The 55020-nt window shown below is 71.1% G+C and carries 57 protein-coding genes and 1 pseudogene (1 of these 58 only partly in view); 18 read left to right on the forward strand and 40 right to left on the reverse strand.

The annotated features are described in order from the left end of the window. The 21 genes from AMA02S_RS11990 to AMA02S_RS12085 form a co-directional block, all read right to left on the reverse strand. On the reverse strand, window positions 1-1196 hold the 5' portion of the coding sequence (locus tag AMA02S_RS11990; RefSeq protein ID WP_067456134.1) for a fatty acyl-AMP ligase. It extends 679 nt beyond the left edge of the window; only the first 1196 of its 1875 coding nucleotides appear in the window; the start codon lies at window positions 1194-1196; the stop codon falls past the left edge of the window. A 6-nt stretch (window positions 1197-1202) separates the two neighbouring features. After that, a complete protein-coding gene (locus AMA02S_RS11995) occupies window positions 1203-2972 on the reverse strand; it encodes an acyl-CoA dehydrogenase family protein (RefSeq protein ID WP_067456137.1) in 1770 nt (589 codons plus the stop codon). A 103-nt stretch (window positions 2973-3075) separates the two neighbouring features. Next, window positions 3076-3474: a nuclear transport factor 2 family protein gene (locus AMA02S_RS12000; RefSeq protein WP_218004914.1), complete on the reverse strand. Its 399-nt coding sequence runs from the start codon at window positions 3472-3474 to the stop codon at window positions 3076-3078. Window positions 3475-3586: 112 nt separating this feature from the next. Beyond that, a complete protein-coding gene (locus AMA02S_RS12005) occupies window positions 3587-4396 on the reverse strand; it encodes an SGNH/GDSL hydrolase family protein (protein ID WP_067456140.1) in 810 nt (269 codons plus the stop codon). 32 nt (window positions 4397-4428) lie between these two features. Further along, complete coding sequence (locus tag AMA02S_RS12010) at window positions 4429-5061, reverse strand: SGNH/GDSL hydrolase family protein (RefSeq protein ID WP_067456145.1); 633 nt, start codon at window positions 5059-5061, stop codon at window positions 4429-4431. Further along, complete coding sequence (locus AMA02S_RS12015) at window positions 5061-5318, reverse strand: acyl carrier protein (protein ID WP_067456148.1); 258 nt, start codon at window positions 5316-5318, stop codon at window positions 5061-5063. The genes AMA02S_RS12010 and AMA02S_RS12015 overlap by 1 nt, the downstream gene beginning before the upstream one ends. Window positions 5319-5771: 453 nt before the next feature. Then, window positions 5772-6839: a hydrogenase expression/formation protein HypE gene (gene hypE, locus AMA02S_RS12020; RefSeq protein WP_067456151.1), complete on the reverse strand. Its 1068-nt coding sequence runs from the start codon at window positions 6837-6839 to the stop codon at window positions 5772-5774. After that, a complete protein-coding gene (gene hypD, locus AMA02S_RS44070) occupies window positions 6836-7954 on the reverse strand; it encodes a hydrogenase formation protein HypD (protein ID WP_067456156.1) in 1119 nt (372 codons plus the stop codon). The genes hypE and hypD overlap by 4 nt, the downstream gene beginning before the upstream one ends. Further along, window positions 7954-8223, reverse strand: a complete 270-nt coding sequence (locus AMA02S_RS12030) for a HypC/HybG/HupF family hydrogenase formation chaperone (RefSeq protein ID WP_067456159.1) — start codon at window positions 8221-8223, stop codon at window positions 7954-7956. The genes hypD and AMA02S_RS12030 overlap by 1 nt, the downstream gene beginning before the upstream one ends. Continuing rightward, window positions 8223-8915 carry a D-sedoheptulose-7-phosphate isomerase gene (locus AMA02S_RS12035; protein WP_067456162.1) on the reverse strand — a complete coding sequence of 231 codons (693 nt, stop codon included), beginning with the start codon at window positions 8913-8915 and terminating at the stop codon, window positions 8223-8225. The genes AMA02S_RS12030 and AMA02S_RS12035 overlap by 1 nt, the downstream gene beginning before the upstream one ends. Beyond that, window positions 8912-9115, reverse strand: a complete 204-nt coding sequence (locus tag AMA02S_RS12040; protein ID WP_067456165.1) for a HypC/HybG/HupF family hydrogenase formation chaperone — start codon at window positions 9113-9115, stop codon at window positions 8912-8914. Before AMA02S_RS12040 ends, AMA02S_RS12035 begins: the two co-directional genes overlap by 4 nt. Beyond that, window positions 9112-9741, reverse strand: a complete 630-nt coding sequence (locus tag AMA02S_RS12045; protein ID WP_067456168.1) for a D-sedoheptulose-7-phosphate isomerase — start codon at window positions 9739-9741, stop codon at window positions 9112-9114. Before AMA02S_RS12045 ends, AMA02S_RS12040 begins: the two co-directional genes overlap by 4 nt. A gap of 4 nt (window positions 9742-9745) precedes the next feature. Then, complete coding sequence (locus AMA02S_RS44660) at window positions 9746-9877, reverse strand: DUF6893 family small protein (RefSeq protein WP_281181866.1); 132 nt, start codon at window positions 9875-9877, stop codon at window positions 9746-9748. After that, a complete protein-coding gene (locus AMA02S_RS12050; RefSeq protein WP_245667465.1) occupies window positions 9874-10659 on the reverse strand; it encodes a hydrogenase maturation protease in 786 nt (261 codons plus the stop codon). Before AMA02S_RS12050 ends, AMA02S_RS44660 begins: the two co-directional genes overlap by 4 nt. Further along, window positions 10656-11723: a hypothetical protein gene (locus AMA02S_RS12055; protein ID WP_067456171.1), complete on the reverse strand. Its 1068-nt coding sequence runs from the start codon at window positions 11721-11723 to the stop codon at window positions 10656-10658. The genes AMA02S_RS12050 and AMA02S_RS12055 overlap by 4 nt, the downstream gene beginning before the upstream one ends. Further along, window positions 11711-12412, reverse strand: coding sequence for a DUF6084 family protein (locus AMA02S_RS12060; RefSeq protein WP_067456176.1), 702 nt, complete (start codon window positions 12410-12412; stop codon window positions 11711-11713). The genes AMA02S_RS12055 and AMA02S_RS12060 overlap by 13 nt, the downstream gene beginning before the upstream one ends. Further along, window positions 12409-12612: a hypothetical protein gene (locus AMA02S_RS12065; RefSeq protein ID WP_067456179.1), complete on the reverse strand. Its 204-nt coding sequence runs from the start codon at window positions 12610-12612 to the stop codon at window positions 12409-12411. The genes AMA02S_RS12060 and AMA02S_RS12065 overlap by 4 nt, the downstream gene beginning before the upstream one ends. Continuing rightward, a complete protein-coding gene (locus tag AMA02S_RS12070; RefSeq protein WP_084265009.1) occupies window positions 12609-13346 on the reverse strand; it encodes a DUF5947 family protein in 738 nt (245 codons plus the stop codon). Before AMA02S_RS12070 ends, AMA02S_RS12065 begins: the two co-directional genes overlap by 4 nt. After that, window positions 13343-13837 (reverse strand): NifU-related iron-sulfur-binding protein, encoded by a 495-nt coding sequence (locus AMA02S_RS12075; RefSeq protein WP_084265010.1) that lies wholly within the window; start codon window positions 13835-13837, stop codon window positions 13343-13345. The genes AMA02S_RS12070 and AMA02S_RS12075 overlap by 4 nt, the downstream gene beginning before the upstream one ends. Next, window positions 13834-15618 (reverse strand): nickel-dependent hydrogenase large subunit, encoded by a 1785-nt coding sequence (locus AMA02S_RS12080; RefSeq protein ID WP_067456181.1) that lies wholly within the window; start codon window positions 15616-15618, stop codon window positions 13834-13836. Before AMA02S_RS12080 ends, AMA02S_RS12075 begins: the two co-directional genes overlap by 4 nt. Before the next feature lie 100 nt (window positions 15619-15718). After that, window positions 15719-16774 (reverse strand): NADH-quinone oxidoreductase subunit B family protein, encoded by a 1056-nt coding sequence (locus AMA02S_RS12085; protein WP_067456184.1) that lies wholly within the window; start codon window positions 16772-16774, stop codon window positions 15719-15721. Between the two features lie 115 nt (window positions 16775-16889). Here AMA02S_RS12085 and AMA02S_RS12090 point away from each other — a divergent pair, with 115 nt between their 5' ends. Then, a complete protein-coding gene (locus AMA02S_RS12090) occupies window positions 16890-17291 on the forward strand; it encodes a hydrogenase maturation nickel metallochaperone HypA/HybF (RefSeq protein ID WP_245667466.1) in 402 nt (133 codons plus the stop codon). Continuing rightward, window positions 17284-18018: a hydrogenase nickel incorporation protein HypB gene (gene hypB, locus AMA02S_RS12095; protein ID WP_067456190.1), complete on the forward strand. Its 735-nt coding sequence runs from the start codon at window positions 17284-17286 to the stop codon at window positions 18016-18018. The genes AMA02S_RS12090 and hypB overlap by 8 nt, the downstream gene beginning before the upstream one ends. On the opposite strand, the gene AMA02S_RS12100 is transcribed toward hypB, so the two are convergent. The 3 genes and pseudogenes from AMA02S_RS12100 to AMA02S_RS12105 all read right to left on the reverse strand — a co-directional run bounded on the left by AMA02S_RS12100 (window position 17993) and on the right by AMA02S_RS12105 (window position 19027). Beyond that, window positions 17993-18283, reverse strand: coding sequence for a MerR family transcriptional regulator (locus AMA02S_RS12100; RefSeq protein ID WP_245667467.1), 291 nt, complete (start codon window positions 18281-18283; stop codon window positions 17993-17995). The genes hypB and AMA02S_RS12100 overlap by 26 nt on opposite strands. Before the next feature lie 95 nt (window positions 18284-18378). Beyond that, window positions 18379-18492 (reverse strand): annotated as a pseudogene (locus AMA02S_RS44975) (MerR family transcriptional regulator); the annotation flags it as partial. 85 nt (window positions 18493-18577) lie between these two features. After that, window positions 18578-19027, reverse strand: a complete 450-nt coding sequence (locus AMA02S_RS12105) for a lamin tail domain-containing protein (RefSeq protein WP_245667468.1) — start codon at window positions 19025-19027, stop codon at window positions 18578-18580. 246 nt (window positions 19028-19273) lie between these two features. On the opposite strand from AMA02S_RS12105, the gene AMA02S_RS12110 reads away from it, so the two are divergent. The 5 genes from AMA02S_RS12110 to AMA02S_RS12130 are packed head-to-tail and all read left to right on the forward strand — an operon-like array spanning window position 19274 to window position 23868. Further along, window positions 19274-19807, forward strand: a complete 534-nt coding sequence (locus AMA02S_RS12110; protein ID WP_067456193.1) for a 2,4'-dihydroxyacetophenone dioxygenase family protein — start codon at window positions 19274-19276, stop codon at window positions 19805-19807. A gap of 2 nt (window positions 19808-19809) precedes the next feature. Beyond that, the gene (locus AMA02S_RS12115) at window positions 19810-21105 is read left to right on the forward strand and encodes an MFS transporter (RefSeq protein WP_067456196.1); all 1296 of its coding nucleotides are present in this window, start codon (window positions 19810-19812) and stop codon (window positions 21103-21105) included. Then, window positions 21102-22127 (forward strand): 2,3-butanediol dehydrogenase, encoded by a 1026-nt coding sequence (locus tag AMA02S_RS12120; protein ID WP_067456199.1) that lies wholly within the window; start codon window positions 21102-21104, stop codon window positions 22125-22127. The genes AMA02S_RS12115 and AMA02S_RS12120 overlap by 4 nt, the downstream gene beginning before the upstream one ends. Then, window positions 22124-22870 carry an SDR family NAD(P)-dependent oxidoreductase gene (locus tag AMA02S_RS12125; RefSeq protein ID WP_067456202.1) on the forward strand — a complete coding sequence of 249 codons (747 nt, stop codon included), beginning with the start codon at window positions 22124-22126 and terminating at the stop codon, window positions 22868-22870. Before AMA02S_RS12120 ends, AMA02S_RS12125 begins: the two co-directional genes overlap by 4 nt. Before the next feature lie 59 nt (window positions 22871-22929). Further along, window positions 22930-23868: a helix-turn-helix domain-containing protein gene (locus AMA02S_RS12130; RefSeq protein WP_067456205.1), complete on the forward strand. Its 939-nt coding sequence runs from the start codon at window positions 22930-22932 to the stop codon at window positions 23866-23868. Between the two features lie 60 nt (window positions 23869-23928). Here AMA02S_RS12130 and AMA02S_RS12135 read toward each other — a convergent pair whose 3' ends face one another. The 5 genes from AMA02S_RS12135 to AMA02S_RS12150 form a co-directional block, all read right to left on the reverse strand. Next, the gene (locus AMA02S_RS12135; protein ID WP_157430525.1) at window positions 23929-25593 is read right to left on the reverse strand and encodes a sulfatase-like hydrolase/transferase; all 1665 of its coding nucleotides are present in this window, start codon (window positions 25591-25593) and stop codon (window positions 23929-23931) included. A 65-nt stretch (window positions 25594-25658) separates the two neighbouring features. Then, the gene (locus tag AMA02S_RS12140) at window positions 25659-27302 is read right to left on the reverse strand and encodes an ABC transporter permease (protein WP_245667469.1); all 1644 of its coding nucleotides are present in this window, start codon (window positions 27300-27302) and stop codon (window positions 25659-25661) included. Beyond that, entirely contained in the window at window positions 27299-28234 is a 936-nt protein-coding gene (locus AMA02S_RS12145; protein ID WP_067456208.1) for an ABC transporter ATP-binding protein, read from the reverse strand. Before AMA02S_RS12145 ends, AMA02S_RS12140 begins: the two co-directional genes overlap by 4 nt. Window positions 28235-28284: 50 nt before the next feature. After that, window positions 28285-28434 (reverse strand): hypothetical protein, encoded by a 150-nt coding sequence (locus AMA02S_RS41635; protein WP_157430526.1) that lies wholly within the window; start codon window positions 28432-28434, stop codon window positions 28285-28287. Then, a complete protein-coding gene (locus AMA02S_RS12150; RefSeq protein WP_245667470.1) occupies window positions 28427-29122 on the reverse strand; it encodes a TetR/AcrR family transcriptional regulator in 696 nt (231 codons plus the stop codon). The genes AMA02S_RS41635 and AMA02S_RS12150 overlap by 8 nt, the downstream gene beginning before the upstream one ends. Before the next feature lie 215 nt (window positions 29123-29337). Here AMA02S_RS12150 and AMA02S_RS12155 point away from each other — a divergent pair, with 215 nt between their 5' ends. The 3 genes from AMA02S_RS12155 (at window position 29338) to AMA02S_RS12165 (ending at window position 32309) form a co-directional block, all read left to right on the forward strand. Continuing rightward, entirely contained in the window at window positions 29338-31266 is a 1929-nt protein-coding gene (locus tag AMA02S_RS12155; protein ID WP_067456214.1) for a sensor histidine kinase, read from the forward strand. Beyond that, complete coding sequence (locus AMA02S_RS12160; protein WP_067456217.1) at window positions 31263-31940, forward strand: response regulator; 678 nt, start codon at window positions 31263-31265, stop codon at window positions 31938-31940. Before AMA02S_RS12155 ends, AMA02S_RS12160 begins: the two co-directional genes overlap by 4 nt. Window positions 31941-32021: 81 nt before the next feature. Next, window positions 32022-32309, forward strand: a complete 288-nt coding sequence (locus tag AMA02S_RS12165) for a hypothetical protein (protein ID WP_067456220.1) — start codon at window positions 32022-32024, stop codon at window positions 32307-32309. A 115-nt stretch (window positions 32310-32424) separates the two neighbouring features. Here the strand turns inward: AMA02S_RS12165 and AMA02S_RS12170 are convergent, their stop codons facing one another. Both AMA02S_RS12170 and AMA02S_RS12175 read right to left on the reverse strand, forming a co-directional pair. Beyond that, a complete protein-coding gene (locus tag AMA02S_RS12170) occupies window positions 32425-33348 on the reverse strand; it encodes a dihydrodipicolinate synthase family protein (protein ID WP_067456224.1) in 924 nt (307 codons plus the stop codon). After that, the gene (locus AMA02S_RS12175) at window positions 33348-34145 is read right to left on the reverse strand and encodes an aldolase (protein ID WP_067456227.1); all 798 of its coding nucleotides are present in this window, start codon (window positions 34143-34145) and stop codon (window positions 33348-33350) included. Before AMA02S_RS12175 ends, AMA02S_RS12170 begins: the two co-directional genes overlap by 1 nt. A 172-nt stretch (window positions 34146-34317) precedes the next feature. Between AMA02S_RS12175 and AMA02S_RS12180 the strand changes: the two genes are divergently transcribed. Beyond that, entirely contained in the window at window positions 34318-34890 is a 573-nt protein-coding gene (locus tag AMA02S_RS12180) for a helix-turn-helix domain-containing protein (RefSeq protein WP_084265011.1), read from the forward strand. An 11-nt stretch (window positions 34891-34901) separates the two neighbouring features. On the opposite strand, the gene AMA02S_RS12185 is transcribed toward AMA02S_RS12180, so the two are convergent. Next, a complete protein-coding gene (locus AMA02S_RS12185) occupies window positions 34902-38357 on the reverse strand; it encodes a CHAT domain-containing protein (protein WP_067456230.1) in 3456 nt (1151 codons plus the stop codon). A 36-nt stretch (window positions 38358-38393) separates the two neighbouring features. Next, a complete protein-coding gene (locus tag AMA02S_RS12190; protein WP_218004916.1) occupies window positions 38394-40220 on the reverse strand; it encodes a WD40 repeat domain-containing protein in 1827 nt (608 codons plus the stop codon). A gap of 96 nt (window positions 40221-40316) precedes the next feature. Here AMA02S_RS12190 and AMA02S_RS12195 point away from each other — a divergent pair, with 96 nt between their 5' ends. Together AMA02S_RS12195 and AMA02S_RS12200 are read left to right on the forward strand one after the other, a co-directional pair. Beyond that, complete coding sequence (locus AMA02S_RS12195; RefSeq protein WP_067456233.1) at window positions 40317-40679, forward strand: hypothetical protein; 363 nt, start codon at window positions 40317-40319, stop codon at window positions 40677-40679. 4 nt (window positions 40680-40683) lie between these two features. Then, entirely contained in the window at window positions 40684-41595 is a 912-nt protein-coding gene (locus tag AMA02S_RS12200; protein WP_067456236.1) for a hypothetical protein, read from the forward strand. 22 nt (window positions 41596-41617) lie between these two features. On the opposite strand, the gene AMA02S_RS12205 is transcribed toward AMA02S_RS12200, so the two are convergent. Beyond that, window positions 41618-42307 (reverse strand): DUF4386 family protein, encoded by a 690-nt coding sequence (locus tag AMA02S_RS12205; RefSeq protein ID WP_067456240.1) that lies wholly within the window; start codon window positions 42305-42307, stop codon window positions 41618-41620. 77 nt (window positions 42308-42384) lie between these two features. On the opposite strand from AMA02S_RS12205, the gene AMA02S_RS12210 reads away from it, so the two are divergent. Next, window positions 42385-42876 carry a MarR family winged helix-turn-helix transcriptional regulator gene (locus AMA02S_RS12210; protein WP_067456242.1) on the forward strand — a complete coding sequence of 164 codons (492 nt, stop codon included), beginning with the start codon at window positions 42385-42387 and terminating at the stop codon, window positions 42874-42876. 60 nt (window positions 42877-42936) lie between these two features. On the opposite strand, the gene AMA02S_RS12215 is transcribed toward AMA02S_RS12210, so the two are convergent. Together AMA02S_RS12215 and AMA02S_RS12220 are read right to left on the reverse strand one after the other, a co-directional pair. Next, on the reverse strand, window positions 42937-43353 hold the full coding sequence (locus tag AMA02S_RS12215; protein WP_067456245.1) for a DUF3052 family protein: 417 nt from the start codon (window positions 43351-43353) through the stop codon (window positions 42937-42939). A gap of 145 nt (window positions 43354-43498) precedes the next feature. Beyond that, window positions 43499-45352 (reverse strand): amidohydrolase, encoded by a 1854-nt coding sequence (locus AMA02S_RS12220; RefSeq protein WP_067456248.1) that lies wholly within the window; start codon window positions 45350-45352, stop codon window positions 43499-43501. Between the two features lie 785 nt (window positions 45353-46137). Between AMA02S_RS12220 and AMA02S_RS12225 the strand changes: the two genes are divergently transcribed. Both AMA02S_RS12225 and AMA02S_RS12230 read left to right on the forward strand, forming a co-directional pair. Then, window positions 46138-47064 carry a diacylglycerol/lipid kinase family protein gene (locus AMA02S_RS12225; protein WP_067456251.1) on the forward strand — a complete coding sequence of 309 codons (927 nt, stop codon included), beginning with the start codon at window positions 46138-46140 and terminating at the stop codon, window positions 47062-47064. Between the two features lie 170 nt (window positions 47065-47234). Then, window positions 47235-48293, forward strand: a complete 1059-nt coding sequence (locus AMA02S_RS12230; protein ID WP_067456254.1) for an L-type lectin family protein — start codon at window positions 47235-47237, stop codon at window positions 48291-48293. A 72-nt stretch (window positions 48294-48365) separates the two neighbouring features. Here AMA02S_RS12230 and AMA02S_RS12235 read toward each other — a convergent pair whose 3' ends face one another. Then, entirely contained in the window at window positions 48366-49241 is an 876-nt protein-coding gene (locus AMA02S_RS12235) for a transporter substrate-binding domain-containing protein (protein WP_067456256.1), read from the reverse strand. 47 nt (window positions 49242-49288) lie between these two features. Next, window positions 49289-50599 carry a hypothetical protein gene (locus tag AMA02S_RS12240; RefSeq protein WP_157430527.1) on the reverse strand — a complete coding sequence of 437 codons (1311 nt, stop codon included), beginning with the start codon at window positions 50597-50599 and terminating at the stop codon, window positions 49289-49291. 848 nt (window positions 50600-51447) lie between these two features. Between AMA02S_RS12240 and AMA02S_RS12245 the strand changes: the two genes are divergently transcribed. Both AMA02S_RS12245 and AMA02S_RS12250 read left to right on the forward strand, forming a co-directional pair. Beyond that, window positions 51448-52167: a nucleotidyl cyclase domain-containing protein gene (locus AMA02S_RS12245; RefSeq protein WP_067456262.1), complete on the forward strand. Its 720-nt coding sequence runs from the start codon at window positions 51448-51450 to the stop codon at window positions 52165-52167. Window positions 52168-52627: 460 nt separating this feature from the next. Beyond that, window positions 52628-53251: a hypothetical protein gene (locus AMA02S_RS12250; RefSeq protein ID WP_067456266.1), complete on the forward strand. Its 624-nt coding sequence runs from the start codon at window positions 52628-52630 to the stop codon at window positions 53249-53251. A gap of 273 nt (window positions 53252-53524) precedes the next feature. Here AMA02S_RS12250 and AMA02S_RS12255 read toward each other — a convergent pair whose 3' ends face one another. Then, window positions 53525-53722 carry a DUF397 domain-containing protein gene (locus AMA02S_RS12255; protein WP_067456269.1) on the reverse strand — a complete coding sequence of 66 codons (198 nt, stop codon included), beginning with the start codon at window positions 53720-53722 and terminating at the stop codon, window positions 53525-53527. After that, window positions 53722-54537 (reverse strand): helix-turn-helix domain-containing protein, encoded by an 816-nt coding sequence (locus AMA02S_RS12260; protein WP_067456272.1) that lies wholly within the window; start codon window positions 54535-54537, stop codon window positions 53722-53724. Before AMA02S_RS12260 ends, AMA02S_RS12255 begins: the two co-directional genes overlap by 1 nt. Window positions 54538-55020: the final 483 nt, after the last annotated feature.

Genomic DNA, 55020 nt, shown 5'->3' on the forward strand with positions numbered 1-55020 from the left:
CTGCGAGCGGCGCCGCCCGGGGCGAGGACGGCCTTGTCCTGTGTCAGGGCCTCGGCGTCGAAGTCGCGGATCACCGGGCCGGCCCCGAGCGGGGCGGCGGTGATGAGGAGCGTCGTCTCGGCCATGCCGTAGCACGGCATCCACATCTCGTGCCGGAACCCGACCGGCGCGAACCGTTCGGTCCACTTCTCCAGGGTCGCGGCGCGGACGGGCTCGGCGCCGTTCTTGACGGTGCGCAGGGACGACAGGTCGAGCCCGGCGAGTTGCTCGTCCTTGACGCGGCGCAACGCCAGCTCGTATCCGAAGTTCGGCGAGAGGGTGATCGTGGCCCGATGCCGCGTGATCATCTCCAGCCAGAGGACCGGCCGTTTGATAAACGTGATCGGCGAGCTGAAGACGTACCGGCAGCCGAGGTAGAGCGGCTCCAGGAACTGACCGACGAGCCCCATGTCGTGATAGTGCGGGACCCAGCCGACCCCGACCGTCTCGGACGACCCCCCGATCCGGCGCTTGATCTCCTCGCCGTTGCGGAGCAGGTTCCCGTGGGAGACCATCACTCCCTTCGGCTCGCCGGTGGAGCCGGAGGTGTACTGCAAGAACGCGAGGGTGTCGGGGCCCATCTCCGGCGCGGACCAGCCGTCCGGATCGGCGTCGGTCTCCGTCTCGGTGTCCAGGCAGCGGACCCGTCCGGCCAGCCCGTCCTCGGCCAGCCATTCCTCCAGCGCGGCCTTGTGGGCGGTGTCGGTGAGGATCCACGTGATGTCGGCGTCGTCGATGATCCGCCGGGTGCGCCCGAACCGCTCGGCGTCCAGCGCCGGGAGCGGGGACGGGACGGCGATGGCGCGCGCGTACAGGCAGCCGAAGAACCCGGTCAGGAACTCCAGCCCCTCCGGATATAACAGCAGGACGGCGCGGTCCCGCAATCCCCGCGCCTCCAGGACGCGGGCCAACCCGCGGGCACGCCGGTCCAATTCGGCGAATCCCAGCGTCTCCTCCCGGTAGCCGCGCCCCCACACGGGCCCGGCCACCGCGCCCGCGGCGGGGTCGGGGACGGTGCCGGCTCTCTGCTCCCGGACGAAGGTGAAGTTGCGCTCGTCTCCGTACTGAAGGATGTTCCGGCGCGCGACCGATACGAAGTCGTCGGGAGAACCCGATAAGGACCTGTTATTCGACGCGGAATTGGTGGGGGGCCGCATCGCCGGTCACTCCGCCTTGCGCAGGAGCGGTCGGCCGTTCTCGGCCATGGACAGGAGCGAGAACCAGCGGCGCTCGTCGAAACCGAGGAACATGGCGTCCTCCAGAGTGGGCAGAAACTCCTCGGAAAGGACGGTGTCGGGCTGGACGCGCTGCAGGAGCCGCTGCAAGCAGAGGACGAGCCACTCCCCGCCCGCGAAGGGCCCGCCGAACTCCTGCCTATTGTGAATCCAAGTTAGCATGCAGGAGACCATTGCATGCAGTTCGCAATAGCGGCGGGCGCGGCCAAGGGCGGCCACCGAGGTGGTGTCGCCGGCGGAGGCGCGGATGGCCTCGTCGAGCGTGGTCCGCATGCCGCCGATGCCGGCCAGTAGGTCCTTCAGCTCGGCCGCGACACCGGGGGCCGCATGCGTGTTGGCCGCGGTGAGGACCTCGTCGGCGATGGCCTCGAACCGCTGTCCGACCTCGTCGCGTCCCTCGTTGGTGAGCTGGAGCAGGCGGCCGTCGGGGTCCCACGCGCGGGGCGTGCGCGTCCAGGAGAACAGCTCGGCGAGCAGTTCGTCCTCGTCCCCGGTCTCCTCCGGCGGGGAGACGAGGAAGGGGAGCTGGCCCGCGACGTTGGCGAGGTTGACGTGCGTGGTGCCCTCGAAGATGCTGGCGATGGCGTGGTCGCGCTGCAACTTCTGGAACACCCCGTGGGCGACGCCTTCGCGCAGGTAGCCGCGGGCGGCGAGGACCGTCGCGATGCTGGCGACCACCTCCTCCCCGAGGACCGGGACGAAGTACTTCACGATCGACGACCACAGGCTCAGCCGGCCGGGCGCGGTCGTCAGGCACCGTGCGACGGGTATCGCGACGCACTCGGCGATCAGCAGGTCGAGGTGCGCCTTGACGAGATGGTCGCGGATGACCGGGATGTTGTAGATGCCGGAGCCGTAGAGGGTGCGCCGGCGCGCGTACTCGATCCCGATCCGCACGACCGCGTCCATCGTCCCGACGGACAGGGCGGCGATGGCCGTCCGCGTGATCTGGAGGGTCTTGAGCGTCTGGACCAGCCCGGAGCCCTTCCGGCCGATGACGCAGCTCGCCGGCAGGCGGGCGTTGGTGAACGCGACGCCGCTGAGGTCGTGGCCGCGCAGTCCCACCGTCCGCACCGGCGGCAGTACGGACCAGCACTCCGGGGCCAGCTCGCGCTTGTCCACCAGGAGGAGGGAGAAGTCGCGCGTCCCGGTCCTGGCGTAGGTGGTGACGAACCGGCCCTTGGTCGCGTTGCCGACCGGCCACTTCGTCCCGTTGAGGACCAGCCCGTCGCCCTCCTGTTCGGCGCGCGACTCCGAGGCCATCACGTCGCTGCCGTGGTCGGCCTCCGAGACGCCGAAGCAGGCGAAGTCACCGCGCAGCACCCCGTCCGCGACGGTCTTGCGCTGCGCGGCGTTGCCCCACAACCAGACGGGGTTCACCGCCAGCAACCCGGACCCGTACATCACGGCGACCGTGACGCTGCGCCGCGAGATGCCGCGGGTGACGAAGAACAGTTCCTCCAGCGTGGTCAGGCGCCCGCCGAGGCCGCTCGGCACCAGGTAGGCGGGAAACCCCCAGGCCCGGACGGCGTCGACCGCGCCGGGCGGGATCTCGTCGCGTTCCTCGGCCTCGACGATGGCCTTGTACGAGAAGGGCCCGGCCTCGTCGTTCATCGGGTCGCCGAGAAAGGCGTCCAGATCGGCGGCGATCCGGTGGGCCGGGGACAGTACTGCGCGTGCGGGGACCTTTCTGTCCATCTTCCTTCGACTCCCTGTGGCTGGACGTTGATGTCGGACAGCCGGCCGGGCCGGGAGAGGTGGCCGGGGCGGGACGGCGACCTGGCCGGCGGGGTCGCCCCGGTCAGGGGGGCGGGCCCGGTTCCTCCATCCGCCGTCCCACCGCGCGGGCGAGCGTCATCGCCGCGGGCAGCGGGCGGACCATGACTGTCAGACCGGCGACGAGTCCCTCCTCGCCGAACCTGACCAGGTCGAGTCCCTGGAGGGACTTGCCCATGACGCGCGCGCTGAAGACCAGCGCCTGGGCGGGTGGGCCGCCTTCGCGGCTCACGAGGTCGTCGGTGTAGCGGAAGTCCTCGAACACCTCAAGGAGGACCTGTAGCAGCGCGGCGACGGCGTCACGGCCGTGGTAGGGCTTCACCATCACCGGGCTGTGGAACTCGATGTCCGGATCCAGGGTCCGGGTGATCGCGGCGAGGTCCTTGGACTCCACCGCGTGTCGGAACGTTCCGGGAATCGTCACCTGCGTTGCTCCCCTTGCCTTTCACTCGGACATCTCTGCTCGCGCATCTCTGCTCGCACACTTTTGCTGGGACGCCTCTGCTCGGACGCCGCGCTTCCCGCGGACACCGTGTTCAGGACGCCGTCCGAACCGGGACGGCCCGGGCGAGGTCCTCGGCCCAGGCGCGGTAGCCGGCCGGCGACGGATGGAAGCCGTCGGAGGCGAACAGCCTGCGGTCGCGCGCCATCGCCTCGTCCATCGGCACGTGGACGGCACCGGCGGCCCGCGTGGCCGCGCGGGTGAGCCGGTCCATGGTCCGCGCCCGCGTCCCGAGGACCAAGCGCAGCGGTCGCGGGATGGCGGGGAACCGGTGCACCGGGGGCATGCCCGCCACCAGGACCGTCGCGTGCCCGTACCGGTCGTGCAGCGCGGTGATGAGCGCGGTCATGTCGTCGGTCCACTTCTTCAGCGGGCGTCCCCGGACCAGGTCGTTGATGCCGATGGCGACGACCACGAGGTCCGTCCTGCCCTCGGCGCCGCTGTTGCCGCTCTCCTCGGTCTCCTCGGGCCCGGAGACCCCGTCGCGCGCCGGTGGTGCGGCGGGCGGGGGGATGAGGTCGGCGATGACCTTGCGGACGGTCGCCCCGTTCTCACCGGCGACCGACCAGGCCACGGCCCGGTGGAGACGCTCCCGCAGCGCTTCGGCGAGGAAGCCGGGAAGTGCCTGCGCGTGGAGCGAGGCCCCCACGCCGACGGCCGTGGACTCGCCGATCACGACGAGCCGGAACGCCGGTTCCGCGCCGCCGGCGACGCCCTGCTCGTCCCCCGCCGCCGGGTCGAGGCGCGGCGTGCGGCGCATGGTCAGCCACGCCTGGACGATCAGGACCGGCGCGAGCGCCGCCAGCACCACCGGCTGCCGGACGCGGTCGAATGGTCTTTTCATCTTTATCCCCAGTCCTCGGGCGGCCCCGAGGATCAGACGGTCGGCTCCTTGAGCAGATCTCTGGCGATGTGCGCGACCACCTCGGCGACATAAGAGTGTCCCGCGACGTTCAGGTGGATTCCGTCGGCGCTCCACATCGACGGATCACTCACCTTGGACACCGATTCCCGGGTCGGGAACGTCATTCCGGACGCGCGGGAGACGCGGTCCAGCTCGGCGTTGAAGTCGGCGATGCGCTGCACGACCCGTTTTCGCCGGAACTGCGACATGGGGGATCTCTCCAGAAATGGCGGGCGCGGCACCGGAATGGCGATGGCGACCGCGCCCGTCTCCCGGGCCCAGCCGAACACCTCCGCCAGCCGCACGGCGACGTCGGCCACCTCGAAACCGTTGAGCGCGTCGTTCATTCCGCAGCCGAGCATCACCAGCCGCGGGTGCAGATCACGGGCCTGCGGAAGCTGGCCGCGGACCACATGCTCGATCGTCGCACCGGGTTCGGCGAGGTTGCGGAGCCGGTCGCGGGGGAAGTCCAGGTGGCGTGCGAGCCGCCCGGCCCAGCCGATCCAGCCGCCGGTGGGGTCAGGATCATGCCATCCCTCGGCCACGCTGTCACCGAGCACCACCATCGGGCGCCCGGCGCCGCCGGCCTCCGGCCGGCCGCCCATCACGCGACGAGATCGAGCAGGTAGTCGGTGAGCGCGGCGACCGTCTCCCGGCGCCGTGCCTCGGCCACGTCCACCTCGACCTGCAGGTGGTCCTCGATGTCGCTGATGATGCTGATCGCATAGACCGAATCCACGCCATAGCGCGCGAGCTCGACCCCTGGATCGATGTTTTCGGCGGGCCTGTCGAGGTAGAAGGCGATCCTGTCAAGAAGCCACGTTTGTAGCTCGTCACGGGAAATTATTTCCGACCCGTTCACCGCATTCCTCCTCTGTCAGAGGATCTTCAAAATCAATCGCGATTGCCGTCGGAGACGAGCACACCGCAAGATACCGGCTCAATGGTGGCGTGTCTCCAGATTCATATGTGAACGATCGGACACAAGGATGTCACTGTTTCGTAAATTAAGTCAGCCGTCCGGTAAAACGGAAGATTGTTACCTGCGGGTAACTATTTCCGTTAAGGGCAGGTCACGGCCGGTCCGGCCGCCGAGGTCACGCGGAGCCCCATGATCCACTCGGCTCCCGGAGGGCATACGACGACACGCGACCTGCATGCTTCCCCATCCGGGCTCGCGAACCGCCGCTCCCGTCCGGGCACGTTCCATGCGAGTTTCGGACAACCGGACACACCACTCGCGGGCCACCTGTCAATTCGGCCGCCGGAAGCGTTCCAAGCGCCGCACAGGACGCTCCACCCGCCGGGCACGCACTCAGCAGATGCGGGGAAGGGGGTCGCCAACCAGGAGGTCCACGACACGGGTGCCGCCGAAGGACGTCCGCAGCAGGACGAGGCCCGGCGGATCCTGCTTGACGTGACCGATGACGGCGGCGTCCGCGCCGTCGGGGTGGGCGCGGAGCGCGGCCAGGGCGGCCTCCTCCGCATCGCGGGACACCACGATCACCGCGCGGCCCTCGCAGGCGACATAGAGGGGGTCCAGGCCGAGCAGCTCGCAGGCGCCCCGAACGGCGGAACTCACCGGGACGGCGTCCTCGTCGACGACCACGGCCATACCGGCGTCGGCGGCCAGCTCGTTGAGCACGGTGGCGACACCGCCCCGGGTGGCGTCGCGCATCCGGTGGACGGCGCCGGGGCAGACGTCGCGAAGGTGGGCGATCAGCCCGTTCAGCGGCGCGGTGTCGGAACCGACCTCCGCCTCGATGTCGAGGTCGCCGCGAGCCAGCAGGACGGTGACACCGTGCTCGCCGATCGGGCCGGTGACCAGGACGGCGTCGCCCGCGAGCACCTCGCCGGACGGCGCGGAGCCGAGCAGCCCGACACCGGAGGTGCTGATGTAACAGCCGTCGGCCTTGCCGCGCTCGACGACCTTGGTGTCGCCCGTGACGATGGTGACGCCCGCCGCCTCGGCGGCGCGCCGCATGGACGCGGTGATCCGGCGCAGGTCACGGACGGGGAAGCCCTCTTCGAGGATGAAGCCGGCGGACAGGTGGAGCGGTGTCGCGCCGGCGACGGCGAGGTCGTTGACGGTGCCGTTGACGGCCAGGTCTCCGATGTCGCCGCCGGGGAAGAAGAGCGGGGACACGACGTAGGAGTCGGTGGTGAAGGCCAGGCCGGTGCCGTTCACGCTCAACAGCGCCGAGTCGTCCATACGGTCGAGGAGGGGGTTGCCGAACGCCTCCCGGAAGACCGCCTCCACCAGCGTGCGGGTCGCCTTGCCGCCGGCGCCGTGGGCCAGGGTGATGTGGTCCTCGCGCAGGCGGGGCCGGGCCGCGCGGGCCCGGTCGATGCGGTCGAGGACCTGTTCTTCGCGGACTTTCACCGGGTCGCCTCCTTGACGCGGGCACGGGTGAAGCGGCCGAAGTTGTAGTAGGCGGCGCAGGCGCCCTCGGACGAGACCATGCACGTCCCGATCGGCGTCTCGGGCGTGCAGGCGGTCCCGAAGACCTTGCACTCCCAGGGCTTCAGGACGCCCTTGAGCACCTCGCCGCACTGGCAGGACCGCGGGTCGGCGACGCGGCTTCCGGGGATGTCGAAGAGCCGCTCGGCGTCGAAGGCGGCGTCCTTCATGCGGAGCGCGGAATGAGAGATGAAGCCGAGGCCGCGCCATTCGAAATAGGGGCGCGGCTCCATGGTCTGGTTGATGGCCTGGAGCGCCTTGGCGTTGCCGTCCCAGGGCACGACGCGCCCGTACTGGTTCTCGACCTCGCAGCGGCCCTCGGCGAGCTGGGTCAGCAGCATGTGGATCGACTGGAGGATGTCCAGCGGCTCGAAACCGGCGACGACCAGAGGTTTCCCGTAGTCGCGGGTGATGAACCCGTACGGGCGGCAGCCGATGACGGTCGAGACGTGGCCGGGGCCGATGAAGCCGTCCAGCCGCAGGTCGGGCGAGTCGAGGATGGCCTTGATCGCCGGAAGGATCGTCACGTGGTTGCAGAAGACCGAGAAGTTCTCCACCCCGGCGGACGCCGCGCGCAGGACGGTCATCGCGGTGGACGGCGCGGTCGTCTCGAACCCGATGCCCATGAACACCACGCGGCGCGACGGGTTCCGCTCGGCGATCTTCAGCGCGTCCAGCGGCGAGTAGACCATCCGGATGTCGGCGCCGGCGGCCTTGGCGTCCAGGAAGGAGCCCCGCCCGCCGGGCACCCGCATCATGTCCCCGAACGTCGTCATGATCACCTCGGGCCGGGACGCGATGTCGATCGCGTCGTCCACCCGTCCCATCGGGATCACGCACACCGGGCAGCCGGGCCCGTGCACGAGCGAGATGTTCTCCGGCAGATAGTCCTCGATGCCGTGCTTGTAGATGGTGTGGGTGTGGCCGCCGCACACCTCCATGAACTTGTAGTGGCGACCGGGCTCGCACAGGGCGGCGATGGATGCCGCGAGGGACCGCGCCTTCGCGGCGTCCCGGTACTCGTCGACGTGGCGCATCAGCCGATCCTCGATTCGCGGAGTGCGTCGATCTCGTCGTCGTAGGCGGGGCCGAGGCTCTCCAGGAGCGCCAGCGTGGCGCGCGCCTCGTCCTCGTCGATGCGGGAGAGGGCGAAGCCGACGTGGATCAGGACCCAGTCGCCGGCCGCGAGCGGCGCTCCGTCCAGCAGCCCGGTGTCGACCGCGCGGCGGACCCCGCCGATGTCGGCCGTCGCCAGCGGGCGGTCCGCCATGACCTCCACGATCTCCCCGGGAATCGCCAGGCACATCAGAGGGCCTCCTGAGTGAGTTCCCACAGCGCGTGGTAGATCGTCGTCTGCGCCTCCTGGATGCGGTGCACCGAGGTGGACGGGACGACGAACAGATGGTCCAGGCCGGGCGTTTCGGCCATCTGGCCGCCGCTGTCCCCGGCGAGGCCGACCGTCACCATGCCGCGCCGCCCGGCCTCCCTGAGGGCGGCCATCAGGTTGTCGGAATCGCCGCTGGTGGACAGCGCGAGCGCGATGTCGCCGCGGCGCCCGAACGCGGCCAGCTGCCGGGCGAACACCACCTCGAACCCGATGTCGTTGGACAGCGCGGTGAGAACGGCGGCATCGGTCGTGAGCGCCAGCGCGGGCAGCGGCCGGGCGTGTGGACCCGGGTTGACGAACAGCGCGGCGACGTCCTGCGCGTCCGTCGAGCTGCCGCCGTTGCCGAAGGTGAACAGCCGGCCGCCGGCACGGAACGCCTCCGCCATCCGGACGGCGCAGGCGGTCAGGTCGGCACCGCAGCGGTCGAGGACGAGCCCGCGCAGCCGGACGATCTCGCGGGCCTTCTCGGCGGTCGAGCGGCGGACCTCCGCCAGCACCCCATCGAGAGCCGCATCCTCAGAGCCGCCGCCAAGACCGCCCCCGCGGCCGCCTTCAGAACCGCCGGAGCCTCCGGTGTCCAGAAAGGGGTAGAGCTGCTTCATGTCGGTCATGTCATGACCCCGATCGCCTCCTTGGCATGGACGAGGACGGTGTCCCCCACCGCCGCGTCCACCAGCGCGACGCTGACCCGCTCGACCCGCCCGTCCCCGGCGTCGACATCGGCGAGCCCGCCGTCCACGAGGCGGACGACACGGACGGCGACCGCCTCGTCCGCGCAGGTCACGCAGTGACCACCGGCACATTCGGTCACGGCCGCACCTGCGCATCGCGTGCCGGTGCGGCGCCGTCCGGATGTTCCAGGAACACGTGCACCAGCTCCCACAGCAGGTGGTAGGCCGTGACGTGCACCTCCTTGACCACGCGCGGGTCGTCGGACGGGACGACCACCAGGTGATCGACCGCCTCGCCGCGGCCGAGGGCCCCACCGTCACCGCCCGCGAGCGCGACGGTGAGCATGCCGAGCGACCTGGCGCCGCCGAGTCCGCGCAGGACGTTGCCACAGCGCCCGTCCGGCGTGATGCCGAGGGCGATGTCGTCGGGGCCGCCGAAGCAGCGCAGCTGGTGCGCGAACACCTCGGCGAACCCGGCGGACGTGCCGACCCCGGTGAGGGTGGCGACGTCCCCAGTGAGCGACAGCGCGGGCAGCGCCCGCTTGCCCACGATCACCGGGTGGACGAACTCGACCGCCACGTGCTGGGCGTCGGTGGCGGCGCCGCCGTTGCCGAAGGTGAACAGCCGGCCGCCGCGGCGGAACCGCGCCGCCATGGCATGGCAGGCGGCGGCGATGGCGGCGGCGTCCCCGGCGAGCGCCTCGCCGGGGCCCGCCCGGCGCCCGAACAGCTCGGCGGGCCCGGCCCTGTCGTTGGTCAGCGTCATCTGCTCACATGCTCTCGGCCTTGATGTACCGGCGCACCGCCGGCAGTTCCTTGACCAGCACGACGACCGCCACGACCAGCAGCAGCGCGGTCATGACCCGGACAGCGCCGGGACCGGCACGGTTGCCCTTCCTCATGTGTCCACCTCCTCGTTCTCGAGTTCCTCGACCAGCAGTTCCTCGACCATCGCGACGGCATCGTCCACCGCCGCGGCGACCGGTGCGCTGAGCTCCATGTCCCATGTGTCCTCCGTAACCGGGCCGGCCGGCTCGCACGCCACGAGCAGCACCTTCGGCGGCACCCGCCCGCTGTCGGCCGCGAGCCGCAGGACCCGCGCCGGGTCCAGCCCGTGCCCGTCCACGGCCACGCCGTCGAGGCCGCCCGGGCCGGGTTCGACGAGCGACACGGTGCCCGGCGCGTGCCCGCGCTCCGCCGCGTCGACGAGCACGGCCGTGCTGTAGCCGTCCTGGAGCGCGAACATCAGGTCGATGCCGCGGATGCCGAAGTCGATGATGTCCACGCCCGGCGGCACCGGGCGCTCCAGCAGCCGCCGTGCGACCTCCACGCCGAAACCGTCGTCGCCGTGGAACACGTTCCCGATGCCCGCGACGAGCACCCGGCGCGCCGGGGCGTCCTCGGGCAGCGGCTCCACCTCGTCCGGCCGGACGAAGAACCGGTGCCCGAGCTGGTTGCGGGGCCCGAGGTCGCGGCCCGGATCGTCGTCGACCGCGACGACGAGGTGCAGCCCGCCCTCCATGTCCTCCTCGACCCGCTCGACGGTCGCGGACCGACCGTCGAGCGCGAGGTCGAAGATGTCGGCACCGCCGCGCGGGCGGAGCCGGACGCGGCTGCCCGCCGCCATCGAGCGGCCGCCCACGATCGCCCGTCCGTCTCCGGTCGCGGGCGCGTCCCCGGTCACCAGACGTCCGTTCGCGGGTCGCGCAGCGTGCCGTGCAGCGCGAGCAGTTGGTCGGGGGTGAGCGCGGTGCAGCGGTCGAGGATCTCCTTCGCACGCGGATCGGTGGACGCCATCTCCCGCCGCTCGTCCTCGGTCAGGGTGAGCACGCTCGCGATCAGCAGCTGGTCGATCTCGGTGCCGTCGAACAGGTCACCGGGGCTCTCCGGGGCGATCTGCGGCCAGTCGTAGAGGATGATCGGCGCGGCGAGCACCGTACCGTGGCTTCCCCTCTCGCCCACCAGCACGGGCCACAGTCCCTCGCTGCGGCAGGACGCCGCCGCCGCGGCCAGCCGTCCGGGCGGGTCGGTGGACGACACGAACGCGCCCCCGGTGGACGAGGCGACGAGGTGGGCGCACAGCATCGCAGCGTCCACTGCCTCGTCGCGGTGCGCTGCCTCGTCGCGGTGCGCTGCCTCGTCGCGGTGCGCTGCCTCGTCGCGGTTCCCGGCGGTGCCGGTGTCGACGATGCCGGTGTCGACGATGCCGGTGTTGACGACGTCCGCACGCAGCCGCACGACGCCGGGCGCGGCCTCGGTCGCGGACACCTCCATGATCCCGTCCATGCGTCCCCACATCCGGAGGAACCAGGCGTCCGACAGGCCGGCCGGGCCGATCATCTCCTCCTGCGCGCCCGCGGCCACCGCGACCGGGACGCGCACGGGCGAGCGCAGCAGCCGCGCCACCCGCAGGCGACCGCTCGTGATCTCCCGCTCGCGTGCCTCCTGCCAGGTCGTGAAGGTCTCGCCGCCCACGGTGACCTCGTCCACCGGCGCGTCCCCGTTCATCGCCTGCCGCCGCACGGCATGCAGGAAACGCAGCGTGACCTCGACGTCGGTGTCCGGTCCTGTCTCCAGCAGAACCTCGGCGCGCACCGTCCACCGGTCGCCCACCCGCTCGGCGTAGGCGCGCGGGTAGACACCGCCGATCGTCCACCGCCGCTGGTTCTTCAGCGAAGATCGCCGGTAGGGCCACAGCAGGTAGCCCTCGTACAGGACCGTGTCCGCGATCGTCCTCACCGAGTCCACCCGCGCCGCTCCTTCCCCTGCACCACCACGGCCGACAGCCCGCCCGGCGGCTCGGCCACCCGCAGCAGCTCGTCCACGGCCTCGTCGAAGGACGGGTGCGCCCGCCGCGCCCGGTAGGCGGCGAGCCTGTCGAAGCGGTCCTCGTCGAGGCGCAGCCAGCGCGCCGACCCGTAGTACCGGTCCATCAGGTCGCGCCACAGGCTGATCGGCAGTTCTCCCGTCGCCTCGTACTGCCAGGAGATCTGCCCGGTCCGCAGCGCCCCGGCGTCGTCGGGGTAGAAGACCGTCCCGCTGAACGACAGGTCGATCGGCACCTCGCCGTCGCGCAGCGCGTTCAGGTACTGGTCGGCCGCCACCTGCATGTCGTGGCCGCACGGGAGCCCGAGCGTCAGCTCCGTCGAGCCCCGGAACGCCGGGACGGTCGCGGTGATGCGGGCCCAGGTCAGCCCGTGCAGCGACCGGTCCCACAGCTCGGGCGCGCCGAAGACCCCGGCGAGCCGGTCCTGGTCCTCCTCCTCGTAACCGCGCCGCGCCGCCGCGATGCTCACCACCGTCGTCAGCAGGACGCACTGGACGGGACCGCCGTCCGCGCGCCGCAGCCCGACCCGCAGGTTCAGCGTCGGCGTCGCCGCGAACCGCTCGGGTTCGATGCCGAGCAGGTCCAGCGCCAGATCGGGCGTCGCGCTCATGGCGGGGACAGGTTCGGCATGCCGGGCAGGATCGGGTCCCGGTCGGCCGCGTTGATCCCGGTGGACCGGCGCCCGGTCGAGGTCCCGTCGGGCAGATGGCCCGCCTGCTTCTCGTAGTTGCCCACACTGTTGCCCTCGTGGACGCCGCGCGTGTGCGACGGCCGGTCGGGTGACACGTCGGGCTTGCCAGTCTTGATCATGGTGCGCCCTCCATCTCCTCGAAGAACCCTCCGATACGGGCCCAGACGGCGTCGCCGCCGCCGAACCCCGTCCAGTGCTCGCGCAGCAGCGCGGTGAGCCGGTAGCAGTCGTCGAGCGGCAGCACCCAGTTCTCGGCGGCGTCCCGCGCCCGGTGGACGACCAGCGCCTCCACCTCCGGGCGCAGGTCCGCGAGGACGGGATTGGCGTCCGCGAGCCGCCGCCAGCTCTCCGGGTGGACCGTCGCGTGCAGCGCCCCGGCGGGACTCGGGTAGCGCGCGGTCACGGCGCCCGCCCGGTCCCGGGTGAAGAACGCCAGGTCGACCGGTATGCCAAGACCTGCCCACAGGGTCCCGTCCAGCCGGAAGCCGGTGAGCCTGCGCCGCGTATCGGGGATGAGCCGGTAGTGCCGCCCGCGCGCCGCCCCACCGCCGGAAGCGTCCTCGAACAGCGCGTCGTCGAACAGCAGGGAGCAGGCCCGGCACGCGCACAGCAGTTCCGTCTTCTCGACGTCGAGCAGATGCCGGTGGACGGGCGGCAGCGGTTCCGCGCACAGCTCGCACCACTCGGCCGCCTTCATCCGGCCGGTCGCCGGTTCGCCGGTCACCGGTTCGCCGGTCACCGGTTCGCCTGCGGCCGCCTCGCCGGCCTCCACCTCGCCGGGCGCCTGGGCGGGCCGGCCCGCCAGTGCCGCGAAACGCGGGGTGAGCAGCCCCGACAGCGGTTCGGACGTCATACGCGGCTCCGCAGCTGCGCCAGCGGGATCAGCACCGGCTCCGGCGGGGGCGCCTGGACCTCGACCCGCTCCACCTCCGGCGCCGCCGCCCGCACCGCCCGCACCACCGCGTCCGTGACGGACCCGGCGGCGGGCGTGCGGCCTTCCGCAGCGATCACGAGCTGGACCGCGGCGCCGTCGATCCCGGCGACCTCGACTGTCGTGCGGTGCTTGGCGAGGAACGCCTCCATCGCGCCGAGCGCGTGGCCGACCCGCACCTCCGGCGGGTCCGGGTGCAGTCCGTGCACCAGCAGCAGGTGGTTGAGCAGTTCGTCGCCGGTCAGGGCGGCGTCCGCGCCCGCGTTCGCCGCGATCCGCTGCACCCGCTCCAGGGCCTCGCCGTACAGCTCGACGAGGGCCTGGACGGTCCGCCCCGCCTGCGCGTCCAGCCGTCCGAGCATCTTCTCCAGCTGCTGGACGTGGTCGCGGACGCGGTCGTCGTCCCAGCTCACCGCTGCTCCCCGGGACGCTGCTCCCCGAGCATGGGGGAATGGGTCCGTTGGATCGTGCGGCCCTCCCCCACGTACATGTGGACACCGCAGGGCAGGCACGGGTCGAAACTGCGGACGGTGCGCATGATGTCGATGCCCTTGAAGTCCTCGGGCCCGTTCTCCTCGAAGATCGGCTGCCCGGCGACGGCGTCCTCGTAGGGGCCGGGCGTGCCGAGGGAGTCACGCGGGCTGGCGTTCCACGGCGTCGGCGGGTACGGCTGGTAGTTCACGATCTTCTTGTCGCGGATCACCAGATGGTGGGACAGGACGCCGCGCACCGCCTCGTGGAATCCTGCGCCGATGGCCTCGTCCGGCACGTCGAAGTCGGTGAAGACCTTGGTGTTCCCGCTCCTGACCTCGGCCAGCGCCTGCTCGGCGAAGTGCAGCGCCATCCCGGCCGCGTAGGCGATGAAGTACGCGCGAGCCCGGTCCCGTTCGATCGTGTTGGCGTACTGGGGCGGCTTCCACTCCAGGTTGACCTCGGGCATCCCCGGCGTCTTCGGCAGGTCGATCTGCACGCTGTGGCCCGTGGACCGGACGTAGGGCGTGTCGACCGTCCCGGCCAGCGCCGTCGCCCACAGCCGCGCGAGCGGCCCGCCGCCGGTGTCCAGGGCCAGGTGATCGCCGGTCGTCTTGTCCAGCCAGCGCGGGCTGACGACCCAGCTGTACTTGCCGCCGTCCAGGTCCCGTTTCTGCGGGCGCGGCAGCGTCGTCTGGTTCCACGGGTGGCGCTTGTCGACGACGTTGCCGAGCGGATCGTGGGTGACGAAGGTCTCCTCGCCCTCCCAGTCCTCGTAGTAGGAGCTGCCGAGCAGGATCCGCATGCCGAGGTTGATGTCGACCAGGTCGGTCGTGACCAGCCGCCCGTCCACGACGATGCCGGGCGTGACGTAGGCGGCGCGCCCCCACTCGGTCATGTGCCGGTAGTCGTAGTCGCAGACGGCCGGATTCTGGAAGGCGCCCCAGCAGCCGAGCAGCGTCCGGCGCCGTCCGACCTGGTCGTAGCCGGGCAGCGCCTCCAGGAAGAAGTCGAAGATGTCGTCGTTCATCGCGACGGCGCGCTTGATGAAGTCCAGGCACCGCATGAGCCGGACGAGGTAGTCGGTGAACACCTGCGGCGTCGCGACCGTCCCCACCCCGCCCGGGTACAGCGTGGACGGGTGGACGTGCCGCCCCTCCATCAGGCAGATCATTTCCCGGGTGATCCGGCTGAGGACGAGCGCCTCCTTGTAGATCTCGCCCTCGAACGGGTTGAACGCCGCCATCAGGTCGGCGATCGTCCGGAAGCCGTGCACCGACCCGCGCGGCGCCTCGGTGTTCTTGGCGCGCGCCAGCAGGCTCGGGTTCGTCTCGCCGACCATGCGCTCGCAGAAGTCGACGAAGACGAGGTTGTCCTGGAAGAGCGTGTGGTCGAACATGAACTCGGCGGCCTCGCCGAGGTTGATGATCCATTCGGCGAGCGGTGGCGGCTTGATCCCGTACGCCATGTTCTGCGCGTAGACCGAGCACGTCGCGTGGTTGTCCCCGCAGATGCCGCAGATCCGGCTGGTGATGAAGTGCGCGTCCCGCGGGTCCTTGCCCTTCATGAACACGCTGTAGCCGCGGAAGATCGACGAGGTGCTCTGGCACTCCGCCACCTCGCGGTTGGCGAAGTCGATCTTGGTGTAAATCCCGAGGTTCCCGACTATGCGGGTGATCGGATCGAACGCGACCTCGACCAGGTCGCCCCTCTCGCCGGCCATGTCGCTCCTGTCTGCTTTGATCTGCCTTGATCTGCCTTGATCTGCGTTGGTCTGCGTTGATGCACAGTGATGTGCGGCGTGGTGTCCGTTCTCGCGGACGTCAGTCGTCGTGCGGCCAGCGCGGCTGGTAGCCGCTCGTCAGCACGAGTTCGTTGTGGCGCCACTTCGGTTCCTTGTTGGCGCCCTTGTTCGTGATGGACCGCATCGTGCGGATGAACGGCCCGTACGACCGCAACATCGTGGAGGACAGGCTCGCGCCGGGCGGCTCGTCCATGAACGGCATGAACTTGTCGGGGAAGCCCGGCATCGTGCAGCCGATGCAGATGCCGCCGACGTTGGGGCAGCCGCCCACGCCGTCCATCCAGCCGCGCTTGGTGACGTTGCAGTTCACGACGGGCCCCCAGCAGCCCACCTTCACCTGGCACTTCGGCGAGTTGTAGTCGCGTGCGAAGTCGGCCTGCTCGTAGTAGGCGGCCCGGTCGCACCCCTCGTGGACGGTCTTGCCGAACAGCCACGTCGGACGGAGCTGGTCGTCCAGCGGGATCACCGGTGCCAGCCCCGCGGCCTGGTGCAGCACCCATAGCAGCGTTTCCATGAAGTTGTCGGGCTGGACCGGACAACCCGGCACGTTCACGATCGGCAGGCCGCCCGCGGAGCGGAAGTCCCAGCCGAGGTAGTCGGCGAGGCCCATGCTGCCGGTCGGGTTGCCCGCCATGGCGTGGATGCCGCCGTACGCCGCGCAGGTCCCGATCGCCACCACCGCCCAGGCCCGGTGCGCCAGCCGGTCGAGCCACTCGTTCAGCGTGATCGGCTCGCCGGTCTCGGGATCGTTGCCCATGGACGTCCAGTAGCCGTCCCCGTTGATGTTCTCGTTGGGGATGGAGCCCTCGACGACGAGGATGAACGGCTTGTCGAGCTCGCCCCGCGCCGCCTCGTGGAAGACCTTCATGAAGTCGTCGCCGGTCTCGTAGGCGAGGACCTTGTTGTGCAGATGGACCTTCGGCAGGCCCGGCACGGCACCGAGCACCACGTCCTCGATACTCGGCAGTGACGCCGCGGTCACCGAGATCGTGTCGCCGTCACAGCTCATCCCTTCGGACGTCCACAGGATGTGGACCTCGTCCACGCCCTGCGTCGTCTCCGCGACGCTCACCATCGCTTCCCTCCCGCCGGACAAAGGCCAACGTTCCTTCTCCGGGGGGATGATCTCCCCCTGCCCTGGGGAAAACCCGCGAAACACTGCATCGAGAAACGACGTGCACCGTCGCATGATGGCGTTTGACCTGGCGAGATATCGGGCAGCAAGCGAGCGCTACCACGAACGGACAGGACGCGGCGTGCACGAACTGGCCATCACCGAGAGCGTGATCGACGCAATTTCACAGCAAATGTCGGAAATGAAGGTTTCTGTGGTCTATCTGGAGATCGGTCGGCTCTCTGGTGTCCTGCCGGACGCCGTCCGCTTCTGCTTCGAACTGGCGGGCGAGGGCACCTGTGTGGCCGGTGCCCGGCTGGAGATCACCGAGCCCGAGGGCACCGGACACTGCCGAGCCTGCGGCACCGCGTTCGCGGCCCGCGACCCGCTGGCGCTGTGCCCGTGCGGCAGCGCCGATGTGTCGATCACCGGCGGCGACGGGCTGAAGATCACGGCGGTGGAGGCCGGACATGTGTGACACCTGCGGCTGCGACGCGGGCGAGGGCGTCCGGCTGACGACCCTCGGGCACTCCCACCACCACGTCGTCACCCTGGAGCAGAACGTCCTGGCCCGCAACGACGACCTCGCCGCCCGCAACCGTGCCTGGCTGGACCGGCACGGCATCGTCGCGATCAACGTGATGAGCTCGCCCGGCTCCGGCAAGACGACCCTGCTGGAGCGCACCGTCGCCGACCTGGACCCGGCCGTCCCGGTCTCGGTGATCGAGGGCGACCAGGAGACCCTGCTGGACGCCCACCGCCTCACCGCCGCCGGCGCCCGCACCGTCCAGGTCAACACGGGCGCGGGCTGCCACCTGGACGCCGCGATGGTCGCCCGCGCGCTGCCGGAGCTCGACCCGCCGGACGGCTCGACGGTGTTCATCGAGAACGTCGGCAACCTCGTCTGCCCCGCCCTGTTCGACCTCGGCGAGCGCGCCCGCGTGGTGCTGATGTCGGTCACCGAGGGCGCCGACAAGCCGCTGAAGTACCCGCACATGTTCCGCGGCGCGGACGTGGTGCTGCTCAACAAGATCGACCTGTTGCCGTACGTGGACTTCGACATGGACGCCTGCCGCGCCGCCGTGCTCCGCCTGTCGCCGGGCGCCCGCGTCCTGCCGATCTCCGCCACGCGCGGTGACGGCCTGGACGGCTGGTACTCCTGGCTCCCGGACGCCGCCGCTACCGAGCGGTGGCTCGCTCCGTGAGATAGCGGTGCAGCGCGGCGGCGCCTTCGAGCATCGCCTCGGCCCGCCGTGTCAGCTCCGCCCGGCGCCGCGCGACGGCGTCCCGCAGCGGCCCCGGGCCGCCCGTCCGCCGCAGGTCGTCGAGGACGGGACCGATCTGTGGCAGCGGAAGGCCACACTGCCGCAACAACTGGACGATCTTGATGTCCCGCATCTCGGCCGGTCCGAACACCCGGTGCCCGGCAGCGTCGCGGGGCGGGTGCAGCAACCCCGCGGACTCCCACACTCGCAGCGTGGACGCGCGGACCCGCAGCCGCCCCGCGCGAGCGTCCGGTAGGTGAGCACCGCCTCCCGGTGGACAGCCCCGAACCTGCGATGCCCGGACGCGGCGCGCGGCACCGGCGGCATGATCCCCGCGTCCGCATAGTCCCGGATCCGCTGGGCCGACACCCCCGCCGCCCGCGCCAGATCGATCGGCCGGAGTTCCTCACCCACGCAACAGACGCTATCGGCCGGTCCCAGGCGAAGCGGGCCCGGACATGGTCCGAGCCCGCTTCGTTCACGCAGAGACCTGAGGCGGCTAACAGTACTTGGACGACCCCGCGCTGCCCCATGAGCAGGAGTCCGCCGCGGACCCGTTCGGGTAGCGGAGGTAGGCCGTGTCGCCAGTGTTGTTCCACACGTACGCGGACCTGCCCCAGTACCGGTGCGTCGCGTTGTTGGTGCCCTTGCCCGTGTGGACGTACACCGACTTCTTGCCGCCGAGCTTGAAGGACCCGAAGGTGTAGGTGTAGCCGGTCTTGTCCCGCAGCTTGTAGCCCTTGAGCTGCCGGGACGTCCCCGAGGTGTTGTAGAGCTGCACCCATTCGCCGTTCAGTGACGCGTTGGAGCGGTTGTCGCTGCCCGGCGAGTCGTAGTAGACGCGGTGGATCTGCACCGCGCTCGCGGCCTCCGCGGGACCGGCGACCAGCAGTCCGCCCCCCATGGCCCCGGTGATCGTTAAGGCCCCCATGACGACGAGTTTCTTCACCCCGTAGTTCCCTTCTGTTCGGTGAGTCCCCAGATGTATCGGTAACTGGGCATCTGCGGTGGGTGATGGCCATGTGCGGGCCCGTCGCCAACCGGTCGGGGTGATCAGGCGTCCCACACGATCTCGTTCGCGTCGTCGGCGCGGACGGTGGCATGTCTGAGATGTGCAAACGGTGGCGTCTGCCACAGGAAAGACGGGGGCGGCCTGGACGGGGTTCACTCGCGGCAAGTGAGAGGAGCCGTTCACATGCCTGAAACCCCAGGTTCGGAATTCTGGAAGAACCTCAAGCCGATCGAGAACTCCCAGAAGCCCGACGCGCTGCCCGAGGTCTACCTGTCCAAGGTCGCCACGGACGACGACCGGTACTACGTGCCGTTCACCGAGACCGTCGGGTCCCGGCCGTTGTGGATCAACGTCAAGGACAACACCTGGTCGGACATCCTGCGGTCCAAGGAGGCCGGTCTCGTCAACCGGCACTACCACCCGCACGAGGTGTTCGCCTACACCATCTCCGGCAAGTGGGGCTACCTGGAGCGCCCCTGGACCGCCACCGCCGGTGACTTCATCTACGAGGCGCCCGGCGAGGGGCACACGCTCGTCGCCTACGAGCACGAGGAGCCGATGAAGACGCTGTTCATCGTCAAGGGCCCGCTCGTGTGGCTGGACGAGAACGGCGACCCCGAGGGCTTCTTCGACGTCCACGACTACATCGACATGTGCCGCAAGCACTACGACGCGGTCGGTCTCGGCGCGGACTACGTCAACGCGCTGTTCCGCTGATCATGACGGAGACGCTGACGCGCAGCGCGCGCGGCACCGCCGACCGGTACGAGAACAAGCTGCTGATCGTCCTGTTCCTGGCGTTCGGCTTCGTGTTCTTCGACCGGCAGGCGCTGGCCTTCCTCGCACCGTACATGGACGACGACTTCGGGCTGTCCAACTCCCAGCTCGGCATCCTGTCCGGAGTGCTGGCGCTGACGTGGGCGCTCTCCGGGATGTTCGCCGGAAGCCTCTCGGACCGGATCGGGCGGCGCAAGCCGATCCTCATCGGGGCGGTCCTGCTGTTCTCGCTGTTCTCCTCGGCCTCCGGCCTGATGACCGGGTTCGTCGGCCTGCTGGCGGCACGTGCTCTGATGGGCACGGCCGAGGGCGCGGTGCTGCCGATGTCGCAGTCGCTCATGGTCGAGGCGTCCCGGGAATCGCGGCGCGGCCTCAACATGGGGCTGCTCCAAGGCTCCTCGGCGGGCCTGCTCGGCGGCATCGTGGCGCCGGTGCTGGTGGTCTGGCTCGCCGACACCTTCGGCTGGCGGACGGCGTTCTTCGTCACGATCGTCCCCGGTCTGATCGTCGCCGGTCTGATCACCAAGTACGTGCTGGAGCACCCGCCGGGCAGACGGCCGGAGGCGGCCACCGGTGCGGCGGCATCGGCCAAGGCTGCGCAGGCGGCCAGGACGGCGCAGGCGACGCCGAAGGTGCCGGTCAAGGAGGTGCTGCGGCTGCGCAACGTGGTGATCTGCATGCTGATCGCCCCCTGCTACCTCACCTGGTTCGTCACGCTGATCACCTTCACCCCGAAGTACCTGACGGACGAGAAGGACTGGGGCTCGGGCACCATGAGCGCCGTCATGACCTGCCTCGGCGTCGCCTGGGTGCTGTGGGGCTTCGCGACCCCCGGAATCTCCGACCGGATCGGGCGCCGGCCCGCGCTGATCGGCTTCACCGCCCTCGCGGTGTGCTGCCCGATCGCGGTCGTGTACGTGCAGAGCCCGGTGCTGCTCGGCACGCTGATGATCCTCACCTACACCGGTCTCGGCTGCTTCACGCTGTTCATGGCGACGATCCCGGCCGAGACCGTCCCGCGTGCGGCACTCGCCACCGCACTCGGCGTGATCATGGGTGTGGGTGAGCTGGCCGGCGGGTTCCTCGGCCCGCTGGTCGCCGGCTGGGCGTCCGATACCTGGGGGCTCCAGTCCGCCATGTTCATCGCGGCCGGAGGCGCCGCGCTGGTGGTCGCCCTGTCGTTCGGCCTCCGCGAGACCGCCCCCGCGGTCCTGCGCCGCCGGGGGGTGACCGCGTGAAGGCGGCGGTCTGGTACAAGGCGCGGGACGTCCGGGTGGAGGACGTGCCGTCCAGCGCCCCGGGGCCCGGGGAGGTGGCGGTCGCCGTCGCCTACTGCGGGATCTGCGGCAGCGACCTGCACGAGTACGCCGACGGCCCGCACGCCATCCCGGTCGGCGCCCCGCACCCGGAGTCGGGACGGCAGGCGCCGCTGACCCTCGGGCACGAGTTCAGCGGGACGGTCACCGAGATCGGGCCCGGGGTCACCGGGTTCTCCCCCGGCGACCGGGTCGCGGTCGAGCCGCACTACCGCTGCGGCGACTGCGCGCGCTGCCGGGCGGGCGAGTACAACCTGTGCCGCCACTTCGGGTTCGCCGGGCTGATGGGCGACGGCGGCCTCGCCGAGCGCGCGGTCGTGCCGTCCTACATGCTGCACCGGCTGCCCGACGGGGTGTCGCTGGAGCAGGCGGCCCTGTTCGAGCCGGCGGCGGTGGCGCTGCACTCGATCCGCCGGTCCGGGCTGCGGGACGGGGAGTCGGTCGCGGTCGTCGGCCTCGGCCCGATCGGGCTGCTGGTCGTCCAGCTCGCCGCCCGGTACGGGGCGGGGCGCATCGTCGCCGCCGACCCGTCCGGGACCCGCCGCGACCTGGCGCTGCGCCTCGGCGCCACCGAGGTCGTGGACGCCGGGGGCCTGCCCGCCGGGGACGCCGACGTCGCGTTCGAGGCCGTCGGCACCGAGGGGACGCTGCGCGACTGCCTCGCCGCCTCCCGGCGTGGCGGCCGGGTCGTGTTGCTCGGGCTCGGCGGAACGTTCGCGTTCGACGCGTTCGCGCTGGTCAACAACGAGCAGTCGATCATCGGGACGGTCGGCTACCGGGGCGTCCACCCCGAGCTGATCCGCCTCGTCGCCGAGGAGGGGATGGACTTCACCCCGATCGTCACCTCGACCGTCCCGCTCGCGGCCGTCGTCCGGGACGGCTTCGAGACCCTGCTGGACACGGGTTCGCCCAAGGAGGAGATCAAGGTGCTGGTGCGGCCATGAGCGAGGGATTCGAGCCGGGGCTGTTCGCCGGGCGGCGGGCGTTCGTGACCGGCGGCACGTCCGGGATCGGCGCCGCCACCGCCGTGTTGTTCGCCGAGTTGGGGGCCGAGGTCACCGCGCTCGGCCTGCGCCCCGCGGACGAGAAGGAACTGCCGGTCCACCCGGGCGTCCAGGTCGTGGAGCACGACGTGCTGGACGGCGGCGGGCTGACCGGGCTGATCGCCGACGCGGGCGACCTGGACGTGCTGGTGAACTGCGCGGGCGTCAGCCACGACCGGGACGAGTACGACCTGGAGCGCTGGCGCCGCGTCCTGGAGATCAACCTGACCGCCACGATGATCGCCTGCCAGGCGGCTCGCCCCGCCCTGGCGCGCGGCGGGGACGGGGCGCTGGGCTCGATCGTGAACATCTCCTCGATGTTCGCGTTCACCGGCAGCCGCGACCGGCCCGCCTACAGCGCCAGCAAGGGCGGGATCTCCCAGCTCACCCGCTCGCTTGCGGCCGAGTACGCCGCCGACGGCGTCCGGGTGAACGCGGTCGCGCCCGGTTTCGTCGTCACTCCGCTGGCCAGGGGCCTGCTGGACGACCCGCCCGCCGCCGAGGCCGTCCTCGCCCGGATTCCGGTCGGACGGTACGGGCAGCCGCGCGAGGTGGCCGCCGTCACGGCGTTCCTGTGCTCCCCCGCCGCGTCCTACGTCAACGGCGCCGTCCTTCCGGTGGATGGAGGGTATCTGGCCGTATGACGCCCATCACCGCATAGGCTCCTTCAGAGGACCGCCCAGAGCCCGGGGAGGAGCACGCCATGCCGGCACCCGCACTCATGACCAGCCATGCGACCACCGAGAACATCGATCCGCGCGAGCGCATCGAGTTCTGGGAGGAGTACAACCGCAGGGCACTGGTCGGGCTGTCCTGTACCTCCTACTCCGAGCGGGGGCTGCTGGCACGGCAGTCCAACTTCCAACTCGACGACGTCCGCCTGGCCGAGATCAGCGGCAACGCGCATGCCGTCGAGCGGACCCCGCAGGTCGCCAAGTCCACCCCGAAGGACTCGGTGTTCGCGACGCTGCTGGTCAAGGGCGAGGCGGTCTTCCTGCACGAGAACGGCTGCCTCGCCGCGACCGCCGGGGACCTCGTCGTCTACGACACGCGGCGGCCCTACCTGTTCGGGTTCTCCTCGTCCATGCGGCAGTTCCTGGTGGACATCCCCCGCGACCTGTTCGTCGAGGAGTGCATGGCGGGCGGCGTCCCCGCCCCCATGCTCTTCGGGCGCGGGACGGCCCGGGAGGGCGAGCTGGTCGTGGCGCTGCGCGCCGTCCTGGAGAACCCCGGCTCCGGCGCCCGCGGCGCCGTCCTCGACCTGATCAAGCTGCTGGCCACCGGGCGCTCCGGCGGGCGGCCCGCCCCGGCCGCCTACCAGACCCAGCTGATCATCGCGAAGGACTACATCGAGCGGCACCTGCACGACGCCTGCCTCACCCCCGGCCAGGTCGCGGGCGTGATGGGGGTCTCCGTCCGGCACCTCGGGCGGATCTTCGAGGCCGCGGGGACCACCCCGGCCCGGCACATCCTGGAGCGCCGTCTCCAGCGCGCCCACGCCGACCTCACCGCCCCGGGCGCCACCGGCACCACCATCGCCGACATCTCCTACCGCTGGGGCTTCTCCAGCCAGGCCCACTTCGCCCGGCACTTCCGCACCCGCTTCGGCCGCACCCCCACCGAGGCCCGCACCCAGCCCTGACCGGGGACGGCGTGCCCGGAGGACGTCAGGGCCGCGTACCCGATCTCCTGAGCCGAGCGGTCATGAGCCGAAAGCGGTCAGGAACCGGTCGCGGAACGCGCTCATCGGCCACACAGGGGCGTCCGGGCCGGGCTTGAGGCCGTCCTGCCAGCCCCATCCGGAGATCCGGTCCAGGACACGGCGGTCGCGGGCGACGATGGTGATCGGCACGTCCCGCCCGGCGCCCGGCCCGGTGATCGTCGAGGCGGGCTGGTGGTCGCCCAGGAAGACCAGCACGAGATCATCGTCGCCGTAAGTCCGCGCGTACGAGATGAGGCTGTTCAGCGAGTACTCGATGGAACGCCGGTACTCGTCGCGGATGTGGGCCGGCCACGGCGGGTTCTCGTCGGTGACCATGGAGTCGAAGACCGAGCCGTCCCCGACGTCCTTCCAGTCGACCATCCGGGGAATGGACGCCCACGGCGCGTGACTCGACACCAGCGCCGTCTCGACCATCACCGGCTCCGTCCGGGCCCGCTCGGAACGCTGGATGGCCGAGAGCGTGAACTGGTCGGGCATGGTCGCATAGCTGAAACGGGGCCCGTGGTAGCCGATGTTCCGGGAGTCGTAGACCTTGTCGTAACCGAAGAAGGTGCCCTCCGACCAGGTCCGGACGAGGGCGGGCATCGCCGCCGCGGTCCGCCACCTCGCCCGCTGGAAGGCGCGGTTGAGGGTCAGCCGGTCGCTGCCGACCAGCGTCCGGTACCGCTGCTGGTTGTCGATCCACAGCCCCGACAGCAGCGTCGCGTGCGCCAGCCAGCTCCCGCCGCCCGCCGTCGGCGAGGTGAGGAATCCGCTGCGCGCGGAGAACCCGGCGGCGCGCAATTGTTTCGTCCCGGCATCGAGCACGGCGTCCACCTGCGGCGCGAACTGCGGGTCCTCGATCGCGTCCCGCCCGTAGCTCTCCACGTACGCCAGCACGACGTCCTTGCCGCGCAGCCCGGTCAGCAGCCGGCCGCCCGGCGTGCCCCGGAAGGCGTCCTTGGACGCCTGCTCGGCGAACACCTTCTCGTCCCGCAGGCTCGTCCGCACCTCGCGTGCGTGGTCGAAGGCCAGCACCGCCGTCCCGCCGGACGCGATCGACACCCCCGGGACGAGCTGGGCGCCGAGCGCCGCGAACGCGAGCCAGGCCATCCAGAGAGCCGCGGCCCCGCCCACCGTCTCCCGCCTGTGCTCGGCCGCGACACGACTGAGGCGCAGCACCGACAGCGTCATGAGGACGAGCACGGCGACGGCGAGCACGACGATCCCGACGATCACCGCGATCGCACCGCCCCGGCCGAGCGAGGTGTCGAGGAACTCCACCGCCGGCCCGACCAGCACCCAGTCCAGGACCAGGTCGAACGGCCGGACGAGGACGGCGTCGAACCCCACGTCCACGACCTTCACGATGGTCAGCAGCCCGAGCAGCGCCCCGGCCAGCACCGCCGCCACCCGGCGCGCCCGCGGCGGCAGCACGACGAGGAGCACCGCGCCGACGATCCCCTCCACCGGCACGCGCACGAACGCCCCCGGCGTGAGCCGCGCGTACTCGGTGGGGGTGACCAAGGCGGCGAAGACGAAGACGCAGGCCAGCCCGGTCACCACCCGCCCCACGATCCGGCGCGTCCGCGACCGGCCCGTCAGCTGCCCGTCCGCGGCGCCGCCGTCCTCGATCGCCGTGGTGTCGAGCTGTTCCGTCTTCAACGCGTCCCCCGCAGATGGCCCCTTCACCACCTGAAGTACGTCTCCGAATACTCGCCCGGTTCAGTTCAGCCGAGAGCCAGGTCCCGCCGGCGGAGGGCCGTCAGGCCGGTGACGGTCAGCGCGGCGGTGACCGCCAGGAGCCAGATGATCGGGGTGACGGTGAAGGCGTTGCCGGGGACCTTAGGGACGTGGGTGAAGGGCGACAGGTCCAGCACGCCCTGGGCGAGATCGAGCGTCGTCCCGAAGAGGGTGATGATCGCCGCTGCCGCGACCACCGCCCAGCCCGCGGCGGTGAAGCGGGGGACCAGGCCGTAGATCGCCAGCGTGATCGCCGCGACCAGCCAGACGGCGGGCAGCTGGGCCAGGGCAGCGCCGAGGACGCGGGGAACGTCGCGGCCCAGATCACCCCCGTCCAGCCCGCGGGCGAGGCCCGCCGCCGCGCCGCCGACCGCGAGGACGGCGGCCGAGCCCAGCAACGTGAAGACCAGATGGCTGGCCGCCCAGCGCAGCCGTCCGGTCGGGGTGGCCAGCAGCGGCTCGGCGCGCAGCGCGGCCTCCTCGGTGCGCAGCCGCAGCGTGGCCGACACGGCGTAGGCGGCGGCCGCCAGGCCGAGCATGCCCATCACCGAGGCGAAGTAGGCGTCCACGATGGCGGTCTGGCCACCGAGCCGGGTGAAGATCTTCTCCAGGTCCGGGTTGTCGCCGACCAGGTCCTCGACGCTGCCGGCGACGCTGCCGTAGATGAGGCCGAGCGCCGCGAACCCGGCCAGCCATCCGTACAGCGGACGGCTCTGGAGCCGCCAACCGAGCCCGAACGGCCCGCTCAACCGGGACGGGCCGTCCGCCGGGCCGAGGCGGGGCGGCAGCACCCCGGCTCCGACGTCCCGCCGCGCCGACAGGATCCCGGCGACGGCGATCAGCAGGCCGGTCAGCACGACGATCAGGAGCAGCACCCACCAGCGCTCACCGGCGTAGGGGCGCAGCCGCTGCACCCAGCCGAGCGGCGACAGCCAGCCCAGCCACGACAGCCCGTTGCCCGCGCCGCCGATGTCGGCGGTCAGCCGGACCGCGAACGCGGCGCCGAGCACGGCGATGGACAGCCCCCGGGCGCTGCCGGCACCCTCGGTGAGCTGCGCCGCGATGCCGGCGACGGCCGCGAAGACGCACACGGCGAGGCCGAGTTCCAGCCCGAAGGCCAGCGATCCCGCGAACGGCAGGCCCTGGGCCGTCATCCCGGCGGTGAGCAGGGCGGCGATCACCAGGCCCGCGGCGGACGTCACCGCGAGCGCGGCCGCGAGCCCGGCGCCACGGCCCATCACCGTCGCGCCCAGCAGCTCGCGCCGCCCGGCCTCCTCCTCCGCGCGGGTGTGCCGGACGACCGTCAGGATCGCGATCAGCCCGAGGACGACCGGGATGAAACCCGAGCGCTGCGCGATGATGCCGCCGAGGCTCTTGTCGAACAGCGGCCCGTACAGCGCCAGGAACGTCGGGTTCGTTCCACTGGTGTTCGCGTACCCGACGCGGTCGGCGGCGGTCGGGTAGATCTTCTCGGTCGCCGACACGAAGTTGACCGGGATCAGCGACAGGACCAGCACCCACGCCGGCATCAGGAACCGGTCGCGGCGCAGGATGAGGCGGATCATCCCGCCGGTCCCCGCGAGCGCGACCGCCGCACGCTGCGGGGACGGCGCTCCGGTGACGGCGCTCACGAGGCCGCCTCGGTGGCCGTCTCGGTGGGCGCCTCGGCGGCCGTCTCGTCCTTGTAGTGACGCAGGAACAGCTCCTCCAACGTCGGCGGGCGACTCGACAGGCTCCGCACACCGCTGTCCGCGAGGCGCCGGAGCACCTCGTCCAGCCGTGTGGTCTCGACCTCGCAACGCACCCGCACGCCGTCCACCCGCAGGTCATGGACGCCGGGCAGCTCCGACAGCCCGCCGGGCGGCGCCGCCAGCTCGGCGTCGATGGAGGTGCGGGTGAGATGGCGCAGGTCGCCGAGCGTCCCGCTCTCGACCGCGGCGCCCTTGCGGATGATGGTCACCCGATCGCACAGCGCCTCGACCTCGGACAGGATGTGGCTGGACAGCAGGACGGTCCGCCCGCGGTCGCGCTCCTCCCGGACGCACTCCTGGAAGACCTCCTCCATCAGGGGGTCCAGGCCGGACGTCGGCTCGTCCATGATGAGCAGTTCGGCACCGGACGACAGCGCGGCGACCAGGCCCACCTTCTGCCGGTTGCCCTTGGAATAGGCGCGCCCCTTCTTGCGGGGGTCGAGCTCGAACCGCTCCAGCAGCTCGGCCTTGCGGCGCTTGTCGGTGCCACCGCGCATCCGGCCGAGGAGGTCGATCACCTCGCCGCCGGACAGGTTGGGCCACAGCGTCACATCGCCGGGGACGTAGGCGAGGCGGCGGTGCAGCTCCGTCGCCTCGCTCCAGGGATCACCGCCGAGCAGCCGGGCGGTGCCCCCGTCCGCACGGAGCATGCCGAGCAGGACGCGGATCGCCGTCGACTTCCCGGCGCCGTTCGGACCGAGGAATCCGTGCACCTCGCCGTCCTGGACGCTCAGGTCAAGACCGTCCAGCGCGCGCGTCCGGCCGAAGTTCTTGACCAGGCCGCGGACGTATATCGGAGTGGATGTGGTCACTCGTGCTCCTTGTCGGGGGAGGGCGGCATGCGGCCAGGCCCTCGCGTGGATCACCGGGACCGGTCGAGGGCGTCGCGTGCCAGGGTCGAGGCCGCGCTCGCGGGCGGCGGGTCGGAGTCGGCCTTGCGGGCCGCCGCGTCCGAGGTGGGGATGCGACCGGTCCGCGACCGGCGGCCGCCCGCGACGGAGCCGTCACGCATCTTCGGCCGCCCCCGTGCCCTCGGAGGCACCCTCATCGGAAGGGACGGCGTCCGGGTCGTCCGGCATTTCCTTCAAGGCGGTGCGCGCCTGCTCGACGAGTTCGTCGGAGAGCAGGACGTCCATATGGATGTCGAGTGCGGCCAGCGCGAGGCGCCGGTATCCGGCGGGCGACAGCGTGTTGGCGCCCAGTGCCCGCGAAAGATGTTCGTGCAGGACGACCAGGCCGAAACTCATCCCTATCATCACGGCCGCATAGCCGTGCAGATCATCGGTGGTGGGTTTGGACATCCCCTGGTTGTCCGCCTGGAGCAGTTCCTCGTTGAACTCGACCGCGTCGTCGAAGAGCGTGGCGGCGGCCGCCGAGCCGTCGACCAGCGTCCGCGCGATGTACCGCTGGATCGGTATGCCCGTGCGCATCGCGATGGCCATGAACCCCGGGTTGCCCATCCCGCCGTCCAGCGCCTCCTGCTTGGTACGGCGGAAGACCTCGATCGCGTACTCGTCGCACGTCTGCCGCAGCCTCTCCTTCGTCCCGAAGTAGTGCTGGACCAGGGCGGGTGAGACGTCGGCGGCCCGGGCGATGCCCCGGATCGTCGCGCCGCGCTCCCCGTGCTCGGCGAACTGCGCCATCGCCGCGGTCCTGATCCGCACCCATGTCGTCTCTTCGGACGCGGTCTCCTCCGCCACCACCGTCACCTGCCTGTACAAGCGTCCAATAACGTCACGATGCGATCATCGTACGCTTGTACAGTAGATGGAACAAGCGACTCCATCTGAAAGGTCGATACGGGCGGAGGCTCGCTCCGTCCCACGCGGCGAGAGTGCCGGTCGATGGCACCAACAGGGTCGCCGGACTCGAACAGAACACCCCAGAACGGGTGAGTGACCCCTAAGGTCGTCATGTGCGGGCGGACGGGGACGTCGGACGGTGGCGGCGCGCCGCCGACTGGGGAGTTCCGCTGCTCCTCATCGCCGTCCAGCTCCCGGCCACCTGGCTGGTGACCGACGCCGGCGGCGCGCCGCTCGGCATCCGCGGCTGGACGGTCGCCGCGATCGCCGTGGTGACCGCATCGGCGGCCCTGGTGTGGCGACGGGTCGCTCCGGTACCGGTGCTGTTCGCGACGGTCCTGATCAGCGCGGCCGGCGTGCTGGCGGTCGGCAACCCGGACGCGGTGGTCGGCGGTGTGTCCGACGTGGTCGCGCTGTACTCGCTGGCGGTCCACCACGGACCGCGCCGTGCGGTCGCCGGCTGCGTGGCCGCGTTCACCGTCGCCTTGGCCGTCTCGCTGCGATACGCGCCCAGCCCGGCCGAGGTGCTGTACAACGAGGTGCTGGACGGCTTCACCTACCTGGGCGTCACCACGCTCGGCCAGGTCCGGCGGCAGCACAAGGCCGCGCGGGGGCGGCTGCGCGACCGGCTGGCCGGCATCGAGCGGGAGCACCGCGCGGCGGCCGCGGCCGAGCGCGAGCGGCTGGCCCGGGACGTGCACGATGTGGCGGGCCATCACCTCAGCGCCGTGGTCGTGCACAGCGGCGCCGCCGCCCACCGCGACGACCGCGAGCTGACCCGTCAGGCGCTCAGCGTCGCCGCCGACACGGGCCAGGAGGTGCTGAGCTCGCTGAGCCGGCTGGTGGACGAGGTGACCGCGCCCGCACCGGACGGCGGGCTCAGGACGCTGCTCCCCCCGCTGTGCCACGGGCTGGTCCGGCTGGGCGTCCCGGTGTCCCTGACCGTGGAGGGACGTGCGCGCGAGCTGCCCGCGGAGGTGACCACCGCCGCCTACCGGATCGTCCAGGAGTCGCTGACCAACGCCATGCGGTACGCGTCCGGTGCGCCGGTGCGGGTGATCGTCCGCTACGGTCCCGGCGTGCTCGCGGTGGACGTCGAGAACGGGGCGCCCGGCGGCGCCCAGGTCCCGGCGCTGGGCGGCCGGCGGGGCATCCGCGGCATGCGCGAGCGGGCGGAGGGGCTCGGCGGCGTCCTCGACGCGGGCCCGGCCCCGGGGGGCGGCTGGTCGGTCGTCGCGCGCCTGCCGACCACGTCCTCGTCCGGGCATGGCCGGGGCTGGCCGGAGGTCCTGGACGCGGTGACGCTCGCGTTCTACGCGGCCCTGCCCCTGCTGGGCTTCCTGCCGCCGGAGGCGCTGGTACCGGTCCTGCCGACCGGGGGGATTCTGCTGGTCGTGGCCGCGATGGCCGGCCGGGTCGTGCCGCTGTGGTGGCGGCGCCGCGCGCCGTACGCCGCTCTCGCCGCCCTCACCGTGGCCGACACGGTGTGGGCCGTCGCGTGCACGCTGTGGTCGCCGGACCTGCTGGCGCTCTTCGTGCTCTTCTGCCCGGCGCAGCTCGTCATGGTCTACTCCGCCGCGGCCTACCGCGGCGCCTGGCAGGCGTGGCCGGCCGCTTTCGTCGCGCCGCTCCCGTGGGGAATCGGGCTGGGCCTGTCGCTGGCGACCGACCCGGAGATCGGCGACCCCGTCGCGTTCGTGTTCGGGCTGGTCTTGGCCGTCCTGGTCACCATCCCGCTGACGGCGGGGGCGTGGGCCTGTGGCGTGGCGGCCGCGCTCAGGAGCCGCCGGTGGGGGTTCGCCGAGCTGGACACCGCGACCGCCCGCACGAGCCGGGCCGTCCACGCCGAGCGCAGCCGCGTCGCGGTCGGGTTGAGCGGTACCGTCCTGGATCGAACCGCCCGGCTGGTACAGGCCGCCGAGACGGGCCTGGCCGGGACCGACGGCGACGCGCGGGAGGCCCTCCGCGTGGTGACCGGGCAGGCACGGGCCGCCCTGACCGACATGCGGGCACTGCTGGACGCGATGGAGGAGACGGCGTGAGCATCCGGGTCCTGGTGGTGGACGATCAGGCCATCGTCCGCGCCGGCTTCGCGGCGATCATCGACGGCGAGCCGGACATGACGGTGGTGGCCCAGGCCGCGGACGGCGCCGAGGCGCTGCGCGCGGTCCCCGAGCACCGTCCCGACGTCGTCCTGATGGACATCCGGATGCCCGGTGTGGACGGGCTGGCCGCCTCCAGGGAACTGGCCGCGCTGAACTCCCCCGCGCGGGTGCTGGTGCTCACCACCTTCCACCGCGACGAGTACGTCTTCGGCGCGCTGCGCGCCGGCGCGTCCGGCTTCCTCCTGAAGGACTGCGCGCCCCAGGAGCTGGTGGACGCCATCCGCACCGTCGCCGGGGGCGAGGCATTGCTCGCCCCCGCCGTCACACGCCGCCTCATCGACGCCTTCGCCACCGGCGTGATCACCCCGCCGTCCGGTGACGAGCGCCTGGACCTGCTGAGCCCGCGCGAGCGCGACGTCCTCGTCCAGCTGGCCCAGGGCCTCAGCAACATCGAGATCGGCGCCGCCCTCGGCATCCGCAACGCCACGGTCAAGACCCACATCAACGCCCTCTTCGGCAAGCTCGGCCTGAGGGACCGGGTCCAGGCCACGATCTTCGCCTACGACGCAGGTCTCGTCCGTCCCGGCCAGGGCCCTCCACCCCAGGGTTGACCCCCACCCTGCCGGACGGTCGAGCACGGTACCTTCCCGCGCACGAAGCGTGGGCGTGCTCCGGCGCGATTCCCTTGAACAATGCAGAAGCAGCAGCCGCCGTCCGACGGGGAAAGCCCGCACGAGGGTCTCAGCCCATGGTGGGTGGTACCCACCGTCCTCATCGCATCGGCGAGGCTCGTCAGGGCCGCCACGAACGGCACGGCCTGGGACAGGACATCCCTTGCCCTCGCCGTCCTCGCGCTCATCGCCATGGTGACCGTAGCGATCATGGCCGTCCGGCGCCGGGACTACGGGACGCTCGGATGGATCGCCGCGGGCACGCTGGTGGCCGGGATCACCGACCGCGTCCAGGTGGACCCGTTCTGAGGAACGCGGGCGTCATCACGCCTCCCGCCGGGTCCTCATGCGCAAGGCAACAGGTGTCCCCTGAAACGCCGGTGGTGTGGGATGCCGGGTTTCCCCGGCCCACCTCCTCACGACGTCATCCGCCGGGCAGGGCCGCCGCGGTCAGTGGGTGGGCGTCGAGCCGGTCGAGCAGTTCGCGGAGCCGACTCGTGTCCTCCGCCGGCAGCGGACGCAGCGGCGGGCGGGGCGGGCCCGCGTGGCGGCCCTGGATGTCCAGCCCCGCCTTGACCGTCCGGGGCAGCCCGCGGTCGACGATGAGCTTCAGGAACGGCAGCAGGGTCGCCAGCAGCGCGTCCGCCCGCTCCGGTGGTCCGTGCAGCGCAGCCGTGTGCAGCTCCAGGCACCATCGCGGGACCAGGCAAGCCGCCGCCGTGCACCAGCCGGACGCGCCGGCCCGGAACGCCTCCAGCGCGACCGGGTTACTCCCGTTGTAGACCGACAGCGCCCCCTCGGACATGTCCAGGATGTCGCGGAAGCGCGCGACGTCGCCGGAGCTCTCCTTCACCATCGTGATGGCGGGAATCTTCCTGGCGAGGGCGACGACGGTCAGCGGCGGCAGGTCGACGCCGCTGGTGCCCGGGTTGTTGTAGAGCATCACCGGCAGGTCGGTCGCCGCCGCCACGGCCGCGAAGTGCTGCTCCAGCTCGGCTTCGGTCAGGCTCCAGTACTTCTGGGCCAGCACCATGATCGCGGTGGCGCCGTGGCGCTCGGCGAGGCGGGCGCGCCGCACCGTGGTCTCGGTGCTCCAGTGCGAGACGCCGACCACCGTCGGAACCCGGCCCGCGACGGCGTCCAGGGTCGTCTCGCAGACGGCGTCCCATTCGGCGTCACGGAGATAGGCGCTCTCACCGGTGCTGCCGAGCGGGGCGATGGCATGGCAGCCGGCGTCGACCAGCTCGCCGGTCAGCCCGCGCAGCCTCTCCAGGTCCAGCTCCCCCGTGTCGGGGACGAAAGGGGTGACGGGGTAGCCGATGATCCCCGCGACCGGCGGTACCGCCATCAGATCTCCGTCCCTTCGGCGACGCAGTCGGGGTGGGCGCGCAGGGCCCGGCGCGCGTAGTAGGCGAAGTTGGCCTGGTGGCGCCGGTCGGTGGACGTCCAGTCATGGGCCTCGCGCGCCAGTTCCGGCGGCAGCGGCTGGATGGTCCCGGCCGCCATGGCGAGGAGCTGGAGGCGGGCGGCCCGCTCGATGAGGTTCGCCAGGGTGCACGCCTCCTCGACGGTGGCGCCCGTCACGAGCTGGCCGTGGTGGGCGAGCAGGATGGCCCGCTTGTCACCGAGCGCCGCGGTGATGATCTCGCCCTCCTCGTTGCCGACGGGCACGCCCGGCCAGTCCTTGAGGAAGGCGCAGTCGTCGTAGAGGGGCGTGGTGTCCATCTGGGAGACCACCAGCGGGACCTCCAGCATGGCGAGGGCCGCGGTGTGCAGCGAGTGCGTATGGACGATGCAGTTGACGTCCTCGCGCGCCCGGTAGATCCAGCTGTGGAACCGGTTGGCGGGGTTGGGCATGCCCTGCCCTTCGAGGACGTTCAGATCCTCGTCCACGAGCAGCAGGTTCTCCTCGGTGATCTCGTCGAAGCCGAGGCCGAGCCGTTGGGTGTGGTAGGTGCCCTCCCGCGGCCCGCGGGCGGTGATCTGCCCGGCGAGCCCGGAGTCGTGGCCGCCGTCGAACAGGATCCGGCAGGTCAGCGCCAGCTTCTGCCGGACGGTCAGTTTCGAGTCGCCGAAGTGCTCGCGCATCTGCCGCTCGGCGCGGCCGACGACCACGTCCTTGGTGTCGTGCAGTGTCGATGCCATGTCCGCTTCCCTTCCCAAGTGAGGAAACTTCGATCACTATATGACACAGGGTTTCCTCGAACAAGAGGTGCTTGGGCGACGCCCTGGCCTGGGATATGTCCCCATGACGCCATACTTGGACTCCCGCCGGGCCGTCCCCCGGCCCCCCGGAACGGCGTGAAAGGCGGCCACGGTGATCAATCGGGTGCGGGAGCTGCGCAAGGAGCGGCTGATGACGCTGGAGACGCTCGCGGAGCGCGCCGGCGTGACCAAGAGCTACCTGTCCAAGGTCGAGCGCGGCCAGAGCACGCCGTCGATCGCCGTCAGCGCCGCGCTCGCCCGCGCCCTCGGCATCTCCCTCGACAGCCTGTTCGTCGACGCCGAGCAGCTCGCCGACGTCACCGTGACGCGAGCCGGCGAGCGGCGTCCCCTCACGCCCGCGGACGAGGCCGGCTCACGTTACGAGGGCATCGCGCTCCAGGCCAGCACCAAGCGGATGACGCCCTTCATGCTGTACCCGCCGCACGACGCCGGCCCCGTGCCCTTCCGGGACCATCCGGGGGAAGAGTTCCTCTTCGTGCACCAGGGGCGCGCCGAGCTCCTCTTCCCGTCCCGCTCCGTCGAACTGGAGCCGGGCGACTCCGTCTACTTCAAGGCCACGACTCCGCACAAAGTCCGCTCGCTCAGCCCGGAACGCGCCACGATCCTGCTCATGATCTGCGACGACCGCGACGGCCCCGACACCCCGCACCCGCACGTGCCCTGACCGGTGAACCGTCACGGACCGCTGTGGACGAGCGGGGCCCACAGATCCGGGCGGTCCGGGTGTTCGTCGCGCAGGCCGAGCGTCACCTCGTGCAGGACGGACGCGGCGTCGTCGGCGACCGGGGTACCGGGAAGCCGCTGGTAGAAGCGCTGCGCGGCGGTCACGGCGACCTCGTCGGCGAGGGGCCAGAGGCTCGCCACCACGTGCCGGAACCCGGCGAACTGGAAGGCCGAGGCCAGGTGCAGCACCTCGTCGGCGTAGCGGGTGCCGTGGTTCGCGGTGGAGCAGGCGGACAGGTAGGCCAGTTCCGCGCCGGCCAGCCGCAGCCCGCCGATCTCGGGCAGCCGCAGCGTCCTGTCGTGCAGGCGCAGTCCGCTGTCGGCCTGCGAGACGGGATCGGCGACGGCGTGGCAGGCGAAGTGCGCCCAGGTCGCCTGCCCGAGAGCGGACAGGACGCGTCCGGCGGTGGCCTGTTCGTCGGTGAGCGCCGGGCCGTCCAGCAGGGCCGCTTCGCGTGCGGCGCCGGGCAGTTCCGGGAGCCCCGGGGTGCGGTGCAGCGCGACGGTGAGACGGCGGCGGGAGGTGGCCTGGGGGCGGTCGCGTGCGTCGCGCAGCGCCCGCAGAGACGGCACGAAGGACGACACCATCGCATCGAGCGCGCCCGGCTCTCCTGGACGCCCCGCGGCGTGCAGCGGAAGGAGGCTCAGCAAGCCCGTGGGCAACCACCACACCCGCGCCCTGTCGTGCGGGCAGAGCGGGCGGAGCGCGCGGGCGATCGGTTCGACGGCGGTGTCCCACAGCCAGCGCAGAACCTCCGGGACGACGCGGCGCCGACGCAGGACGCCGGCCAGGGAGAGGCCGCCGTCGACCGCCCCGAGCAGCGCCGCGACGCGCGCCTCCACGTCCGCCGGCCGCAGATCGGGCAGCGCCACCGCGACCGGATCGCCGTCGGCACGGACGATTACCGCGTCGCCGCGGCCCCGCCCGGCGTTGACCAGCACCACGTACCCGCCCGCCGCGGCGGACCGCAGGTCGGCGAGCCGCGGCGCCGCCAGGAAGTCGCCGAGACCGGGAAGCGCGCGGATGCCGGCGAGCAGCGCGTCGTGGTCGGCCCACCAGCGTTCGCGTTCGCCGGCCGGGAAGTCCGGCGTGTTGAGCCGCTCGCACACCCAGCGGAACCGCTCGGCCAGGCGCGGGTCCCGCTCCTCCAGTCCGGCCAGGTCGGCGCGGGTGTTCGCCTGGCTCGCCAGCAGGACCCCGCGGCCCAACTCTGCGATCTCCACCGCGCCCATGGCGTCACCTACGGCGCAGTGCGCGGCCACGCCCGTCCCGACGAGGCCGACGTGCGCGCCGAGCCGGTGCTGCTGATCGGCCCAGTCCGCCTGGCGCGGGGCGACCGAGGGCAGCAGCGCGGCGGCGCCGTCCAGCAGGGTCACCGCGAGCCGGTCGTTCCCGGCGGCCTGCGCGAGCGCGCCGGCCGCGTGGTGCGCGGCCACCCGGTCGGCGGGGGCCGCCTCCCGCGCCTCGACCACGGCCGCGGCCAGCCCGCGCAACCGCTCCGGTTCCGGTGGAGGCCCTCCGCCGGTCAGACGCTCAAGGTAGGCGGCGCACAGCCCGGCGACGAGACCCGCCCGCCCCGGATCGCCGACCGGGACGCTCGCGAGCGCGCGCTCACCGAGGTCGATGGCCGCGTCCACGTCGGCGGACGCGCGGGTGAGGCGGTGCCGGGCCAGCCGCGCGCCCGCGAGGGCGGCCAGCCGCTGCGGGAGGTCGATGTGGCCGGCGGGGGTGGCGGCCACGGCGTGCTCGCCGAGGTCGATCGCCCTTTCCAGGGAGATCCCGCCGTCCGCATCCGCGTGCCGGCCCCCGTGCCCGCGTCCGTGCTCGTGGCGCTGCTGATAGGTGGCGGCGAGCCGTGCCTGCCGTCCGGCGAGCGCGACGCCGCTGTCGCCGGTGCCGGCGAGCGCCTGCTCGCCGAGCTCGATGGCGCGGTCGAGGTCGGCGGCGTCACCGGAGGCGCGGTACCGCTGCCGGTAGGCGCCGCCCAGCAGCGACGCCCACTCCGGTAGACGGTCCGCCGCGCCCGCCACGACCTGTTCTCCCAGCTCGATGGCCTCTGCGAGGTCAGCGAGCACGCCGGTGCGGGTGTAACGGGTGAGGTGGGCCCCCGCCAGTTCCATGGCCGCGCCGGCCCGTCCGGGATGGTCGGACGGGATCGCGGCGAGCGCCCAGGCGCCCAGCGTCGCCGCCCGATCCAGGTCGGGGCCGGTGCCGGTGCTCAGGTGCCGCCGGTGGAGCGCGGCGGCGAGCCCGCGCAGGACGTCCGGCCGCTGCGGATTCCCCTCGGGCAGCGCCGCCAGTGCCTGTTCCGCGAGGTCGACGGCACGGTGCACGTCGTCCAGGGCCCGCCCATGCTTGTGCCGTTCGAGCAGCACGGACGCGACGGCCGCGAGGTGGACGGCACGCTCCGGATCGTCGTCCGGCAGGGCCGCCACGACGCGCTCGCCGATCTCGGCCGCCCGCCACAGATCCGCCCGCGCCCCGGAGCGTTCGTGGCGGCGCAGCAGCGAGCGGCTGAGGCCCACGAGGACGCCGAGGTCCGTCCCTCCCCCGGGCAGTGCCGCGGCCCGCTCCGCCAGGCCCACCGCGTGCTCGATATGCGCGGGTTCGCCGGTGTGCTCGTAGTGCTGCCGGTAGACCGCCCCCAGGTCCGACAGGAGGGTCGGGTCGGCGCCCGCCATGTCCAGGACCTGCTCGAACAGGTCGATGACGCGCCGCAGATCCGCCGCGTCCCCGCGCAGCCGGTACCGGCACCAGAACGCGTGGGCGAGGTGGGACCACGGCTCGGTGGACTCCTCACCGTGCGCGACCGCGATCGCCAGGGACTCCTCCCCCGCGGCGACGGCCTGGTCGAGGTCGGCCACGGTGCCGTCGCGCTCGTGCCGGCGGCGATGGGCCAGGCACAAGTGCGACATCCGGGCACCCCGGACGAGGCCCTGCCGCGGCGCCGCCCTGGCGGCCGGCGCCATCAGCAGGATGCCCGCGTCCAGCAGAGCCGGGTCGCTTCCGTCACCCGCCGACGCGCGCAACAAGACCGCTCCGGTCTCCGCCTGGTCCTCGGCCTGGGTGAACCGCCCGACCAGGGTGTTCACGTCCAGCGGGACGGCGTAGTAGTCGTCGGCGACGGGTTCCAGGCACAGCAGGGCCCTCGCCAGATCGGCGAGCCCGCGCCCCTCCCCCGCCGCGCGGTTCCGCAAATGATGCAGGCGCCCGAGCGCGACGCTCCCCGCCGTGAACTGCGCTTCGAGCCAGCTGGACGCCGTGTCGAGATCGACCGCACGGACCGCCGTCCACAACGCCGCGGCGTCCCGGTCCACCTCAGCGGAGAAGAGGAGGCCGCGGTCGCGCGTCACCTCGTACTCCCTGGCGACGGCCTCGGCCCTCGCGGTCAGGTCGTCGATCGGCATCCGCTGCCCCCTGTGTCGTGAAACCGCGGTGAACGGCTACCGCTCCGGGTCCAATCGCAGGACGCGCGCCGGGCTGTCACCGCTGCGTCCGGCCGCGAGCAGAAGCCCGCCGTCGGGCCGGGCCACGAGGTCCACGGCCTGCGGCAACCCGCCGGTCGCGTGCTCCACCGTGGCGAGCACGGCGCCCGACTCGACGTCCCAGGCCAGGGTCTCCCGACCGCTGGTGGCGGCGACGACCGCGCGCAGGTCGGGCAGCACGGCGAGCGCGACGTCGGAGTCGCCGTCCTCCGACACCGGGAAGGTCCGGACGGCCCGCCCGGTGTGGCCGTCCCACACGTGCAGGGTGCGTCCGGCGACGGCCGCGACCCGGAACGAGCGGTCGGCCAAGGTCGTCACGGCGACCTCGGGCATCCGCGAGATCGCGCCGCCGGTGTCGATGCGGAACTCGTGCAGCTTCGTCCTGGTCGTGGCGTCCCAGACGTGGACGGCGGCCGTTCTCCAGTCGTCGACCGCGGCGGCGACGCACACGTGACCGTCCGACAGCACGGCCGTGGCCACCGACCACACCAGGTGGACACGGGGCTCCCCGACCTCGAAGCCGCCGATCGACAGCTTCGTCTCGGCGTCCCAGAGGCGCACCGTCGCGTCGTCCCCGCCCGTGACCAGCCACGGCACCTCGCCCGGCGGGGACGCCCAGGCGACGGAGTTGACGGGCCCGTCGTGCGCTTCGATCTCCTGAAGCGCCTCTCCCTCCCGCGCCGACCAGATCCGGGCGAGACCGTCCTTCCCGCCGGTCGCCAGGACGGCCCTGCCGTCGCCGAGCACGGTCAGCGCGACGGACAGGACCCATTCACTGTGCCCGGACACCCGCTGGACGCTCTCACCGTCGCCGACGCCCCAGACGTGGGCGCCGTCGTCATGCGCCGAGGCCAGCAGGCGGCGTCCATCGGGCAGCGCGGCGAGGGAGAGCTCGTTCGAGCGCAGTTCCTCGTCCGGGACCGTCCAGGCGTCCGGGGTCACGTCCTGGACGCTCACGGACGGCCCCCAGGACCTGGGCTCGGCCGTCATCGCGCCCACCGGCCCCGCCGCGGCGCCGAGCCCGGCCGTCCTCGGCCATTTCATGCGCAGTGGCAGCCCGTAGAGGCGGTTGTATTCGTCCAGGTCACCTTTGTCGAGGGCGGTCCCGTCCGGAAGGACGACCAGATCGCCGGACCGCTTGGACTTGCGATCCACCCGTATCTCGACGATGTCGCAGGACTTGTACGGGAACTCCTCGTCCCAATGGGCGTACACGGACTTCTCGTATTCCGCCTCGGCCACCCTCCGATCGAGATGATCGACCGCGCGGTAGTCCGATCCCGGATCGAGGGCGGTGGCGACCAGATGGCGCCGGGTCCCGTCGAGCGGATCGTCATAGGCGACCAGCTCGATGTATCCGCCGAACAGTGTGTGGGTCTCGGTTCTGCGCACTGTCGTGCCCGCGCTGATCGCGGCGAGGTACAGCTCCCAGAGCCGATCCTTCTGATCGCCCCAGCACCCGTGCAGGCTCTCCTCGTCGTTGATGTCGTAGAGGACGCGCGAGCCATCGGAACGGCGCACCGCCAGGAACGGCGCCGCGTCGACGGCGGCCTGCTCCCACCGGCCCTCGTGCCGGCCCATCAGCCCGCGCGCCGCGTCCCAGGCGGCCTGCCTGCCGTCGAACGAGCGGGTGCCGAAGGCCATGTGCCGGACGTACCATCTCCCGTCGGAAAGCGTTCCGACCTGGATGTTCACGGCACCGTCCATAGCGCCGGAATCCTTCAGTTCCCACTGCATGACGGGCCGATACAGCCCGTCCTCCAGGGCAATGTCCTCGGGCTTCACCCGCAGAATCCTAGCCACCCGGCCAAGGCGATTATCTCGGCTCGCAGAATCGGGACTTGACGGCCTCCCGCCGTCTGGGGATAACGTTCCCGTCCCGTGGAGGAAGTGCGCGGGAATCCCGCCGAACGAGTGGCGCTGAGCGCGTTGTGCGATGAACTGCCCGCGTTGCGGGAGCAGTGCGCCACAGAGCCCGGGGAGAAACGGCTGCTGCTGGCCAGGATCGAGACCGAGGCCCGCGCCCGCAGGCCGATCCTCGCACTGCTCGGTGAGCTGTTGGGCACCGGTGAGACGGGCGCCGTGCGCGGGCTCGGCGCCGGCCTGCCCGGCGCCGGGCCGGGACGAGCCGACGAAGAGGAATTCGCCTGCCCGGACGGTGCCTGCGACCGCATCGCCGTGGCCGTCCCCGCCGGCCCCGTCCCGCACTGCCTGCTCACCGGCCTGCCGATGGCCGGGCACTGACGGCATGGGGAACTTCTTCGGCGAGCTGGCGAAGAAGCTGGCCGAGCGGTGGGTCGGCCTCCTCGCCGTCCCCGGTCTGCTGTTCGTCGCCTGCGCCTGGGCCGGTGTCCAGCTCGGATGGGGTCACGCCCTCGACACCGGGCTCCTGGCCGCGAAGGCCACGAAGCTCGGGTCCGCCCTGGGCGGAAAGCCCGGCCCGTCCCGCGTGCTGGCCCTGGTCGGGCTGCTCCTCGCCTCCTGCGGCGTCGGCCTGGTGGTCCAGGCGCTCACCGGCCCCGTCCGCGCCTGCTGGCTGGGGCGGTGGCCGCCGGGGCTCGGCTGGGCCCGACGCCGCCGCACCGCCGCCCGGGCACGACGCTGGGACCGCCTGGTGACCGAGCGCAGGGACCTGCAAGATCGTTACCCGAGGACGACCCGCACGGCCGAGCAGCAGTCCGCCATCGACGCCGCCGCGGAGCGCATCAACCGGCTGTCCCTGGCCGCCCCCGCCCGCCCCACCTGGATGGGCGACCGCGTAGCCGCCGTGGACCGAATCGCCCTTGACCGCTACGGGCTGGACCTCCGGTTCGGCTGGTCCCGCCTATGGCTGGTCCTGCCCGACACCGTCCGCGCCGAGCTCGTCGCGGCCAACGGACAGTTCGCCGCCACCGTGGTCACCGCCGCCTGGGCGCTGCCCTACCTCGCCCTGGGCGTCTGGTGGTGGCCCGCCCTCCTGATCGCGCTCACCGTCGGCCTGACGGGATGGACCCGCGCCCGGACGGCGATGGCGGAACTGACCGACCTCAGCGAGGCCGCCCTGGACCTGCACGGCCGCACCCTGGCCCTGGCCCTGGGAACCGTCCCGCCGGAAAGCTTCGGCCCCCTCACCTCACCCGAGGGCAAGCAGGTGACCCGCCACATCCGCAAAGGCCGTTGATCACCCTGGCTGACCATCCCGCCTACCGGACGCGGTGGCGGGTCCGGGGCAGCAGGGCCGCCGCGAACACCAGCCACACCCCGCCGCCGAAACGGACGATGGGGAGCAGGAAAGCGAGGCCGGGGACCAGCAGGGTCAGCGTGGAGACCATGCCGACGGCGGCCAGGACCAACCCGGTCCAGGTCAGCGGCTTGGGCAGCAGACCGGCGAGCAGACCGGTCACCGCCACCCCCGCGATGAGCAGGGCGAAGCTCACGGCATAGGTGGGCCCGCCGGAGATGAACGACAGGTCGGCGAGGGCCCGGGCGAGCGCGGGGCTCGCGTCGCGCGGCAGCCGTCCGCCCGTCCAGGTGAGCATCGCACTGACGAACAGCGCCATGGCGGCCAGAACACCGCCGACCAGCGTGATCGCCGAGCCGGGCGCGGTGATGCCCAGAGCGCGCAGCCGCCGGTAGAAGACGGCCGCCGTCAACGCCAGCGGAACCGCCGAGGACAGCAGCAGGAAGGCGCCGGCCTTGACGGTCGTGGCGTGCCCCCGGACATAGGTCAGGACCTCGGCGCCGGACGCGTCCGGGTGCGGTGTGGACCGGTTGGCCACGACATAGGCAATGGTCAGCACGGTGAAAGCAGCGACGGGGACCAGCAGCGGCGGCCCGGACTGCGGGCGCCGGGCCGGTGTCGTGGGGCGCTGCTCGGCAGCAACGGTGGTCATGTCTCCTCCTCGACAATCGATACACTTCAGATAATGATTACATTTTAGAACGATTGTCAAGTGAGTATGATGTCCACATGAGCACGAAGCCCGACGTCGACCCGCCCCGTCCCCCGACGGGCGCGGCGTTCCTGGTGGCCCAGCTCGGGGCGCACGCGGCGGCCCTGTTCGGCGACCGGATCGCCGGGCTGGACCTGACGCCTCCGCAGGCCGGACTGCTACGCCTGCTGGCCGGGACTCCGGGACGCAGCCAGCGCGAACTCGCCGACGCCCTCGGCATGCCCCCCAGTCGCTTCGTCCCCTTCGCCGACGGGCTGGAGGAACGAGGACTGATCGAGCGCCGCCGGAATCCCCGGGACCGCCGCCTGCACGCGCTGCACCTGACGGACCAGGGCGTCGCCCTGCTGGCCAAGGTCGGTGACGCCGGAGCGGCACACGAACAGCAGTTCTGCCAGGCGCTCTCCCCGGCCGAGCACCGGCAACTGATCTCGCTGCTCGGCCGCATCGCCGACCAGCAGGGCCTCACTCCCGGAGTCCACCCGGGCTACCGGACATTCCGCCCGCACTGAGCGGCCGGCCCGAAGGGGCCACAGGTGGGAGGCGCCTATGGCCGGGAGTATGGCCGGGAGCTATGGCCGGGAGCCGCGGTTCTCCTTGCGGCGGACGAACTTCAACCCCGACCAGTCGTCCGCCAGCGCGGCGACCTTCACATCGACCACGCCCAGCGGCAGGAAGAGCTCGCGCAGCGCGTTCTCGGTGATGTCACTGTTGTGCCCCGCCGCCCGGCGGGGCCAGGCGATCCAGACCATGGCATGATCCGCCAGATCCGCGACCAGCCGCGGCCCCTCGGACGCCAGCTCGTCGAGCTCCCGGTAGAAGGCCAGGGTGACGTCAGCGTTCGCCGGGCCTCCGTCGGTCACGGTGCAGTCCTCGGGAAGGCCGGGGATGGTCCACTGCTCCGGGCGGTGGGTGAGGTGCACTCGGTCGCCGGGCTTGATGCCGATCTTCTTGGCGAGCGGGGTACCCGAATATCCGGAGGAGGCCACGGCGCAACTGTAACCCGCCCCCCATTGTGATGTTGATAAACAGCCGCAGTGAAGCTTGGCACAGCGTGTACTGAAACGCGGCGGCCTTTCGGCGCCGGACGGAAAAGGCCGGGGAGGTTCCTCTCCCCGGCCCCCGGCAAGTGCTCTATCCGGAAATCTCCTCGGCGAGCTGGCAGCAGCACCTGTCGCCGGCCTGGCAGTTGTGCCCTGCCTTGCCGCCTTGGACGAACGCCGCGGGAACAGCCGCCGTCCGGGCGCCGCTCGGCCGCTCGTAGACGACCCGGCCTCCGACCACCGTCGCGGTCACCTGGAGGTTCTCAAGACCGTGCGGGTCACGGCCGAGCACATCACCGCCGACGATGCAGATGTCGGCCGCCTTCCCGGGTTCGAGCGTGCCCTTCCAGCGTTCCGCGTGGTCCTGCCATGCCGCCGTGCGGGTGTAGGTGGCCAGCGCCTCCGGTAGTGCGATGCGCTCCGCCTTCCCGGCAACGCTGCCGTCCGCTCCTTCCCGGAGAACGGCCGTCATGACACCGCGCAGCCAATGGGGCGCCACCACCGGCGCGTCCGATCCGGACGTCACCTTGACGCCCGCCTGGAGCGCGCTGCGGTACGGCCACTGGTACTCCGTCAGCGCGGGGCCGATGATCGATTCGAGGACGCGCCCCTGTAGGTAGAGGATCTCCGCGTTCAGGTTCGCGCCGATGTCGTGGCGCGCCATCGTCCGCAGCGTCCGCGCCGACGGGAAATTGCAGTGGATCACATAGTGGCGCAGGTCCGCCCGGTGCCAGTGCGCTCCGCCCGCCTTGACATAACCCGCGACCACCGCGTCGGTCGTGGCGTCGCCGCACGCGTGCGTACCGACCTGGAAACCGCCCTTGACGGCGATATTGATCATTTCATGTAGGTTCGCGACCTGCTCGGCCTGTGACGCGCCCTCGATGGTGAGGCTGCCGTTGGCCCCGTTCAGGTACGGCTTGTTCATCCACGCGGTCCTGAACCGGGGGATGCCGTCCGCGAAGACCTTCACACCGGCGACGCGGAGCGTCTGGGGATCGACCCCGCGGAGAGGCTGGTAGGCGTCCAGGACGGCGCGCAGCGACCGCGGCCCGGTTCCGCTCCCCAGCAGCGCGGTGAGACGGAACGGAAGCGCTCCGGCACGCGCCTTCTCGGCGTAGATCGCCAACGTGTCCAGGTTGATGCCCGGTTCGGTGGCGCTCGTGACGCCCAGAGAGTGCAGGACCTTGATGGCGGCGTCGATGGCCCGCGCGCGCTCGTCCCGGGTGAACGGCGGGACGATGCCGCTCACAAGGCTCTGCGCGGTCTCGCGCAGGACGCCGGTGGGCTCACCGTTCGCGTCCTTGTCGATGACGCCGCCCGGCGGCGGAACGGTGTTGCGGGTGATGCCGGCCTTCCGCAGCACGACCGAGTTCACGGACGTCGCGTGCCCCGAGAAGTCGTTGAGGATCACCGGATGGTTCCCCGAGACGGGGTCGATGTCGGCGGCGACCGGCGGCCGCGGCAACCGGAGTTCCTGCCATCCCCGGCCGCGGATCCACGAGTCCGGCGTCTGCGCGCCCTCCGCCGCCGAGCGCACCGCGGCGACCAGTTGCTCGATCGTCGCCGTGTCCACGTTGATGTTGAACGGCGCGACGCTCAACCCCTGCGAGGCGAGGTGGAGGTGCGAGTCGTTGATGCCCGGCAGCACCGTGCCACCACCCGCGTCGAGGACCTTCGTCCGGCGGCCCGTGTACCGCTTCATGTCGCGGGCGCTGCCGACGGCGAGGACGCGTCCGTCACGGATCGCGACGGCCTCCGCCTTGCGGAAGTGCTTGTCGAGGACGAGAACACGTCCGTTGTTGATGACGAGGTCGGCGTTGCCGTTGGTGTGCGAGGTCCCCGCGTGCGCGGTCGCGGTCGACAGCATTCCCGTGGCCGCGGTGCCGGCGGTCACGGCCGCGGCCCCGCGCAGTACCTGGCGACGGTCCATCTCAGGGGTCATGACGAGTTTCTCCTTGGGGACTCGTGTCGGGCGTTCTCCATGTCCCGCCGCGCCTGTCATCGATGGGCACACAGGCACGGTGGTGGCCCACGGACGATTCGCACGGCGGAACCGGCATCGCCGCCCGCAGTTTGGGAGGGTGCGGACACCGGTGCGATCAGGCGCTCGTTGTCGTGGTCGGCAGAGAGCATCGGGGGGTGGGGCCGGCGCGGCGGGCGTCGGCGAGCCGGCGTCGGGGGTGCTGTGGCACCGTTCCGCCGAGCGACGGAGGCATGTTCAGGTCCACGTCGCCTGCTGCGAGAAGAGTTCTGGTCCGGCTGGACCGCGGACGATCCCGGATAACACGGCGCACCGCCTGGTGGTGGACAACGTTCCAGGTGAGACCGGTATGGACGGCGAAGTCGGCATGTCCGGGACCTCCCTGAAACGGGTGACCGTGACGAATGTGGACAGTGTCCCCAGCGGTGTTGATGAAGTCAACACTTGACCTGATCAGGCCACCCGGTGTCCATTGGCCAGCCGACGGCAAGACTCATCCCTCTACCCCTCTTTACCTGCAATGATGTGGCCCGAGTCAGTCTTTCGACGACACCGAGGGGAATGGGAAGTCAAGTACTCAGGTCGGGTGTTGTTGTCGTCACCACCTTGAAGGGCCATCATGTGCCGGCGGCATGATCGGGGTGATTGGGGGAAGCAAGGCCGCCGTGAGCTCACCCCCACCTCCCACGCCGCCCGTCCGCCCTGGCGAAGGCCAAGCAGTCCCGCCCCCGTCACCACGCGGACAGATGCTGGTCTTCGTCAACGCCAAAGCCGGTACGCACGACGCCCGGAAGCTGGAGCACATCGCCGGCCTGCTCCGGGACGCCGGACGGCAGGTGACGGTCTGCCCCTGCTCGGCGCCTGACGACCTCGAACGGGCCCTCGACGCGCACGGCCGCGAGGATGGCGAGCGTCCCCCCACCGCAGTGGCGGTGGGCGGCGACGGGTCCATCAACCGGCTCGTGTCGGTCCTGCATCGGCGCGGCGAGCTGGACCGGTGGACGGTCGGGCTCGTGCCCATGGGCACCGGCAACGATCTGGCGCGCAACTTGAGCATCCCGCTGGACCCCGAACGCGCCGCGCGGTTGCTGCTCGACGGCGGTGAGCGCGGGCTCGACCTGCTCGTGGACGACGCCGGCGGCGTGACGCTCAACGCCGTCCACGCCGGGATCGGCGCCGCCGCCGCACAGAGCGCCACGCGGTTCAAGCCGCTGCTGAAAGCCATGGCGTTCCCGGTGGGCGCGATCCTGGCAGGGCTGCGCCATCCCGGGTGGCACCTGCGCGTGGAGGCCGACGGCCGCGTCGTCGACGAGGGCAAGTTCCTGATGGTGGCGTTGAGCAACGCCTCCGGCATCGCCGGGGGGACCGCCGAGCTCGCCGCCGACGGGCACCCCGGCGACGGCGTGCTGGAACTGGTGCTCTCGGCCGCCACCGGCCCTCTCGCCCGCGCCGGCTATGCGCTGCACCTGCGCGGCGGCACCCACCGGCACCGCGACGACGTCCTGCACACCACCGCGCGCAGCGTCACGATCAGCGGCGAGGAGTTCCGGGTCAACAGCGACGGCGAGGTGTCGGAAACGCTGACCCGACGCGCCTGGACGCTGCTCCCGCACGCCTGGCGGATGATCGCTCCTCTCCCGATCCACCCGCCGACCCCTGTCGGCGACAGGTGAAGAAATGACCATTACATGAGATGACACGCATTTCTGCAATATCTGGTCACGCATATCCTCACGAGAATGGCAGTATTCGACTCCGTGCCACGGGGTACATGATCAGCTGAGTGCGATAAAGGGGATCGCTCCGAACTTGCAGAGGAAGAGCCAGCGATATGAGATATGGGGTGACTCGCGTCGTCGCGTCGATCGGGGTGTTCGCGGCCGTCGCGTCGACCGGACATGCGGCGGCGGCGCACCAGGCTCCGGAATCGGTACTGGTCAACGAGTCGTTCACCGGAGTCACCGCAGACTCGCGCTTCATCGGGTACGGCGCCGCCTGCCTGACGGGCGCACCGCGGGGACAGGCGGCGGCGGAGGCCACCAATCATCCGCTCGGGAGATGCCGCCGGGACCCGGCCGGCCCCGTGCCACCGGGCGACGCGGCGCCACGTGGGTACCTCCAGCTCACCGACGCCCATATGGAGGAGACCGGCGCCGCGCTCTTCGACTCGCCGATCCCGGCCGAGGACGGGCTGGAGGTGACCTTCGAGCAGTGGCAGTACGGCAACACCACGCGGGCGCCGGCCGACGGGATCTCGTTCTTCCTCACCGACGGCGCCGCGAGCCTCACCACACCGGGCGCGTTCGGCGGAAGCCTCGGCTACGCCCAGAAACTCCCGGAGGACAGAAGCACCGCCCAGTTCGTCCCCGGCGTCAACGGCGGATACCTCGGTATCGGGCTCGACGTGCTGGGCGACTACTTCGGCGACGGGGAACGGCGCGGGAACGGTTGCGAGAAGCGCTCCCCCGCTGGGACGAGGTTTCGCCCGCCCGCTCCCGGCCCCAACATCGTCACCGCCCGCGGCCCCGGAAACGGCGTCGAGGGGTACTGTCTGCTCGACGCCACGACCAGCAACAAGACCTCTACCGGCCCCTGGCCGTCGACGCTTCCCGGGTACCTTCACGGTGACCTGAAGAAGATGCCCGCCAACGTCACCCCGGCGCGGGCGGAGGCTCTGCTGGAACCGGTGAAACGGGTCATCCGGGTCACGGTGTCACCCGAGCCGAATCCCATGGCGACGGTCGACATCGATTTCCGGGACGGAAGAGGATTCCAGCGAGTACTACGATTCCGCGCTCCCGAACCCGTCCCGGATACCTACAAGTTCGGGTTCGCCGCCTCCACCGGCCCGCTTACCGATGTGCAACTCATCCGCCGGGTCGTCCTGCGTCCCCAGAGTTGACCGAGGGGCCGGCGGCCGGGGTGTTCTCAGATCTTTGATGGTGATTCCGGCGCGCCGCATGAATGCTCGGAGCTATTTGACCGGGGTGGGACGGTTCTCCGCCGTGAGGAACAGGGGGGCGGCTGCGCCCAGGTTCTTGTTCACGATCCTTTCCCATCGGCCGTCTTGGATCATCTGGGTGAGAATCCGGGTGATCAGGGCCCGGTCGATGGGATTGCCCTTGGCCATGCCGATGCCGTATCGCTCGGTGGTGAAGCGCTTGCCGAGCAGGCGGACCTTGCCTTTGTAGCGGGGTTGGTTGGCGTAGCCGGCCAGAATGGAATCGTCGGTGGAGACCGCGTCGACGGTCTTGTCCAGCAGCAGCGGCAGGCAATCGCCGAACCCGTCGACCAGCTTGAGGTGCTTACGGCCCCAGGCGTTGCCGGTCGATTCGGTGCCGCCGAACCTGCTGGCGAGCCGGCGGGGCGAGTTCGAGCCGTCCGCTCCGCAGGTGACCTTGTCCTTGAGGTCGTCGACGTCCGTGATTCGGGTGTCACCGTTACGGGTCAGGACGTCCTGGCCGGCGATGAAGTACGGCCCGGCGAAATCGATGATCTTCAGTCGTTCATCGCTGATGGAGTAGCTGGCGATGATCAGGTGGACCGCCCCTTTGAGGAGCATGTCCTCGCGGTTGCTGGAGACCACCGGCCGGAAGACCGGGGTGTCGTGCAGGGCGGCCGCGACCTCGCGGGCGATGTCGATGTCCAGGCCGTTGCACCGGGTCGCGGCGGGGTTGCACTCCCCGATTCCCGGCTGGTCGAACTTGACGCCGATGTTCAGCGCGTTCCGCATCTGGTAGAGGGGCCCGTGCTGGGCCGGCGGCGGGGCGGTGTCCCCGCAGGCGGCCGTGCCGGCTAAGCCGAAGGCCGTGGCGATCACCACGGCCAGCCAACGACGATGCTGGTGCATGCTCTGGGCTTCTTCGGAGTGAGGGAGATGCGGTCGGTGAAGCGGTGTCAGTCGGTCGCGGTGGCCTGGGAGCCGGTGGGATCCAGGCGCAGGGTGCATCCAGGGTCGGTGCGCAGGTCGGTGACGATGAGCTGGAGGCTGCGGCTGCCGTGCTTGCCCAGGGGGATCTCCTGGTTGAGGGTCGTCTGACTCGGCTGGGAGGTGAACGAGCGCAGGATCTGCCCGTCGGCCTTGACCTGCGCGGTGATCTGCATACCGAAGGTGCAGGGCGAGATCTGTTCGGTGGGCAGTACCTTGAGCGCCAGGTGCAGGGTCCAGGTCCGGTGCGCGGGCAACGAACGGAAGTCAAGCGTCGCCCGCTGCTGGGCCGCGGACCGATCGGCCTTGGTGATCTGCTGCGTGGGAACGGCCAACTGCACCGTGTACGTCGACGGGCCGCGGAGCATCCAGCCCGCGGCGCCTCCAGCCAGCAGTACTCCACCCACCACGGCCGCCAACGCGATCCCGCGCAGACGTTGCCGGACAGCCCTGATCCTCGCCGCGCCCAGGGAAGGCCCCCGCTGAACGGCACGATCTATCTGATCAACACGGGTACCGGCCGGCGAGCGGGGGTGCACCACGTCCTGCGGGGGGACGGGCAAGGGCTCGTCCGCGTCGCCGACACCACGGGTCGCTGGGGCGGGCGGCGGCGTGCTGGTGTCGATCACCGGCGGCGGCTGGACGTCCACGGGGGCGTCGGGGCCACCATCCCGGGACTCAGGGGCGGCGGGGAGGGTCCCGCTCTGGGTCAGTTCCTCCAGAGCGGCGTCGAAGTAGCCCCAGACTGTGGGGGCCTGGCCGCCGGTCTGCGGCAGGCGACCCTGGTCTGCCTGTAACCACCAGTCCTGCCAGGAGCGGCGCGTTCCGTAATCGCCCTGCCGGTATCCCTTCGGGTCTTTCTCTTCCAGGATCGCCAGGAACACGTCCACACAGACCTCGACGCGCGGTTTGGCGGGCATCGCTCCCCCGGCCGGTGCCCGCCCGGTGACCAGTTCCCCGATCCGCTGTCCGCCGGCCTTCCGTCGGTTGGCGTCCACTCGCGCCAGCCGGCTGAACTCCACGGCCTCTTTGCGGACGATGAGCGCCCGCAACTCCTGGACCTGCAGCTCCCGGTCTTGTCCCGGTCGCTCCCGTAACTCGGCTTCCTTCTCCGGGAGTGCCGTCTGGGCCTCCCGGCCCGCGATCAGCCAGTCGCACAGCCGCCGTTCGACCTCCGCATGTGACACACCGTAGGAGTAGACGACCAGGTCGAGGGCACGCAGCATCGCGACGAAATGCACCGTCGCCTGTTTGGGTTCCCGCTTCACGGCTACTGCCACCAGGACCTCCCGGCACTTCCCGGCCGCCCGCGCCCTGGGCGGACCAGGGAATCGTCGGGAACCGTCTCCTCACTCAGGATAACCCCCCAAGCACCGGACGAGCGTGGCCCAAAGCGGCACCGACCACCAGCAGTGACGGGGACCCCCGGCCATCCCGCGCTCTCCCGGACGGCTACAGGCTCTCCCAACCGGATATCCCAGGTCCCCGGCACCCAACCATTCAGCGCAAACCCCGAGCTCCCGGCTCACACGCCCCCCTCATCACAGCCAGGACGCCTCCTGAACCTCTCGTCGCGGACGGCCGGGACTCCGCCACGCCCTCTGCCCGAAGCCCCCCGTGATCCGCGGGGAATTGCCGGCAGGCGACATCCGGGAGGGAGATCACGGGACATCCACCCGCCGGGACGAAGGGACGCGCAATTCTCGTCAAGGACAGGGAGGCCCGGGACCAGCACAAACAGGGCTGGATCCGGTAGTGGCCGGGGACATGCGGGCCCGCCAGGGCGACCACTACACAAAGGGCACCAATACCGGAAAGAACCGCCCGCAGGCGGGGCTGCCACACAATCGCCAGCCGGAAACCGATCAATTAGCGTCGATCTCAACTGCACAAAGGCCCTCGCGCCGAGCAGTGGTCTCACACTCACACCCCCGATCGTGAGGTGATCACAGGAGATGTCACGCCAGGCACATCACCGCGCCCGGACCCTCCGATGCTTTGACGCCCTCTGAGCGGAGGGCCCACGGACCCCCGGTAGCTGGGCCAACAGCCACCTCGGGGACATCGGAACGCGGCCCACCCGCCCAGAAGGCAACCTCCGCAGACCACAATCCGAGAGGTCAGTCCCATGACATACCCCGGCGCACCATCACACCACCACCCATCGACGCCCCAACCCGATACACCGCAGGCCGGACCGATCCAGGACGGAGCCGCGGCCCCGTCGCTGACGCCCTGCGGCGCGTACCACCCGATCGTCTTCTTCGACATCGCGGCCTTCGGCAACTCCAGCCGAGACAACGACATCCAGCGGTTCGTCCGCTCGGGTCTCTACCAGATCCTGCACTGCGCCTTCGGGCACGTCGGCGCCCCGCCGACCGCCTACTACCGGCAGGACTACGGCGACGGGGTTCTGGCCATCTTCCCTCCGACGATCCCCGCCGACACCATCGCGGCTCTGCCGCTCTGGCTGCACCGCGAGATCCGGCGCTACAACAAGTGCGCCAGTCCCATCGCCCACATCCAGCTGCGCGCCGCCTTCCACGTCGGCCCGGTCTACTGGGATGACCACGGCGCCTACGGCCAGGCGGTCATCCACGCCGCCCGGCTCATCGACGCCCAACCCGTCAGGGAGGCACTCGCCTCGACCGGCGCCGACCTGGCCTTCGTGATCTCCGGGCTGGTGTACAACGACGTCATCCAGCACCATCCCCAACTCGCCGACCCCCCGTACCGCAGCCTCACCGCCCGCGTCAAAGAGTCCACGATCACCGCCTGGCTCACCCTCCCCGACGCCCCGTCCCCCGATCATCAACACCACCTCGTCGCCGTCACGGACCTGCACTGAACGGACCACCACACCCCGACGCTCAAGGGCATCTACAGTGAGGTTCATACGGCGACCAAGCGGAGAGCAATTCGCGAACTCGGTCAGCAGCTTGAAGAAGCCGTGCTGGACTTCGCTGTACGCAGACCAAGAGGCCGACTCCACCGCGATACCGGCCTTTGACCGTCGGAGTCCGGGGCAATCCCGGAAACGCCGGGGGGCCACCCAGGAAGACGCTTCAGCGTCGACCAGGGTGGCCCGACTCGTGCGCACCACCGGCCCGACCAGTTCGTGATCTTCCCGTTCTGGTGGCGGTGATGTGGAACAGGGATGCGCTCATGGCGACATTGACGGCCCTGGCGGCCACCGGCGGCGTGACCCAGTCTTTGCGAGGCTTGCTCAGTTGGGCGGTGGCACCCTGGGTAGGGTGGTACCAAATAGGATCTTTCGACCCATTTGGGAAGTGTTTCCTATGACTGGGATGTTGAAGGCCCCCCGTACCCGGGGCCTGATCAGCGGCCTGTTGCTGGTGCTGTTGGCGCTGTGGGGCGGGCTCATACCGTTCGTCGGTCCCTACTTCGACTTCGGGTTCGGCTCGAGCGACGCATGGGTGTACACCTCGGATCGCCTGGTGCTGTGCATCCTCCCGGCGATCGCCGTGGGTGTGGGCGGGCTGATCCTGCTCGCCAGTTCCAACCGCCCCATCGCCTTGATCGGTTCCTGGCTGGCCATTCTGGGAGGTCTGTGGTTCGTGGTGGGTACCACGATCGCCGCCCTCTGGGACGGCAGCCTGGGGTCGGCGCTGGGTGGCCAGACACGTCAGATCGCCGAACAGCTGTCGTTCTTCCAGGGCCTCGGCGCCATCATCATCTTCCTGGCGGCGGTGGCGCTCGGGCGCTTCCTGGTGGTCGGGGTGCGGGAGGTGCGGCAAGCGGAGAGCAGGCGAGCGGCTACCGAGCGGGCCGGCCCCGCGGACGCCCACGCCGGCGAAGGATCCACTGCGGCCCCTGAATGGGAGAGGCAGGCAGGCGGCCGCCACGGCAGCCGACGGACGTCGGACCCGGCCGATCCGTCCACGCGCGACGCTCCGCATTCGCGCTGGTGACGCGGCCGCCGCAGCGCAGCCGCGAGAGCCAACATCGTCAGGGTTGACGCCGACCGCTGTGCGGGCACGTCGCCGTACCTCCGTGCCCCACAGCAGCGGCCGTGAAGGCCCTGGTCGTGGCGGTCGTCACGCTTCTGATCGGGGCGCACGGCTCCCCTTCGGCTGCGGCCTCTTGGGCACCGCCACCCCATGCGCACGCTCAACCTGATGGAGAAATCTCACCGGCAGCACGAAGCCCCGACCACACGATGCGATCGGGGCTTGCACCGTCCGTCAGAGCAAGTCGTGGCTACCGGCCTTGACGTCGCGGATGAGCGCTCGGAAGGACGCCGGAGAGAGCGCGAGCGCGGGGCCATCGGTGTCCATGCTGTCTCGGATGCCGACGCGGCGGGAGATCGCGGCGACCTCAACACACTCTTGACCGCCGGAGCCTCCGCCACCGCTGTAGCTGGACTTACGCCAGGTGATCATTAAAGACGCTCCATCGCTTGTGCCATGAGTTCCCGGGAGGTATCCCAAGGTAGGGCGCTTGCCCCAATCCGGTCCCAACGTACCCCGAACTCACGGACCTCCGGATCAGCCTGAACGAGCCTGCCCCCGCCCGGAGCCTCGACGAACACCTGGTCTCCGCGTTCCAGGCTCAAGGTGTTGAAAGAGCCGTCAAGCCCCAGGTAGTAGCCCGCAGACTGCTGGACGAAACGTATCGTGACGTTCGGCAGCATGGCAGCCTCGTGCAACCGGGCAATCTGTTCGCGCATCACGTCAGGACCGCCCACGGGTCGATATAGGACGTTCTCGTCAACTACGGCCCACAGGTTTGGCGGGTTGTCTCTGGTCAAGACCTCCTGTCGCTGCATGCGCGCGCGTACGGCCCCTTCGACGTCTTTGACGAGTCGCGAAGACGTAAGCAGGGCCCGGGCGTATGCCTCCGTCTGAAGTAGTCCCGGGAAGAGCGAGAGTCGGAAAGTGCGGATCACGAGTGCGCGCTTTTCATGCTTCACGTAGTCCGCGAACCAGTCCGGATCATGAGCCGTTCGCGCATATCGGACGAGTCGTCGGAAATGGTGATTGAGTCGGAAGTGTGCGTCAAGCTTGTCCGCGTGATCCTCGTTCATGTTCCAACCATCGCGGGCATGCTCGATGTTCGACACAGTGTGCCGGCTGCATCCCATGACCTGGCCCATCTGCGATAGCGAGAGCCCCTCGCGTTCCCGCCAAAAACGCAGGTCATCGGCAATCCAGTGCTTGAACGACGCATCAGGGTCGAGTGACTGTATGGGAGCCATGGGACACGCTCCGGTGTATCGGGTGTGTTATCGATACGCGACAAGATAGCCCCCAGGCGGAATCCTGTCCCTACGACGTGCCGCGCAACACAAGTTCAAGGCGCAGCGACGATAGGCCCCCACGAGGTGATACCGGGACATGGGCATACACGCGAAACGGACACACACGACTCAACCGCTGGACGGAACCCACGCACACCCCGCGCCTACCGCGGCCTTGGACGCGAACAAGGACCGTCCTTCATGCGGTCTGTTGCCGGTGATCACTTCTGTTCATTCGGAACGCTTGGAGATTCTCCGGGCGGTTCAAAGGTGTTTTTCAGACCTCCGCGTGCGGGACATGGCGTGCGTGCTCGTCGAGGCGGACGGGTACCCGGCGCTGGGCGTCTCCCGCCTGGACGGCATCGGGGGCACGCTCACGCTGGGGTGTGGCTACGTCCCGGCACAAGGGCGGTGGTGGATCACGACGCGTCACGCGGATGG

The sequence above is a fragment of the Actinomadura macra NBRC 14102 genome, from assembly GCF_001552215.1.
In the GTDB taxonomy this organism is placed as follows: Bacteria; Actinomycetota; Actinomycetes; order Streptosporangiales; family Streptosporangiaceae; genus Spirillospora; species Spirillospora macra.

What these genes read in the sequence shown, in the direction of transcription:
- AMA02S_RS12130 (WP_067456205.1), top strand. Translation starts at nt 22,930, where the DNA reads ATGCCGGCACCCGCACTCATGACCAGCCATGCGACCACCGAGAACATC.
- AMA02S_RS12235 (WP_067456256.1), bottom strand. Translation starts at nt 49,241, where the DNA reads ATGCACCAGCATCGTCGTTGGCTGGCCGTGGTGATCGCCACGGCCTTC.
- AMA02S_RS12165 (WP_067456220.1), top strand. Translation starts at nt 32,022, where the DNA reads ATGCAGAAGCAGCAGCCGCCGTCCGACGGGGAAAGCCCGCACGAGGGT.
- AMA02S_RS12170 (WP_067456224.1), bottom strand. Translation starts at nt 33,348, where the DNA reads ATGGCGGTACCGCCGGTCGCGGGGATCATCGGCTACCCCGTCACCCCT.
- AMA02S_RS41635 (WP_157430526.1), bottom strand. Translation starts at nt 28,434, where the DNA reads ATGCGTGACGGCTCCGTCGCGGGCGGCCGCCGGTCGCGGACCGGTCGC.
- AMA02S_RS12185 (WP_067456230.1), bottom strand. Translation starts at nt 38,357, where the DNA reads ATGCCGATCGACGACCTGACCGCGAGGGCCGAGGCCGTCGCCAGGGAG.
- AMA02S_RS12255 (WP_067456269.1), bottom strand. Translation starts at nt 53,722, where the DNA reads ATGATCACCTGGCGTAAGTCCAGCTACAGCGGTGGCGGAGGCTCCGGC.
- AMA02S_RS12010 (WP_067456145.1), bottom strand. Translation starts at nt 5,061, where the DNA reads ATGGGCGGCCGGCCGGAGGCCGGCGGCGCCGGGCGCCCGATGGTGGTG.
- AMA02S_RS12250 (WP_067456266.1), top strand. Translation starts at nt 52,628, where the DNA reads ATGTTGAAGGCCCCCCGTACCCGGGGCCTGATCAGCGGCCTGTTGCTG.
- AMA02S_RS12035 (WP_067456162.1), bottom strand. Translation starts at nt 8,915, where the DNA reads ATGACCGACATGAAGCAGCTCTACCCCTTTCTGGACACCGGAGGCTCC.
- AMA02S_RS12085 (WP_067456184.1), bottom strand. Translation starts at nt 16,774, where the DNA reads ATGGTGAGCGTCGCGGAGACGACGCAGGGCGTGGACGAGGTCCACATC.
- AMA02S_RS12200 (WP_067456236.1), top strand. Translation starts at nt 40,684, where the DNA reads ATGGGGAACTTCTTCGGCGAGCTGGCGAAGAAGCTGGCCGAGCGGTGG.
- AMA02S_RS12045 (WP_067456168.1), bottom strand. Translation starts at nt 9,741, where the DNA reads ATGACGCTGACCAACGACAGGGCCGGGCCCGCCGAGCTGTTCGGGCGC.
- AMA02S_RS12175 (WP_067456227.1), bottom strand. Translation starts at nt 34,145, where the DNA reads ATGGCATCGACACTGCACGACACCAAGGACGTGGTCGTCGGCCGCGCC.
- AMA02S_RS12080 (WP_067456181.1), bottom strand. Translation starts at nt 15,618, where the DNA reads ATGGCCGGCGAGAGGGGCGACCTGGTCGAGGTCGCGTTCGATCCGATC.
- AMA02S_RS12030 (WP_067456159.1), bottom strand. Translation starts at nt 8,223, where the DNA reads ATGTGCCTGGCGATTCCCGGGGAGATCGTGGAGGTCATGGCGGACCGC.
- hypB (WP_067456190.1), top strand. Translation starts at nt 17,284, where the DNA reads ATGTGTGACACCTGCGGCTGCGACGCGGGCGAGGGCGTCCGGCTGACG.
- AMA02S_RS44660 (WP_281181866.1), bottom strand. Translation starts at nt 9,877, where the DNA reads ATGAGGAAGGGCAACCGTGCCGGTCCCGGCGCTGTCCGGGTCATGACC.
- AMA02S_RS12125 (WP_067456202.1), top strand. Translation starts at nt 22,124, where the DNA reads ATGAGCGAGGGATTCGAGCCGGGGCTGTTCGCCGGGCGGCGGGCGTTC.
- AMA02S_RS12060 (WP_067456176.1), bottom strand. Translation starts at nt 12,412, where the DNA reads ATGAGCGCGACGCCCGATCTGGCGCTGGACCTGCTCGGCATCGAACCC.
- AMA02S_RS12115 (WP_067456196.1), top strand. Translation starts at nt 19,810, where the DNA reads ATGACGGAGACGCTGACGCGCAGCGCGCGCGGCACCGCCGACCGGTAC.
- AMA02S_RS12260 (WP_067456272.1), bottom strand. Translation starts at nt 54,537, where the DNA reads ATGGCTCCCATACAGTCACTCGACCCTGATGCGTCGTTCAAGCACTGG.
- AMA02S_RS12065 (WP_067456179.1), bottom strand. Translation starts at nt 12,612, where the DNA reads ATGATCAAGACTGGCAAGCCCGACGTGTCACCCGACCGGCCGTCGCAC.
- AMA02S_RS12220 (WP_067456248.1), bottom strand. Translation starts at nt 45,352, where the DNA reads ATGACCCCTGAGATGGACCGTCGCCAGGTACTGCGCGGGGCCGCGGCC.
- AMA02S_RS12245 (WP_067456262.1), top strand. Translation starts at nt 51,448, where the DNA reads ATGACATACCCCGGCGCACCATCACACCACCACCCATCGACGCCCCAA.
- AMA02S_RS11995 (WP_067456137.1), bottom strand. Translation starts at nt 2,972, where the DNA reads ATGGACAGAAAGGTCCCCGCACGCGCAGTACTGTCCCCGGCCCACCGG.
- AMA02S_RS12110 (WP_067456193.1), top strand. Translation starts at nt 19,274, where the DNA reads ATGCCTGAAACCCCAGGTTCGGAATTCTGGAAGAACCTCAAGCCGATC.
- AMA02S_RS12070 (WP_084265009.1), bottom strand. Translation starts at nt 13,346, where the DNA reads ATGACGTCCGAACCGCTGTCGGGGCTGCTCACCCCGCGTTTCGCGGCA.
- AMA02S_RS12205 (WP_067456240.1), bottom strand. Translation starts at nt 42,307, where the DNA reads ATGACCACCGTTGCTGCCGAGCAGCGCCCCACGACACCGGCCCGGCGC.
- AMA02S_RS12210 (WP_067456242.1), top strand. Translation starts at nt 42,385, where the DNA reads ATGAGCACGAAGCCCGACGTCGACCCGCCCCGTCCCCCGACGGGCGCG.
- hypD (WP_067456156.1), bottom strand. Translation starts at nt 7,954, where the DNA reads ATGCGCCACGTCGACGAGTACCGGGACGCCGCGAAGGCGCGGTCCCTC.
- AMA02S_RS12225 (WP_067456251.1), top strand. Translation starts at nt 46,138, where the DNA reads ATGCTGGTCTTCGTCAACGCCAAAGCCGGTACGCACGACGCCCGGAAG.
- AMA02S_RS12005 (WP_067456140.1), bottom strand. Translation starts at nt 4,396, where the DNA reads ATGAAAAGACCATTCGACCGCGTCCGGCAGCCGGTGGTGCTGGCGGCG.
- AMA02S_RS12090 (WP_245667466.1), top strand. Translation starts at nt 16,890, where the DNA reads ATGGCGTTTGACCTGGCGAGATATCGGGCAGCAAGCGAGCGCTACCAC.